The organism is Granulicella sp. L60 (genome assembly GCF_009765825.1).
Lineage (GTDB): Bacteria > Acidobacteriota > Terriglobia > Terriglobales > Acidobacteriaceae > Edaphobacter.
On sequence record NZ_LMUR01000003.1, the window covers coordinates 1 to 55,182 of the forward strand.

Annotated in this window: 55 protein-coding genes and 2 tRNA genes (1 of these 57 only partly in view); 33 read left to right on the plus strand and 24 right to left on the minus strand. The window is 59.3% G+C overall.

Going from position 1 to position 55,182, the window contains the following annotated elements; genetic code table 11:
- Positions 1-153: 153 nt before the first annotated feature.
- Positions 154-405 (minus strand): hypothetical protein, encoded by a 252-nt coding sequence (locus GSQ82_RS00675; protein ID WP_158790112.1) that lies wholly within the window; start codon positions 403-405, stop codon positions 154-156.
- Positions 406-747: 342 nt separating this feature from the next.
- Positions 748-1,122: a hypothetical protein gene (locus GSQ82_RS00680; protein WP_158790113.1), complete on the minus strand. Its 375-nt coding sequence runs from the start codon at positions 1,120-1,122 to the stop codon at positions 748-750.
- Here GSQ82_RS00680 and GSQ82_RS00685 point away from each other — a divergent pair.
- A complete protein-coding gene (locus GSQ82_RS00685) occupies positions 1,121-1,378 on the plus strand; it encodes a hypothetical protein (RefSeq protein ID WP_158790114.1) in 258 nt (85 codons plus the stop codon). The genes GSQ82_RS00680 and GSQ82_RS00685 overlap by 2 nt on opposite strands.
- Before the next feature lie 82 nt (positions 1,379-1,460).
- Here GSQ82_RS00685 and GSQ82_RS24630 read toward each other — a convergent pair whose 3' ends face one another.
- From GSQ82_RS24630 to GSQ82_RS00700, 3 genes are all read right to left on the minus strand, one after another.
- Positions 1,461-2,510 carry a cytochrome P460 family protein gene (locus tag GSQ82_RS24630; RefSeq protein ID WP_216846977.1) on the minus strand — a complete coding sequence of 350 codons (1,050 nt, stop codon included), beginning with the start codon at positions 2,508-2,510 and terminating at the stop codon, positions 1,461-1,463.
- Between the two features lie 230 nt (positions 2,511-2,740).
- Positions 2,741-3,133: a hypothetical protein gene (locus GSQ82_RS00695; RefSeq protein WP_158790115.1), complete on the minus strand. Its 393-nt coding sequence runs from the start codon at positions 3,131-3,133 to the stop codon at positions 2,741-2,743.
- Between the two features lie 6 nt (positions 3,134-3,139).
- Positions 3,140-3,607: a vitamin K epoxide reductase family protein gene (locus GSQ82_RS00700; RefSeq protein WP_158790116.1), complete on the minus strand. Its 468-nt coding sequence runs from the start codon at positions 3,605-3,607 to the stop codon at positions 3,140-3,142.
- 135 nt (positions 3,608-3,742) lie between these two features.
- On the opposite strand from GSQ82_RS00700, the gene GSQ82_RS00705 reads away from it, so the two are divergent.
- Positions 3,743-4,678: a metallophosphoesterase gene (locus GSQ82_RS00705; RefSeq protein ID WP_254061323.1), complete on the plus strand. Its 936-nt coding sequence runs from the start codon at positions 3,743-3,745 to the stop codon at positions 4,676-4,678.
- Between the two features lie 11 nt (positions 4,679-4,689).
- On the opposite strand, the gene GSQ82_RS00710 is transcribed toward GSQ82_RS00705, so the two are convergent.
- Entirely contained in the window at positions 4,690-5,607 is a 918-nt protein-coding gene (locus GSQ82_RS00710) for a site-specific DNA-methyltransferase (protein WP_158790117.1), read from the minus strand.
- Between the two features lie 90 nt (positions 5,608-5,697).
- Between GSQ82_RS00710 and GSQ82_RS00715 the strand changes: the two genes are divergently transcribed.
- From GSQ82_RS00715 to GSQ82_RS00745, 7 genes are all read left to right on the plus strand, one after another.
- Positions 5,698-6,555, plus strand: coding sequence for a PP2C family serine/threonine-protein phosphatase (locus GSQ82_RS00715; protein WP_158790118.1), 858 nt, complete (start codon positions 5,698-5,700; stop codon positions 6,553-6,555).
- 96 nt (positions 6,556-6,651) lie between these two features.
- Entirely contained in the window at positions 6,652-7,512 is an 861-nt protein-coding gene (locus tag GSQ82_RS00720) for a 3-hydroxybutyryl-CoA dehydrogenase (protein WP_158790119.1), read from the plus strand.
- Between the two features lie 116 nt (positions 7,513-7,628).
- Positions 7,629-8,084 carry a MaoC family dehydratase gene (locus tag GSQ82_RS00725; protein ID WP_158790120.1) on the plus strand — a complete coding sequence of 152 codons (456 nt, stop codon included), beginning with the start codon at positions 7,629-7,631 and terminating at the stop codon, positions 8,082-8,084.
- A 16-nt stretch (positions 8,085-8,100) separates the two neighbouring features.
- Positions 8,101-8,340 carry a hypothetical protein gene (locus GSQ82_RS00730; protein ID WP_158790121.1) on the plus strand — a complete coding sequence of 80 codons (240 nt, stop codon included), beginning with the start codon at positions 8,101-8,103 and terminating at the stop codon, positions 8,338-8,340.
- 68 nt (positions 8,341-8,408) lie between these two features.
- Positions 8,409-9,449: an MBL fold metallo-hydrolase gene (locus tag GSQ82_RS00735; protein WP_158790122.1), complete on the plus strand. Its 1,041-nt coding sequence runs from the start codon at positions 8,409-8,411 to the stop codon at positions 9,447-9,449.
- 126 nt (positions 9,450-9,575) lie between these two features.
- The gene (locus GSQ82_RS00740) at positions 9,576-10,067 is read left to right on the plus strand and encodes a hypothetical protein (protein ID WP_158790123.1); all 492 of its coding nucleotides are present in this window, start codon (positions 9,576-9,578) and stop codon (positions 10,065-10,067) included.
- A gap of 84 nt (positions 10,068-10,151) precedes the next feature.
- A complete protein-coding gene (locus tag GSQ82_RS00745; protein ID WP_158790124.1) occupies positions 10,152-10,985 on the plus strand; it encodes a rhomboid family intramembrane serine protease in 834 nt (277 codons plus the stop codon).
- On the opposite strand, the gene GSQ82_RS00750 is transcribed toward GSQ82_RS00745, so the two are convergent.
- Complete coding sequence (locus GSQ82_RS00750) at positions 10,969-11,937, minus strand: EamA family transporter (protein WP_158790125.1); 969 nt, start codon at positions 11,935-11,937, stop codon at positions 10,969-10,971. The genes GSQ82_RS00745 and GSQ82_RS00750 overlap by 17 nt on opposite strands.
- Before the next feature lie 46 nt (positions 11,938-11,983).
- Here GSQ82_RS00750 and GSQ82_RS00755 point away from each other — a divergent pair, with 46 nt between their 5' ends.
- Positions 11,984-12,616: an ABATE domain-containing protein gene (locus GSQ82_RS00755; protein WP_158790126.1), complete on the plus strand. Its 633-nt coding sequence runs from the start codon at positions 11,984-11,986 to the stop codon at positions 12,614-12,616.
- Between the two features lie 33 nt (positions 12,617-12,649).
- On the opposite strand, the gene GSQ82_RS00760 is transcribed toward GSQ82_RS00755, so the two are convergent.
- The 5 genes from GSQ82_RS00760 to GSQ82_RS00780 form a co-directional block, all read right to left on the minus strand.
- The gene (locus tag GSQ82_RS00760; protein WP_254061324.1) at positions 12,650-13,054 is read right to left on the minus strand and encodes a helix-turn-helix domain-containing protein; all 405 of its coding nucleotides are present in this window, start codon (positions 13,052-13,054) and stop codon (positions 12,650-12,652) included.
- A 209-nt stretch (positions 13,055-13,263) separates the two neighbouring features.
- Positions 13,264-14,088 carry a class I SAM-dependent methyltransferase gene (locus GSQ82_RS00765; protein ID WP_158790128.1) on the minus strand — a complete coding sequence of 275 codons (825 nt, stop codon included), beginning with the start codon at positions 14,086-14,088 and terminating at the stop codon, positions 13,264-13,266.
- A gap of 20 nt (positions 14,089-14,108) precedes the next feature.
- Positions 14,109-15,254, minus strand: a complete 1,146-nt coding sequence (locus GSQ82_RS00770) for a hypothetical protein (protein WP_158790129.1) — start codon at positions 15,252-15,254, stop codon at positions 14,109-14,111.
- A 452-nt stretch (positions 15,255-15,706) separates the two neighbouring features.
- Positions 15,707-16,453 (minus strand): 3-oxoacyl-[acyl-carrier-protein] reductase, encoded by a 747-nt coding sequence (gene fabG / locus GSQ82_RS00775; RefSeq protein WP_158790130.1) that lies wholly within the window; start codon positions 16,451-16,453, stop codon positions 15,707-15,709.
- Between the two features lie 26 nt (positions 16,454-16,479).
- Complete coding sequence (locus tag GSQ82_RS00780) at positions 16,480-17,226, minus strand: YqjF family protein (protein ID WP_216846978.1); 747 nt, start codon at positions 17,224-17,226, stop codon at positions 16,480-16,482.
- A gap of 193 nt (positions 17,227-17,419) precedes the next feature.
- Between GSQ82_RS00780 and GSQ82_RS00785 the strand changes: the two genes are divergently transcribed.
- Both GSQ82_RS00785 and recA read left to right on the plus strand, forming a co-directional pair.
- Positions 17,420-19,000 carry an FAD-dependent thymidylate synthase gene (locus tag GSQ82_RS00785; RefSeq protein ID WP_158790131.1) on the plus strand — a complete coding sequence of 527 codons (1,581 nt, stop codon included), beginning with the start codon at positions 17,420-17,422 and terminating at the stop codon, positions 18,998-19,000.
- 96 nt (positions 19,001-19,096) lie between these two features.
- On the plus strand, positions 19,097-20,164 hold the full coding sequence (recA, locus tag GSQ82_RS00790) for a recombinase RecA (protein ID WP_158790132.1): 1,068 nt from the start codon (positions 19,097-19,099) through the stop codon (positions 20,162-20,164).
- Between the two features lie 136 nt (positions 20,165-20,300).
- On the opposite strand, the gene GSQ82_RS00795 is transcribed toward recA, so the two are convergent.
- The 3 genes from GSQ82_RS00795 to GSQ82_RS00805 are packed head-to-tail and all read right to left on the minus strand — an operon-like array spanning position 20,301 to position 22,046.
- Positions 20,301-20,888, minus strand: a complete 588-nt coding sequence (locus GSQ82_RS00795) for a Spy/CpxP family protein refolding chaperone (RefSeq protein ID WP_158790133.1) — start codon at positions 20,886-20,888, stop codon at positions 20,301-20,303.
- A 1-nt stretch (position 20,889) separates the two neighbouring features.
- The gene (locus tag GSQ82_RS00800) at positions 20,890-21,438 is read right to left on the minus strand and encodes a hypothetical protein (RefSeq protein ID WP_158790134.1); all 549 of its coding nucleotides are present in this window, start codon (positions 21,436-21,438) and stop codon (positions 20,890-20,892) included.
- Entirely contained in the window at positions 21,435-22,046 is a 612-nt protein-coding gene (locus GSQ82_RS00805) for an RNA polymerase sigma factor (protein WP_158790135.1), read from the minus strand. The genes GSQ82_RS00800 and GSQ82_RS00805 overlap by 4 nt, the downstream gene beginning before the upstream one ends.
- A gap of 128 nt (positions 22,047-22,174) precedes the next feature.
- On the opposite strand from GSQ82_RS00805, the gene coaD reads away from it, so the two are divergent.
- The 5 genes from coaD to GSQ82_RS00830 all read left to right on the plus strand — a co-directional run bounded on the left by coaD (position 22,175) and on the right by GSQ82_RS00830 (position 27,313).
- Entirely contained in the window at positions 22,175-22,669 is a 495-nt protein-coding gene (gene coaD, locus GSQ82_RS00810) for a pantetheine-phosphate adenylyltransferase (protein ID WP_158790136.1), read from the plus strand.
- A 55-nt stretch (positions 22,670-22,724) separates the two neighbouring features.
- Positions 22,725-23,921 (plus strand): pyridoxal phosphate-dependent aminotransferase, encoded by a 1,197-nt coding sequence (locus tag GSQ82_RS00815; RefSeq protein ID WP_158790137.1) that lies wholly within the window; start codon positions 22,725-22,727, stop codon positions 23,919-23,921.
- Positions 23,922-23,987: 66 nt separating this feature from the next.
- A complete protein-coding gene (locus GSQ82_RS00820; protein WP_158790138.1) occupies positions 23,988-25,154 on the plus strand; it encodes a mannose-1-phosphate guanylyltransferase in 1,167 nt (388 codons plus the stop codon).
- A 57-nt stretch (positions 25,155-25,211) separates the two neighbouring features.
- A complete protein-coding gene (locus tag GSQ82_RS00825) occupies positions 25,212-26,651 on the plus strand; it encodes a phosphoglucomutase/phosphomannomutase family protein (protein WP_158790139.1) in 1,440 nt (479 codons plus the stop codon).
- Positions 26,648-27,313: an HAD-IA family hydrolase gene (locus tag GSQ82_RS00830; protein WP_254061325.1), complete on the plus strand. Its 666-nt coding sequence runs from the start codon at positions 26,648-26,650 to the stop codon at positions 27,311-27,313. Before GSQ82_RS00825 ends, GSQ82_RS00830 begins: the two co-directional genes overlap by 4 nt.
- A 450-nt stretch (positions 27,314-27,763) precedes the next feature.
- Here GSQ82_RS00830 and kdsB read toward each other — a convergent pair whose 3' ends face one another.
- Entirely contained in the window at positions 27,764-28,561 is a 798-nt protein-coding gene (gene kdsB, locus GSQ82_RS00835; protein WP_158790140.1) for a 3-deoxy-manno-octulosonate cytidylyltransferase, read from the minus strand.
- Positions 28,562-29,120: 559 nt separating this feature from the next.
- On the opposite strand from kdsB, the gene GSQ82_RS00840 reads away from it, so the two are divergent.
- From GSQ82_RS00840 to GSQ82_RS00850, 3 genes are all read left to right on the plus strand, one after another.
- Positions 29,121-29,197: transfer RNA gene (locus GSQ82_RS00840), tRNA-Met, on the plus strand.
- Between the two features lie 129 nt (positions 29,198-29,326).
- On the plus strand, positions 29,327-30,559 hold the full coding sequence (locus GSQ82_RS00845; RefSeq protein ID WP_158790141.1) for a S41 family peptidase: 1,233 nt from the start codon (positions 29,327-29,329) through the stop codon (positions 30,557-30,559).
- Between the two features lie 235 nt (positions 30,560-30,794).
- Entirely contained in the window at positions 30,795-33,272 is a 2,478-nt protein-coding gene (locus GSQ82_RS00850; protein ID WP_254061326.1) for a penicillin-binding protein 1A, read from the plus strand.
- Here GSQ82_RS00850 and ribF read toward each other — a convergent pair.
- From ribF to GSQ82_RS00870, 4 genes are read right to left on the minus strand one after another with little or no spacing between them, the layout of a single operon-like run.
- Entirely contained in the window at positions 33,202-34,203 is a 1,002-nt protein-coding gene (ribF, locus tag GSQ82_RS00855; RefSeq protein ID WP_158790143.1) for a riboflavin biosynthesis protein RibF, read from the minus strand. The two genes, GSQ82_RS00850 and ribF, sit on opposite strands and share 71 nt — an antisense overlap.
- Positions 34,203-34,988, minus strand: a complete 786-nt coding sequence (locus tag GSQ82_RS00860) for an MBL fold metallo-hydrolase (RefSeq protein ID WP_158790144.1) — start codon at positions 34,986-34,988, stop codon at positions 34,203-34,205. The genes ribF and GSQ82_RS00860 overlap by 1 nt, the downstream gene beginning before the upstream one ends.
- Before the next feature lie 2 nt (positions 34,989-34,990).
- Positions 34,991-35,623: a DUF1844 domain-containing protein gene (locus GSQ82_RS00865; protein ID WP_158790145.1), complete on the minus strand. Its 633-nt coding sequence runs from the start codon at positions 35,621-35,623 to the stop codon at positions 34,991-34,993.
- Between the two features lie 2 nt (positions 35,624-35,625).
- Positions 35,626-36,675, minus strand: a complete 1,050-nt coding sequence (locus GSQ82_RS00870) for a folate-binding protein YgfZ (protein ID WP_158790146.1) — start codon at positions 36,673-36,675, stop codon at positions 35,626-35,628.
- A 94-nt stretch (positions 36,676-36,769) separates the two neighbouring features.
- Between GSQ82_RS00870 and GSQ82_RS00875 the strand changes: the two genes are divergently transcribed.
- The 8 genes from GSQ82_RS00875 (at position 36,770) to GSQ82_RS00910 (ending at position 45,958) form a co-directional block, all read left to right on the plus strand.
- Positions 36,770-38,302, plus strand: coding sequence for a hypothetical protein (locus tag GSQ82_RS00875; RefSeq protein WP_158790147.1), 1,533 nt, complete (start codon positions 36,770-36,772; stop codon positions 38,300-38,302).
- A 38-nt stretch (positions 38,303-38,340) separates the two neighbouring features.
- Entirely contained in the window at positions 38,341-39,201 is an 861-nt protein-coding gene (gene mtnP, locus GSQ82_RS00880; RefSeq protein WP_158790148.1) for an S-methyl-5'-thioadenosine phosphorylase, read from the plus strand.
- 66 nt (positions 39,202-39,267) lie between these two features.
- Positions 39,268-40,212, plus strand: coding sequence for a PfkB family carbohydrate kinase (locus GSQ82_RS00885; RefSeq protein WP_158790149.1), 945 nt, complete (start codon positions 39,268-39,270; stop codon positions 40,210-40,212).
- Complete coding sequence (locus tag GSQ82_RS00890; RefSeq protein WP_254061327.1) at positions 40,193-41,899, plus strand: glycosyltransferase family 39 protein; 1,707 nt, start codon at positions 40,193-40,195, stop codon at positions 41,897-41,899. Before GSQ82_RS00885 ends, GSQ82_RS00890 begins: the two co-directional genes overlap by 20 nt.
- Positions 41,900-41,933: 34 nt before the next feature.
- Positions 41,934-42,737 carry a diaminopimelate epimerase gene (gene dapF / locus GSQ82_RS00895; RefSeq protein WP_158790151.1) on the plus strand — a complete coding sequence of 268 codons (804 nt, stop codon included), beginning with the start codon at positions 41,934-41,936 and terminating at the stop codon, positions 42,735-42,737.
- The gene (locus tag GSQ82_RS00900; RefSeq protein WP_254061328.1) at positions 42,734-43,690 is read left to right on the plus strand and encodes an LD-carboxypeptidase; all 957 of its coding nucleotides are present in this window, start codon (positions 42,734-42,736) and stop codon (positions 43,688-43,690) included. Before dapF ends, GSQ82_RS00900 begins: the two co-directional genes overlap by 4 nt.
- A gap of 17 nt (positions 43,691-43,707) precedes the next feature.
- The gene (gene mpl / locus GSQ82_RS00905; protein WP_158790152.1) at positions 43,708-45,141 is read left to right on the plus strand and encodes a UDP-N-acetylmuramate:L-alanyl-gamma-D-glutamyl-meso-diaminopimelate ligase; all 1,434 of its coding nucleotides are present in this window, start codon (positions 43,708-43,710) and stop codon (positions 45,139-45,141) included.
- Positions 45,142-45,223: 82 nt separating this feature from the next.
- On the plus strand, positions 45,224-45,958 hold the full coding sequence (locus GSQ82_RS00910; protein WP_158790153.1) for a 1-acyl-sn-glycerol-3-phosphate acyltransferase: 735 nt from the start codon (positions 45,224-45,226) through the stop codon (positions 45,956-45,958).
- Here GSQ82_RS00910 and GSQ82_RS00915 read toward each other — a convergent pair.
- From GSQ82_RS00915 to GSQ82_RS00930, 4 genes are all read right to left on the minus strand, one after another.
- Positions 45,937-46,659 (minus strand): SPOR domain-containing protein, encoded by a 723-nt coding sequence (locus GSQ82_RS00915; RefSeq protein ID WP_158790154.1) that lies wholly within the window; start codon positions 46,657-46,659, stop codon positions 45,937-45,939. The genes GSQ82_RS00910 and GSQ82_RS00915 overlap by 22 nt on opposite strands.
- 2 nt (positions 46,660-46,661) lie before the next feature.
- Positions 46,662-47,450, minus strand: coding sequence for a slipin family protein (locus tag GSQ82_RS00920; protein WP_158790155.1), 789 nt, complete (start codon positions 47,448-47,450; stop codon positions 46,662-46,664).
- Positions 47,451-47,959: 509 nt separating this feature from the next.
- Complete coding sequence (locus tag GSQ82_RS00925; protein ID WP_158790156.1) at positions 47,960-48,646, minus strand: outer membrane beta-barrel protein; 687 nt, start codon at positions 48,644-48,646, stop codon at positions 47,960-47,962.
- 271 nt (positions 48,647-48,917) lie between these two features.
- The gene (locus GSQ82_RS00930; protein ID WP_158790157.1) at positions 48,918-50,093 is read right to left on the minus strand and encodes a sulfite reductase flavoprotein subunit alpha; all 1,176 of its coding nucleotides are present in this window, start codon (positions 50,091-50,093) and stop codon (positions 48,918-48,920) included.
- A 184-nt stretch (positions 50,094-50,277) separates the two neighbouring features.
- On the opposite strand from GSQ82_RS00930, the gene GSQ82_RS00935 reads away from it, so the two are divergent.
- The 5 genes from GSQ82_RS00935 to GSQ82_RS00955 form a co-directional block, all read left to right on the plus strand.
- A tRNA-Leu gene (locus GSQ82_RS00935) sits at positions 50,278-50,361 on the plus strand.
- 36 nt (positions 50,362-50,397) lie between these two features.
- Positions 50,398-50,706, plus strand: a complete 309-nt coding sequence (locus GSQ82_RS00940; protein ID WP_158790158.1) for a DUF3467 domain-containing protein — start codon at positions 50,398-50,400, stop codon at positions 50,704-50,706.
- Positions 50,707-50,776: 70 nt separating this feature from the next.
- Entirely contained in the window at positions 50,777-52,357 is a 1,581-nt protein-coding gene (locus GSQ82_RS00945) for a glycosyltransferase family 39 protein (RefSeq protein WP_158790396.1), read from the plus strand.
- A 51-nt stretch (positions 52,358-52,408) separates the two neighbouring features.
- Positions 52,409-54,028: a tetratricopeptide repeat protein gene (locus GSQ82_RS00950; RefSeq protein WP_254061329.1), complete on the plus strand. Its 1,620-nt coding sequence runs from the start codon at positions 52,409-52,411 to the stop codon at positions 54,026-54,028.
- A 251-nt stretch (positions 54,029-54,279) separates the two neighbouring features.
- Positions 54,280-55,182 carry the 5' portion of a nodulation protein NfeD gene (locus GSQ82_RS00955; protein WP_254061330.1) on the plus strand. Its footprint extends 357 nt past the window's final position, so only the first 903 of its 1,260 coding nucleotides appear in the window; it begins with the start codon at positions 54,280-54,282; the stop codon falls past the right edge of the window.

The following is a 55,182-nucleotide window of genomic DNA, read 5'->3' on the forward strand; positions in this document are numbered from 1 at the left end:
TTCTCGTAGGACTCTTGCATTCCCTGCTTCATGCCGGTTTATCCCGGCGCACTGCATTGGCGATTTATCAACAACTGAGATTGGGAGAAGCTCGACTGCGATTTAGGGCATTGTCCCGGAGTTTCTGAAAACGCTGTTTTCGGGTGAAACAGATCAGTGTTGATCACCTGACTTGTACTCTTCGAGCTGCTTTTCTTGAGCGGCCTGAGATGGAACGCCCAGTTGACGCCGAAGTTCGTCGGAAATCAGCGTGCGGTCATAGGGCTCCTGGGTCCACGGTGCGTCCTTGGATTTGCTGAATTGAGTGCCGTAGATTTGCGGCTGTTTGACTGCTTTTAGGTACCGGTCAAGCGTGGCCGTCGCGATCCACAGCGCCCCTGCATTGCCGCGAGCAACGGCAATCATGGCGAGTGTATGAGCGAGCAGGTAATCCCCAAGGTTTGCTCCGTGCTGGAAGATGAACGCCGCCTACTCGAAGTCCTTGCCGGAATGGAGCGCATTTTTAGCGAGTAAGACGCGTACCTGTACTCTCCGATCCTCATCTTGCTTGTTGATTGTTGCCCAGTCTGCGTGGGACATGTTCGCAGCCTGACGCGGCTTTTGATCTTCATCATAGATGCGCTGCATGTCGGGGTTTGACACGCCAACGTCGTCAACATAGTAGGTTCTCGCGGTGTCCCAGTCCTTGGCGACTGTAAGTGCGGGGAAGACTGGCACCCGACTCAACACCCAAGGATTGATAGCAACTCACGTCATTTCCAGGGAAGCCTGTGTCGCAGAAAGCAACTTGAGGTCATACTCATCCTTGTCCGTCGCATCGGAAGCCTTCGTCGCAACGAAGTGCAGATGGTCGGCACTGATGACGGCGGAGGAGACGGACTCCGTGATGATCTCTGAACTGATGTCACTAAAGAATGTACCCAGAGAAAAAGAATGAAGAGGGCGAGAAAGAGTTCCAGTCAACTGACTGCCTGATTGATGCAGATCAAGCACGAAGTAGTTGCGTGTCCCGAGCCGGAGAACGTACTGTCCCGCATAGTCTTGAGTACCTGACGCCATGCACAGGCTGGGAAGCGTCGAAAACAAAATCGTTAGCGTAGTTAGTAGGCGGCTTCGGCTCATGTCACGGATTCTAATGAATGCGGTGTCATTCCCGGAAGGTCCGGTTTTCGTCAACCGGTTCGTTGGGACGATTCGTAACAGCCGGATGCGCGAAGTCCTCTTGACGATCGACTACTATTCGCGACAGGAGCCCAGTGACCGGTTTCCTACTGTTGAGCAGAGCAGTTCGTTCCTCCAAATCTCAAACCGCGTCATCGAGGAGACTCACATCACCTCACAGAACGGATTTCCGCTTCGAGCAGAGCGGCGGATCTAGCCTGCGATGCGGTTGAGTCCATCTTTTACCCCTCGGGATTCAAGTGGCGAAGGCTGTCCAATTCGTCGTGAACTTCGTCGCTTCATCTGTGCCCGTAGTTTGTGAAGACGTAGTCTTTATCCTTCACTTTCGTGTGGCACGTGAATCCGCACTTGGCGTCGTTGCCTTGCGGGGGCTTGTCGGATAAGTTGCCGAGCCTGAATCTATCGGACGCGGCGTCGTACTCGAAGACGGCGTAACCCCATCCGCCGCTGTCCGCGAATCTTTTGCTGTCCTTCACCATGAGATCAACGTCGTGCTGGGGGCCTGGCACCGTCGGCGCACCGGGTTCACCGACATCCACCTTCGCGGTCCAATGGACCTTCGCCATCCTGGCACCATCCGGAAAGGCCTTGCCGTTACCGGGATAGCCCGCTTTAAAGGCGTCGATCATCACAGGATTCCCGAGGATCGCAGCGACCGCACCTCCGTTGTGGCTGATGGAGATCACGGGCCAGCCTTCGTAGCCTCTGAACTCAGAGAACGCGAGGCCGTTCTGAACTTTGAGGGTGTACTTATCCTGCGCGGAGACGACGGGTTGTGCCTGTGACGGGGCGGCCGCCGTCGAGGCAGGGGCAGCGGGAATCTTGTGGATGAAACGTGCGAGCTTCCAGGTGTCGGTATCGGAGATGCTCGACTTCCAGGCAGGCATGCCGGTGAGGCGAACTCCATTCTGGATGATCCAAAATAGTTCCGCATCGCTCCAGTGCTGCACGTGGGATGAGCTGAGGTCCATGGCAGGCGGGTTCATGTTGCGCCCGACGTTGGTGTCTCCGCGCGCATCCGCACCGTGGCATTGGGCGCAAGACCCGAGAAATACTTCCTGGCCCTGGCTCACGACCTCGTCGGTCTCAGGCAGCGGGTTCTTCATCTTCCCCGCCTCCAATGGAATGGTGACGTCTTTAGCGGCATTGGCCAGGCTGGTTTCACCCTGGGAAGGATTTTTGTCCGCTGTGCAACCTTGAAGCGAAGCGGCCAGCATTGCACTGATTACGCCAAACATGAGCTTGTGTTTTAGCGCCACGCTGCGATCACCTCCGCGACCTCCGCCAATCCACAGCAGACCCACGGCTTCCGTCTTAAGTTCAGGCATGGAGTGTTCTCCTTTACAAAGAAAGTTTCTAGGCCCGATGCAGCGTGCGTTGCCCTTGGAAAGTTTCTGATGTCCCTGGAACTAGAATGCGCGGTGGTCTACTTTTATACGCTCTGCTACGGCGCTTATGCGGCGCGATGTGATCTATTTTTACTCCGGCGCTTGTCTTTTGGGAAGACTGCCTCTCACTGAGGAGATGAGTCGGCGCTAGAGTTTCGTGACGGCTTTGGTTAGCGGGCGCGCAGGAGGAGGGCGATGACGGCGGCGAGGAGAAGTACGAGGACGGAGATTCCGCCTTTGATCCAGCGTCCGAGGGAGGAGAGATTTTTTTCCATGCTCTCGAGCCGGTGGTCGTGCTGGTCGAGGGAGAGGCGGGCCCGTTTGACCTCTTCGGAGACCTCGGTGATCTGGGCGCTCTGATCCTGAAGCTGTCGGTAGAGGCCGGAGTGGGCTTTGGTGATCTGGCCCAGGTCTCCACGAACGCCGTCGGCCATGGCGGCGAGGGCTGCTTCGTTAGCCTTCTCGGCGGCGGCCTTGGAGGAGAGGAACCTGTCGGCCATGGGAAGCAAGCGCGAGATGTGGGGAAGAAGTTCGAAGAGTTGCGCGATTACTTTTGGCCACATAGCGGTCTAGTCTAGCGCGTCGCTGCGCGTCGCTGCGCGTTGCCGCCAGCGCAGGACGAGAGTTGCGATGGTGAGGAGGAGGATGGCGGTGACGATGCCCTGCGACCAGAGGCAGTAGATGCACCATTTTTGCAGGACGTAGGCTTCGATGTAGCTGAGGAAGGCGGCGAAGAGGAAGCCGATCTGGGCGAACTCGAAGGCGATCCACCAGCGGCCCATGAGCGCGACGACGCCGATGGCTGCGTATCCGGCGATGCCGAAGATGGCCACGGGAATGTGGACTCCGGCGCCGGGGGCTTCATCGAAGGTGCGGGCAGGGAAGACGGCGAAGCGGCTGTGGTTGACGGCGCCGCAGTCGAACTTTTCGGTGACGGCGCAAGGTGGTGCGAGGCCGGGGTCCATGTAGTGGACGTGAAGCGCCATGGTGGAGACTACGATTCCTGCGACGGCGAGTAAGGCTATGAGGTACTTCATGTTTTTATTCTATGCATAGTGGTGGAAGTTCTGGCGTTGGAGTTTGGGGCATTGCTTGTCCTGCATCAGATGAAACATTGCGGCTGTTATTTCCTGTTGATCTGGTGTGTGGGGCGCTGGATTTATGATGGGAGCGTGAACGCTACGAATCGCAGACAGTTTCTTGGTCTTCTTGGGGCCGCTGGATTTTCGGCGGCTGTGCCGTCTTCTGCGTTCGGCTTGTATGCTGCGCCGGTGCAGGAGTCGTTTACGTTTCTCTTCTACACGGATGCTCATCTGCAGCCGGAGCTTAATGGCCTGGTCGGGACGGATATGGCGTTCAAGAAGGGACGCACGATCAAGGCGGACTTCGCGATCAATGGTGGGGATCATGTGTTCGATGCGCTGGGGGTACCGAAGCAGAGGGCGCTGCAGTTGTTCGATCTATATGACAAGACGGAGCAGGATCTTGGGTTGAAACTTTATCACACGGTGGGCAACCATGATGTGTGTGGGGTGTATCCGGCGAGCGGTATGGCGGAGGACGATCCGCTATATGGGAAGAAGTTGTTTGAGCAGCGATTTGGGAAGACGTACTACTCGTTCGACCATAAGGGATATCACTTTGTGGTGCTGGATTCGGTGGGGATAACGAATGACCGTTCGTACGAGGGGCGGGTGGATGCGGAGCAGTTGAAGTGGCTGGCGGGTGATCTGGCTGGGGTGCCTGCGGGGACGCCGATTGTGGTTGTGGCGCATATCCCGCTGGTGACGGCGTACCTGGCTTATATGCCGGAGATGCCGGTGCCTCCTCCGCACCACAGCCTGAGCGTGGCGAATGCGAATGAGGTGCTGGCGCTACTGGATGGGCATAACGTGATCGGCGTGCTGCAGGGGCATACGCATGTGAACGAGACGGTGACGTGGAAGGGTGTGCCTTACGTTACGTGCGGTGCGGTGTGCGGGAACTGGTGGCATGGAACACACCTGGGGACGCCGGAGGGATTTACCGTGGTGACGCTGGCGGGTGGGAAGATGACTACGCGGTATGAGACGTATGGATTTAAGTCGGTGGCGCCGCAGAATACTTAGGCGGCTGGAAGCTATTTTTTGCTGGACAGACGCGCTTTCCGTGGGGTGGACTTTTTCACGGATTTTTTAAGCTTCGGGGGAGACTTCCGTTGGCTGGGACGTGGCTTGGTGTAGGCTGCGAGGCGCTTCTGCATGACGGCGATGGCGTCGGGGTTTTGGTCGACCATAATGAAGCTGCGGTTGTGTTTGGCGGCGGCTTCGGCGGTGGTGCCGCTGCCGGCGAAGAAGTCGAGGACGGTGTCGCCGGGGTTGGAGTGGACGCGGACGATGCGCTCGAGGATGCCGAGGGGTTTTTGCGTGGCGTAGCCGGTTTTTTCTTTGCCGGTGGGAGAGACGATGGTGTGCCACCAGACGTCGGTGGGGGTCTTGCCGCGGGCGGCTTTCTTTGCGCCGACGAGGCCGGGGGCCATGTAGGGGATGCGGTCGGTGGCGGTGAGGTTGAAGGTGAAGAGGTCTGGTTGTTTGGTGTACCAGAGAATGTTGTCGTGCTTGGCGGGCCAGCGTTTGGTGGAGCGTGCGCCGTAGTCGTAGGCCCAGATGATCTCGTTCTGGAAGCAGGGGCGGGTGAAGATCACGTCGAGGAGGATCTTGCAGTAGTGGACTTCGCGGTAGTCGATGTGGAAGAAGAGGGAGCCGGTGGGGGTGAGGATGCGGTGGGCTTCGAGGAGGCGGGGGCGGAGGAAGCCGAGGAAGTCGTCGAAGGTGTCGGTGTAGCCTTGGCCGCCGGGTTGCTGCTTGAGGATCTCGGTGCGGTAGCGGCGGCCGCCGAAGCCGGTGCGGTCGCCGGCGTCGTCGCGGATGGTCTTCATCTGGGGGCGGCTTTGGCGCTTGCCGGTGTTGAAGGGCGGGTCGACGTAGATGAGCTGGATGGATTCGGACGCGATGCTTTGCAGAACTTCGAGGTTGTCTCCGTGCACGATCCTGTTCATTCCGCGGCCTCTGGTATCTAACACTAACGTACCCTTGGACTAGACGGCTTCAGCGTGTATTGTTCTGGTCGGGCCCATTTACGAACCTGAATGTCAGCGAGCCATCTCATCTACGCCATGCTTACCCATCGAGGCCGTGTTCGGCAAGGTAATGAAGATACCTGCGCGGCGGCGCCGGAGATGGGTGCGTATGTGGTGTGCGATGGGATGGGCGGGGCAGCGGCTGGAGAGATTGCGAGCAACCTTGCGGCCGATACGTTTCTTGCATACCTTTCGGCGGAGTCGCATGGGAAGGCGCGGCAGACGGACAAGGCCCAGGGTCGGCTGAACGCGGCGATTCAGGCGGCGAATCATGCGGTGTATCAGCAGTCGCGGCAGAGCCGGCAGCTGGCAGGGATGGGAACGACGCTGGTAGCGCTTCTGCATGCGCCGATAAAGAATGGGAATGGGACGGCTTCGAATGGGAAGCGGTCGGTGACGAATCATACGAACTCGCGGTCGACCGATCCGCCGACGTTGTGGCTGGGGCATGTGGGGGACAGCCGATGTTATCGCCTGAGGCGCGGGACGCTGGAGCAGTTGACGAGCGATCACTCGCTGGTGGAGGAGCAGCTTCGCGCGGGACAGATTACGGCGGAGCAGGCTGCGGAGTCGCCCATGCGTAATTTGATTACGAGAGCGATTGGATCGCAGGCGACGGTTGAGGCGGAGATTCAGAGTCACTGTCCGCAGCCGAGTGATTTGTACCTGCTTGCGTCCGATGGTCTGACGCATGAGCTGGATGATGGGGACATCGCGGAGGTTCTGGGGGCGATTCCGGCGGAGCGAACTGTCGCAGGCCTGACGACGGCGTGCGAGACGTTGATTACGGCAGCGAATCGCAATGGCGGCAACGATAACATTACGGTGCTGCTGGTTGCGGTGACGCCGGATCTTGCGGACGATTAGTCTTTCCCTCTGGTGTGAAGCGGTTGGCTGTTCGATGGGGCTCTAGGTCATTCGGCGCTGCGGCTGCTACACTGCGAAGTCGTTTAAAACTCGTTTATGTCTGACATGAAAATCATTGGAGTTCTGGGAGCCGGTACGATGGGCAACGGTATCGCGCATGTGTGTGCGCGTGCGGGTTGCGAGGTTGTCCTCTACGATCTGGAGCAGGGGTTTCTCGATCGCGGTCTGGCGACGATTGAGAAGAATCTGGCGCGCGAGGTTGCGAAGAACAAGCTGACGCAGCAGCAGGCGGATGAGGCGAGGGGGCGGATTACGCCTACGGTTGATCGCGAGGCGCTGGCGCGGTGCGGAGTCGCGATTGAGGCGGCGACGGAGAGGTTTGCCGTGAAGGCTGAGATCTTTCGCGAGCTGGACCGGATTCTGCCTGGCGATGCGATTCTGGCTACGAATACGAGCTCCATCTCGATTACGAAGCTTGCCACGCAGACGAAGCGTCCTGAGCAGGTGATTGGGATGCACTTCTTCAACCCGGTGCCGGTGATGCAGCTGGTGGAGGTGATTCGCGGGCTGCAGACGTCGCAGGCTACGTTCGATGCGGTGCATGCGCTGTCGAAGCAGCTGGGCAAGACGCCGGTGGAGGTGAACGATGCTGCGGGATTCGTCTCGAACCGCGTGCTGATGCCGCTGATCAACGAGGCGGTGTATGCGGTGATGGAAGGGGTTGCGACTGCGGAGGCGGTCGATCAGGTGTTTGTGCTGGGGATGGCGCATCCGATGGGGCCTCTGACGCTGGCGGACTTTATCGGGCTGGATGTGTGTGTGGACATTATGCGGGTGCTGGCCGATGGGCTGGGTAGTCCGAAGTACAACCCTTGTCCGCTGCTGGTGCGAATGGTGGATGCGGGATGGCTGGGGCGTAAGTCGGGGCGGGGGTTTTATCGTTATCCGCTGCAGTGACGGTGTTGGTGGCGGCTGAGCTTCTAGACTGGAAGCACGAAATTTTCTGCTGAAGGCAGCGAGGCGAAGCTGGAGACGAGTTGAAGCATCCAATAGAAGTGGAAACAGGAGAAGACATGCCCAAGGAGTTTTACTTCGAAGATTTTTATGTCGGTCAGAAGTTTCAATCGCTCGGCCAGGCCAAGGTGAGCGCGGACGAGATCAAGGAGTTTGGCCGGAAGTACGATCCGCAGCCGTTTCATTTGGATGAGGCTGCAGGGGAGAGCTCGTTCTTCAAGGGGTTGGCGGCTTCGGGATGGCTGACGGCGGCGATTGTGATGCGGCTGCGTGTGCAGTCGATTACGGTGGCGGGCGGGATGATTGGAGCGGGCGTGGAAGAGATGCGATGGACGCTGCCGGTTCGTCCGGGCGATTCGCTGCGTACGGAGATTGAGGTGGTTGGGGTTCGGCTGTCGAACTCGCGGAAGGAGTTTGGCGTGGTGCGGACGCGCACGCTGGCCTTCAACCAGAATGACGAGATTGTGATGCGGTCGACGGTGAACTTTCTTGCTCCGGTAAAGCCGGTGGTCTAAGGCTAAGGGGTGGCAAGTGACTGAGGAACAGTTGCATCTGCTGAAGACCAACGTAGATGACGTAGTGGTTTTGGAGATGAAGGACGGTGAACGCTTTGCGGCGCAGATTCTTTTCGTCTTCGACGAGGGTGAGACGCCGGATGTGTTTTGTCTGAAGGGCGAGCCGAGGGCGGATGGGACTTTTGTGCCGCAGGCCGGGTCGGGACATTCGTTTCTGTTGAGCGATATCGCTGGGGTTCATCGGCTGGAGGCGTGAGGGAGGGCGGGGAATCAGGTTAGTTACCTGGGCCAGATACCCACAGTCAATCGGCGTATTCTTGGTGGATGATGCGTATGACAGTGCTCGCCTCCGGCTCCAAAGGCAATAGCACAGTCATCTCTTCTTCGCGGACCCGGGTGCTGGTGGATGCGGGGCTGTCGTGCCGGGAGCTTTTGCGGCGGATGGCCATGGCGGGGGAGGCTCCTGAAGCGCTGGACGCGATTCTGATTACTCATGAGCATCAGGACCATATTGCGGGGCTGGCGGTGCTGGCGCGCCGGTTGAAGATACCTGTGTTTTTTACGGAGCCGACGCATCGGGCGTGGGTGCGGATGCTGACGCCGCGGACGACCATGACGTATGCGGCGTGGCTGGATCATGTGCAGCGGGAGAAAGAGGCTCGCGCGGCTGCGGTTGCGGGGGAGGCAGCGGCGAATTTGGAGGCGATTGCGAGTATTTCGGCGGAGTCTGCCGAAGTCGCGGAGGCGAACCGCTCGGACGATCCGCAGGCGATGATGGAGCTGCCGGTTGATCCGGATGAGATTGAAGATGAGCTTTGTGGTCCGGTGCAGACGGCCGCGTCGGTGAAGGCAGATCCTGCGCAGCTTCCGGCGGTGGAGTACTTTCAGGCGGGAACGCAGTTTTCCATCGGCGATATCGACATTACGCCGTTTACGATTCCACATGACGCGGCTGATCCTTGCGGATTTGTGTTTGAGTCGGAGGGGATTCGGATGGCGTTGGCGACGGATCTGGGATACATGCCTCCGAATGTGAAGGCTGCGCTGAAGCGCATCGATGTGCTTCTGCTGGAGGCTAATCACGACCTGGAGATGCTGCGGGATGGGCCGTATCCGTGGTCGGTGAAGCAGCGGGTGCTGTCGCGGGTGGGACACCTGTCGAACGATGCCACGGCGGAGTTTCTGCAGAAGGATTACGACGGCGGGGCTACGTGGATTGTGCTGGGGCATTTATCGGAGTCCAATAACGCTCCTGAGCTGGCGCGGATGGCGGCGGAGCAGGCTCTGGTGCATCATCCGGCGCTGCTGGGGAATCGCGTGGTTCTTGCCGGACAGGCGGCGCCGCTTGAGCCTATTACACTGTAATCAGATGGCTTACGGATCTTTCAGGAAGGCGTTTGCTTCTTGAATGAGTGTTGAGATGGATGCGCTTTTGGGAATCCTTTTGTTGGTCCGGGGTATCAAACGAGGTAGAATGAAGATTACAGGCCAATGAAAAAAACCGCTTTGCCATTTCCGGATAATCGCAGGACCCATACGACATCCTGCATCGATCAAGTCGTTGGCGACATCCTCTCCGGCTGGCGTTATGACATCTCGGGGCTCTCGCCCGCTATGCGGACAGACTACGATCAGCATCTCTCCGACTGCGGCCATTGCAGACATCGGCAGCGCATCGCCAGGACGATCGACGTGCTACTGATCAGCGTGAGCACGCTTTCGATTGTGGCCTTTGCGTTGGCTGCGGTGGTGATTCACCGGCTGGAGCTGATTACTCATATCAGCACGCTGCATGTGCATCTGAATCAGACACATGCGGTGGCGATTTCTCTAGAGGCTGCGGCGGTTCTTGGGGCGCTCTTTTCGACTCTGTTGTGGGTGCTGGTTGCTGTGGCTACTCCGCTGCCGGGGTTTCTGGGGGGAATCGTGCAGGAGCGTATTCCTGCCGATCTGCGTGAGCGGTTTGGCAAGGACGCTGCCTGATCGTCTGCGATCCCGAGCTTTTGCACACTGGGCTACCCGCTTTTGCATTCCGGGCTATGGCGCGATAGCGTAGAAGTACAATTCATGTCATTCTCCTCTCCATCTGATTCATCTGAAGGCGAAGTCCTTCCTCCTACGCAACCTGGTGCGCCGATTCCTGACTATCAACGCGAGGTCTCGCGTCCGAACTCCCGCGAGCGTGGATGGAACATCCTGGCTACGCCGGGAACGTATGCTCTACTCGCCATCAACATCGCGGTCTTTGGCTGGATGTTGTTGCGCGGGGTGTCTCCGACGGAGCCGACGGTGGCGCAGTTGCTGCACTTCGGGGCGACGAACGCGGAGCGCATCCTCGGGGGACAGTGGTATCGGCTGCTGACGGCTACGTTTGTTCATGTGGGGCTGATCCACATCCTGACGAACATGTGGTGCCTTTGGAATCTGGGGCTACTTGGGGAGCCGTTGCTGGGACCTTATGGATTGGTCGCGGTGTATGTGATCACGGGGGTGGCGGGGAATCTGCTTAGTCTGTGCTCGAATGTGATTGGACGCGATTATGTGTCGGTTGGCGCGGGGGCGTCTGGTGCGGTCTTTGGGATTGCAGGCATTCTTATCGTTCTGCTCTCGAATAAGAAGCTGCCGATTCCTCCGATGGAGTTGAAGCGCCTTCGCCGTTCGGTGATTCAGTTTGCCGCGTTGAACCTGGTGATCGGGATTGGGGCAAACTTTACCAGCCTGGTACGGATCGACAACCACGCCCATATCGGTGGATTTCTTAGCGGTCTGGCTCTGGGGGTGCCTCTGGTGCCGCGTATGACCTCGGGCCGGGTGAGATACCTTCGGCGGCAGAAGCTTACCTTTGCGGCTGCGGCTTTTCTGCTGGTGCTGTTTGGGTACTGGATTACGAAGCTTCGCTAAAGGTGGGGTCCGGTTGGGGATCAAGAACGCCTTCTCCTTTTTCTATTTTTTCTTCTTTCATGGTGAGGAAGACGCTGCCGATGACCAGGGCTGCGCCGAGAAGCGTTCGGGCGGTGACCTGCTCCGATAGGACGAAGTGACCGAGGGCGATGGCGACGATGGGGTTGACGTAGGCGTGGCTGGCTACTTTGCTGGCGGGCATGCGGCCCAGGAGCCAGACGAAGGCGGTGAAGCCCATCAGCGAGCCTGCGACGATGAGATAGATGAGGGAGAAGACTGCTCTGGGGGGCAGATGGGGGAAGGGGTGCAGCTCGCCCGATACGGCAGAGATGACGAGGAGGAGACCGCCGCCGAGCATCATCTCCGCGCCTGCGGTGAGCACGCGAGAGGTGGGTAAGGGGAGGGATCGGGTGAGGACGGAGCCGAGGGACCAGCAGACAGACCCTCCGAGGACGACGAGGCAGGGGAAGATTCCGAAGGCCTGATGATCGTGTTTGAGGAGCATCAGGGCTACGCCACAGAAGCCGATCAGAATGGAGAACAGGATGCGCCAGCGGAATCTTTGCTGGCGGAAGATGAAGACCTCGAGTACCACGGTGATGAGGGGTAGGGTGGCCTCAAGCACGGAGGTGATGCCGGAGGGGACGAACTGCTCGGCCCAGAAGAGCGCGCCGTAGGTGACGGAGAACATGAGCACGCCGATGAGGGCGAGGCTGCGCCACTCGCGCAGGGTGGGTCGCTGCTCGCCTCGGATGAGGGTGAAGACGTATAGGATGGTGCCGGCGGTGAAGAATCGGGTGCCCGCTGCGAACCAGGGTGGCACCAGCAGGACGGCCATGCGGATGGCGAGAAAAGTCGATCCCCAGAGGACGTAGATGGCGAAGAAGGCCAGGAGAACGCGGGGATCGAGGCTTTTGCGGGTTGGCGGTGATATAACTGGCTTAGTCGTCATTGCTGGTTATACGGTAGTATAGATTGTATAACCTGTAAAGATTTTTTTGAAGGTTAGAGTAGGGATTATGCTGAATGAGGCGGTGAAGCCGTTTGAGATGATTGCCGGGGACGTTTCGCTAGACCTGGTGAATACGCTCGACTTCCGTTTTCGAGAGAGTGGGGCTGAGGAATTGCTTGGGAGCTATGACGATCTGCTGCGATTTATGACGCAGTCGGGATTGTTGAGCGGTGCGGAGGCGCAAGGGCTTGATGGGGTGGATGCTGAGCGAGGGCAGGTTTTAGAACAGGTAAAAGAGCTGCGTGAGGCGCTTGCTGGTGTTCTCTACGCCGGAGTGGGTGGCGAGGAAGCTGTTGCTGCGCATGTCAGTCTGCTGGAAGGGTATTTCAAGCAGGCGAGCTGCAGGCGACGTTTGATGGCTCGTGGGTCGCGGCTGGTGTGGAGCTGGGAGGAGGTCAGGGGGACGGTGGCTGCGCCCCTATGGCTGCTGGCGCAGGCGGCTGCCGATCTGATGGTGTCGGAGCGAATTGGGCAGTTGCGCACCTGTTCCGCGGATGCATGCAGGTGGCTTTTTCTGGATACAAGCAAGAACCATAGCCGGCGTTGGTGCGATATGAAGGTGTGCGGAAACCGGATGAAGGCGAGGAGATTTCAGGCGCGCCAGATGACGGCCAAATGACTGTTTTTCGGCCGTCGCTGGTAGGAGTTTGGTTTAGCTGAGAGTCGTTTGGGCGAACTTGCGCACCATGGCGAGAAGCAGCCTGCGGTCGCTCTCGGAGAGGTTTGCGGAGTAGCGCTGGACCTGGGTGAGGAAGCGGATCTCGTCCTCGCCGAGGTTCAGGCCCGACATCTCCTTGGCGACGGCCTCTTCGGCGAAGAACTCGGAGAGCTGGAGGTCGAGCGCGCGGGCGATCTTCTGCAGGGTTTCGAGCGACGGGACGGTGTGGCCGTTTTCGACGCGGGAGAGATAACAGCGCAGGAGACCTGTGCGCTTTTCTATATCTCCCTGCGACATACCCTTCTGGAGCCGGTAACCGCGGATGGTTGTGCCAATATTCATCGAAACCGAGATAGCGTCGAGGGGGGCGGTCTGTGGGGCAGAGGGTAGTGTTTGCATGTCAGCCATTAGCCACAAAGTAAACACCCGCAGACACTTGGTCAATCGTTATCTTACGGGGAGATGGAGGGTTGTACCAGCCCAGGTTCACCTTGAGGCAGTTACGCGCTGAAACTTGAACTGCTACTTGAAGCCCACGCTCGGTTGGAACCAAAGAGAACATTGTGAGATCAGTTAGTAATCATTCAGTAATTGGTTGGTGTTGGCGGCTATTTTGTGGAGTTATCTGACCCGGTCCAGCGGTAAACGCTGCATAGGTCGTCGGGGGAGGCAACACGGTCTACGTGCGCATCTTCAGCTGAGAGGGCGATGGTCCCGGTCCAGAGACGAGTGAAGCCGGAGTGCGCCTGGAAGAGTTGCTCGGACTCCGGGTTGAAGTAGATGAGGTCGAGGAGACCGGGCCGGTCAGCAAACTGAAGTTCGATCTGTTGGATCAGGCGGCGCATGACCGGGGCGGCGAAGGGGTTGAAGAGGTAGAGGAGGCAGGGGCCGTCGGGGAAGACGAACTCGGTGGCGTCCTGGCAGAGGATGGTGACTGGAGATACGGGGCGGCCGGCGGCCTGCCAGATGGCGAGGTTCGATTCGGCGGTGTCGGCGAGGCTGGCGTGGAGTTCGACACCGATGACCTGCCTGAAGCTGTACTCGGAGGCCATCATGAGGGCGCGACCCTTGCCGCAGCCGATGTCGATGAAGCTGTAGGTTGTGGGCTGGGGCTGGCCGGTCGTTGGATTCGGCTGAGGTGCCTGCTGGGAGATCCAGTAATTGATGATCCAGTGAAATCGGGAGGGGGCCATTCCGTAGTAGGCGGTGTTGTAGACGTCGTGACGGTGGCCGGAGCGCAGGTCGCCGCCGCCGATGAGGCCGCCGGTTTCGACGCCGTGACGGAGATCGAACGGATGGGTAGGGATTTCTGTCTCGGGATCGTTGCTGGTTTGGCGGCGAAGTCTCCCGAGGGCGACTTGCAGGGTCTCGGCAGGACCTCGGTGCGCGAGCGACCACTGTAGCTTCGACCAGGCGTTGCGGATATTTGCCATCGGTCCTTTTTACTCGTTTTTTACACTTTTGTACTGCATCTGGTTTGGCTAAGAGTTTGGGGTTCGACGGAGGTCTGGGCTGGGCTGGAGTCGTATGAGATCGCGGCTCTGCTGCTGTTCCATTCCAACTCCGGATTGAGCAGGGTCTGAATGACGAAGTTGCGGTTGAGGGCCGTCCACGGGGCCGCCTTTCGCAGGAGCGAGACGAAGGGGGAACGGCTTGCCGCGATGATATCGGTTGCCTTCTGAGGCAGGAAGGAGTGACGCATGCTGTGCGGGGTCCCGCCTTCGAAGAACAGGTTCTTGGTGCCGATGCCGATCTCATGCTCGATGAGGTAGTAGCGGATGATGGTTCCGATGGAGTACTTGGCGAGGCCGCTACGGTTCATCTGCCAGTCGATCTCGGTGGTGCCGTGATGCCTGCGTCCTCCGAGGAGGCTGATCCACTGGCCGCCAACGGCTTTCAGTCCGATGCAGAAGAGGCCTTCCATGGTCTTGAGGGTCTTGTAGCGGCGATCGAGAACGGAGTCGGGGACGGGATGCGTGGAGGCACGATTGAGCTCCGATAATTGCGCTCTCGTAAGTGTGTTCCTGATGTCGCCGCAGAAGGTGCACTGGAGTTCGGTCTCGGCTTTGCGGCGATAGTATCTGAAGTTTCGGCGCGTGTGGCTGCCCATCGTTGCGAGGGTGGCCTCCACAGTATCTGCCAGGGCGAAGGATGCACCTGCGGGACGCGTCCGGGTCGCCCAGCGGATATTGCCTGCTCCTACCATCGTTCGTTCGAGGCATGGCTTACAGCTCTCTTCAGAGCCGGGAGCGAAGATGAGACAGACGATCTGTGCGCCGTGTTCCATCAGATAGCGGCAGACGATCGTGGAGATATGGACCTTTGTCTTCGCCGGTGCGATCACGGCGCGCCTTCCGTCGAAGTCGTTCGAGGTAAAGACTCTGGATCGAATCCCAAGCACCTTGTATTCGAAGATCAGAACGGCGCCCCTGATGTCCTCCGCACGCAGCTCATAGGGATTTGTGCATGGCGCGGACGTTACAAGGATGAGGTTGGGGATTTTTTTCAGGTTTTCCAGCGAGGTAAGAAAGTACTCCAAAAAATCAGCGGCGCCGACCTGATCGCAGAGCACGCTTAGCCTCGCGAGGACAGGCTGCATGCGATGAATTTCCTGGTGTCCCCGGAGGACGAAGAAGTGAGTGGGCTCCGCGTTACTACTCTTAGTTGAATGTGTTGTTTCTGTGCCACTCATCAAGAAAGTATCCATTGAACCCAACTGTTTTAAAAGGTACGGTTCACTGCGGCGCGATGGAATCACCGATTCTTACGCTGATTTTTCGCACGCTCAAAACCTCAACGTGTCGTTGCAATAGAGCAATAAAAATATTGATTTTGCAACGTACGCAGGGCGGATACTATCATGGCCCGCTTAATTTTTTATGGATCTATAGTAACCAGATTTATTGGGAAACCCTAAGAAAAACTGGTTACTTCAATTCGTTTTGTATCTCTCTGGAGACGTCTTTAGAGAGATACGCGCCTTGGTACACAGGCCAGGCATAGAGCGTAGTTTGGGATGTTGCGGTTGTATCGGGACGCATCCTGAATGGATCACGCCATGTGCATTCCGCCGTTGACGTCGAGGGTGTGACCGGTGATGTAACTGGCTTCCTCTGAGGCGAGGAAGGCAACGGCGTAGGCGACCTCGACATCTGTTCCGACGCGGCCCAGAGGGATGAACTGAGCGTTCGACGCTTTTTGTTCGTCGGTGAGTACGGAGGTCATGGCGGTTTCGATAAAGCCGGGGGCGACTGCGTTTACTGTGATGGTGCGGCTGGCCAGTTCGCGAGCGAGCGACTTAGTGAGGCCGATGAGACCGGCCTTCGAGGCGGCGTAGTTTGCCTGACCTGCCTGTCCGGTCTGTCCGACGACGGAGGTGACGTTGATGATGCGTCCCCAGCGATTTTTTACCATCTGCGACATGACGGCCTGGGTCATCAGGAATGTGCCGGTGAGGTTAGTGGTCAGGACGTCGTCCCAGTCTCTTCGTTTCATGCGCAGGGCGAGCATGTCGCGCGTGATGCCGGCGTTGTTGACGAGGATATTGACGCCGCCGCAGTGGGCGATGACTGCTTTGGCGCACTCTTTGATGGACTCTTCGCTGGCGACGTCCAAGGGGAAGGTGTGCGCGGTCCCGCCTGCGGCGGTGATCTCGGCGGCGACTTCGGCGAGCTTCTCCTGATTGCGTGCGGCCAGGGCTACGACGGCTCCTTCGCGTGCGAGTTGCAGTGCGCACGCACGACCGATTCCTTGTGATGCTCCAGTGACTAGGGCAATACGTCCAGCGAGAATGCTCATGAACCTCCGCGGTAACAACTTTTTCATTATACGAAGCTGGAGTGGGAAACAGGGGCCGCATCTGTGATGTGCGTGCCGTCGCGGTGCAAGGGCCAGATGTAGACGTCGAGAGTGCGGGCGAAGTGCAGTACCGGCGGCTGGTTTGGCAGGGTGATGCCGTGGGCTGCAGGAAGGGTGTTGAGGGTGATCTCGGCTTCGGCGCTTTGGAGCGGCCAGGGGAGGTGGTGGATGTGCCCGACGTGGATGCGGCCTCGGTGTGAGGTGAAGAGGCAGTAGCGTTCGGTGAGGAAGTATTCGAGTGTGCCTGGTTGACTTGGGGGTTGGATGTTGCCGGTTTCGCGATAGCGGGCCTCGAAGCGGACGGCGCGATTGGTGAGCAGTCTGATGGAGTTGTAGTGGATGGTTCCGTCGGGCTGGGTGTGGCGCTGCATGGCGGCGAGAAAGTATGGCAGGTGAAAGAGTGTGCGCGCTCCAAGGACGGCGAGGGCGCTGGCGGCGTCGAGCGAGAAGAAGTAAACGCCGTGGAGGCCGGTTACTTTAGATCGGACGTAGGTTCGGAGATTAAGCTCGGAGAACTGCCCAGTGGTGGGAATGGTGACGGTGGCTTCGCCCAAGGTACGGGTGCGGACGTGGTACATCCAGAAGGGTACGACGCCTACCCAGGCGTAGCCGTCGAAGGTATCGAGCTGAAGGCCTGCCGGAAGCAGAGGGGCGATTGCTTCCGCTGGGATAGGCCAGTGCGCGAAGAGGAGATCGTTCCAGCGTTGGGCCATGCGCCAGTGTCCGGTGGGGAGCGGGTAGGGCCTTGTGCGCTACGGTGCTGAGGATGCTTGTCATTTGTGTTCTGTCATCTGGCAGTAGGATGCGGGATTGGATGGGTTTGAGGACTGGGGGTGGGCGCTCTGTGGATCGTCCGGTCGGTTCGACCTCCATGGTTGGGTGGGATCAAGTATTCTGGGGTTCATCATGTCAGAGAACCAGAAAGATTCAGGGAATCAGACGGGCGCTCCCCAGGGCGAGACCGATGTTTATGCGATTCATGGTGCGGACCCCGAGGTTCTCGCCTATGCGATGGCGAAGTACTCTCGGTCGTCGCTCACGATGAAGGAGTCGCTGGCGGAGATCAGTTCACAGCGTGCGGAACAGTTCCTGAACACGTTTTACTTTCAGTATGGTCATCGGTCGATCGCGGACCTTGCGCATATTCCGTTTGCGATTGAACGGTTGAGTCTGCTGGCTGCGATTGAACTGGTGGACGAGCAGCGTTGGGATGGGCAGGAGCGTTCGACGCGGTATCAGAACTTTCGGCGGTCGGGTTGGTTTACGCCGAACCTAGGGGAGACGACGCCGGTCTTTACGGAGGCGGTGCAGGAGCTGTTCGCGGTCTACGACAGGGTCAGCGCGGGGATGCTGGAGGCGTTGAAGGCAGCGATTGCGCAGCCGGAGTCGATGAAGCCTGACGCCTATGAACGTACGCTGAAGGCTCGGGCGTTCGATGTGGCGCGTTATCTGCTGCCGCTGGCGACCAATACTTCGTTGGGACAGATTGTGAACGCTCGTACGCTGGAGACGCAGGTCTCGCGGTTGTTGACGAGTTCGTTTGCGGAGGTGCGGCAGCTTGGCGAAAAGCTGCGTGTTGCGGCGACGGAGCCGGCTTGGAACGTGCAGCACAGTGCTGCGGAGGTTCTGTGTGCGGAGGTCTCCTCTGTCGATGCAGGCTGCGGTGAGCGCGTCATCGAGGCTTTGCTGCGTCCGGTGAAGACCGCGCCCACGTTGGTGAAGTACGCTACGCCGAACGAGTATCTTCGGCTTACACGCAGCGAACTTGCCCGTGCTGCGGCGGAGTTGATGGGAGATGCGCCGATTGCGCCTGCGCCTGTGGTCGATCTGCTGGATGATGCTGAGACGCTCGAGGTCGAGCTGGCTACGTCGCTGCTCTATCCTTACTGCCACTACTCCTATCGCCAGCTTCGCCATCAGGTTGCTGCGTTGAGCGCCAATCAGTGCGGGGAGATCGTTGCTCTGGGCGCGAAACATCGCGGGCGGCATGATGAGCTGCTTCGTTCGTTCAGCTCAGGGCATGGCCTGCGCTTCGATATTCTGATGGACATTGGGGGCTTTCGCGATATGCATCGTCATCGCCGGTGCGTTCAGCTGCTGCAGCCGTATACGGATGTGCATGGCTATGAGGAGCCGATCTGCCCGGGGCAGCCTACGCTGGCAGAGGCGGGGTTGTCGGCGGTCTATGGTGAGGCGATGGACGCGGCATATGCGACCTATCGGCGGCTTCGCGACTGCGGCGAACCGGAGGCTGCGCAGTCGGCACAGTACTGCCTGCCGTTGGCGACTCGCTGCCGTGCGATGTTCAAGATGGACTTCGCGGAGGCGCTTTATATCTCTGAGCTGCGGTCGGGTGTGGCGGGGCACTTCAGCTATCGTCGTGTCGCTTGGGAGATGTATCGGGCGGTCGCGCAGAAGCATCCTTCGCTTGCGGGGTACTTCCGGATTGACGATGTGAACGAGCCGGTGGACCTACTGCGACGATAGTTGTATTCGCCTTTTATTTGCTTTTTTCGTTTTCGATGCTAGAATCCGCATTGAGCTTTTACCCACTGCTTAACCACATTTTAGGAGCGATATAACGTGGCAGATGACCGTAGCAAGGCAATAGAACTGGCTCTTTCCGGGCTGGAAAAGCAGTTTGGCAAGGGTTCCATCATGCGGCTCGGCTCGAAAGATGTTGTGCCGATCTCGGTGATCTCTACGGGTTCGATCTCGTTCGATGCGGCGCTGGGTGTGGGCGGGGTTCCGCGCGGACGTGTCATTGAGATCTTTGGGCCGGAGTCTTCCGGTAAGACGACGATTACGCTCCAGATCATCGCCGAAGCCCAGAAGGCCGGTGGACTAGCGGCGTTTGTGGATGCGGAACATGCGCTGGATCCGGCGTATGCGGGCAAGCTTGGCGTGGACATCGACAACCTGCTGGTGAGTCAGCCAGACTATGGTGAACAGGCGCTGGAGATCGTGGAGGCGCTGGTGCGCTCGAATGCGATCGATGTGTTGGTGGTGGACTCCGTGGCTGCGCTTGTGCCGAAGGCCGAGCTCGACGGCGAGATGGGCGACTCTCATATGGGTCTGCAGGCGCGGCTGATGAGCCAGGCGCTGCGTAAGCTTACAGGAACAGTTTCGAAGTCACGCACGTGCCTGATCTTCATCAACCAGATTCGCGAGAAGATCGGCGTGATGTTCGGTAACCCGGAGACGACGACTGGCGGTAAGGCGTTGAAGTTTTATTCTTCGGTCCGGATCGATATCCGCCGCATTGGTGCGGTGAAGGATGGCGACACGGTGGTGGGTTCCCGCACGAAGGTGAAGATTGTGAAGAACAAGGTGGCGGCTCCGTTCCGCGACGCTGAGTTCGACATTCTTTACGGCGAGGGGATCTCGCGCGAGGGCGATGTGCTGGACCTGGCCGTGCTGCATAACATTGTGGACAAGAGCGGTGCGTGGTACAGCTACCAGGGTGAGCGTATCGGACAGGGCCGAGAGAACGTCCGTAACTTCATGAAGGAGAACAAGGACGTCTTCGGCCGTGTCGATACGGAGCTGCGCAAGAAGCTGGGCATCTCTGGATCGGCGGCGCCAGAGGTTCCTCCGGTTCCGGCTGATGGTCCTGTTCAGGCTAAGGAAGCTGTTCGGGGCAAGAAGTAGTCTTTCGCGAGGCGATAGCGTTGCTGCTCAAATTTACATTGAAATAGGAAAGCCCCGGATCTGATCCGGGGCTTTCTTTGTTTATGACGTCAGTAGGACGCTGATTTTGCGAGGTTGTCTCGATTGAGGGAAGGGGCTAGTACATGCCCTCTCCGCCGCTGCCACTGCCGCCGGGTGCGTCGCCGCGACGCGGGCCACCGGGCATTCCGCCGCGCCTCATCCTGGAGTGACGGGCCTCCTGAAGCTTGGTCCACTGGTCCGGTGTGAGAACGCCGCGGATGCCGAGAAGCATCCTCGCGTTCGCTTTTTCAAGCTCGGCGCGGGCCTGGGCGGTGTGGTCGATTTGCGCGAGAATCTTGTTGGTATCGGGGGGATTGGCGGAGAGCATGGGCTCCATCAGTACCTCCTGCTTTTCGACGTTGGCGCGCAGGTCGATGAGCTGGAGACGGCTCTGCTGGAAGATATCGTCCATGCGTTTCTGCTGGTCGGGGGTGAGCGTCAGCTTCTGAATGAGGTCGGCGTTATGCCACCAGATGCCCATGGGGCCGATGCGGAAGCCGGGGCCACCACGACCTCCGCCCCAGCCGCCTCGGTCCTGGTCCATCTTTCCACTGGGAGGGCCGCCTGGACCTGCTGATGGCGGGCCGTCGGGCTGCTGGGCGACCAGAATCGGTCCGGAGAGGGCTGCGAATAAGGTAAGCAGGAGCACAGGTTTGAGTCGCATGTTAGTTCTTCCTTTGGTCTGAATTGGATGAGGTCGTGGATGCTTCGGCTGTGGGATCGGCCAGCGGCTCCATGGCAGAGGGGACGTCGGCAGATACCTTCTGGTCGATATCGGCAAGCAGTTGATCATCGGATTCGGTTGTCTGCTGCGATGTGGACGCAGTCTTCGCGGATATTGGAACGACAGCGTGGTCGCGGTGCATGGTCAGGGGGAACAGAGACGCGACAATGACGACCATCGCTGCAGCCCAGTAGAGAGGCTGCGAGAGATACCGGTGAGGAGGCGCGATGGAGGATCGCTGCGCGTAGCTCTGGGCGTACTCCTGATGGGCGAAGGATATGGAGGCGTCGCGAAAGTTGGCGAGGGAGTCGCGCAGGCTTTTGAGTTCGCTTGAGCAGAGGACGCAGGCCTGTAGATGCTGCTGGACTACGTCGGAGCCGGCATCGGCCGGGTGCTGCTCAAAAGATTGGGGGCCGCGCGAGGGGGGCTGGAGAGACGGGTCGGCGAAGATGAGATCGCAGAGTTGCTCGTGGGAGAGATGGATGGTCATATCGACTCCTTCTGGATGGCGCTATGGCGGGCCCGGATGGTGGCGAGGGCGCGGTAGAGATGGGTTTTGACGGTGCTGACGGGCAGGCCCGTGATGTTGGCGATCTCGGAGAGTTCGAGCTCTTCTACGAAGCGCAGGACGAAGATGCTTCTCTGACGGGCGGAGAGCTGGGCGACACTCTCCCACACAAGGGCAAGCTGTTCGCTGGCGATCAAGCGCGATTCTAGCGAGCTGTCGCGGTGGGGAACGTGCGAGGAGACGTCGGATACATCGACTGCGGTCTCCGAGACTCGTTTCCAGAAGCGGAAGCGGTCGGTCCGGGTGTGGTCGCGGACGAGGTTCAACGCGATGCGCATCAGCCAGGTGGAGACAGAGCAGTCTCCGCGGAAGTTGCTGCGGGCTGACCACGCGCGGACGAAGGTGTCCTGGGTTAGAGACTGGGCCAGATCGCGGTCGCGGATGGCCAGGAGATGGAAGCGGAATATTCGCTGCTCATAGGTCGCTACGACCGAGGCCAGATCGTCCAGTGGCGTGGCCGGTGACTGCGGTGCGATCGATGCCTGCTTTGTCACGGGGAGAGCGTCGGTGGTGATGGCGTGTGATGGCATGAGGAACCGTTTTGTGGCCTGGCTGAGTTGTTCATCAGCTAATGAGAGAGACGCAAAGGGTTGTCCGCAAGACTACAGGACGGGATCGATTTATTTTTTACCGTCAAAGCGCGATATGCTGCTGATGCATGCATACCGTTAGAGCTATCTATCCCGGAACGTTCGATCCGCTTACGAATGGGCATCTCGATCTTATTGCTCGAGGCTCGAAGATCGTCGATGAGCTTGTGGTCGCGATCCTGCGCAACTCCGAGAAGGGCACACCGCTTTTTACGGTGCCCGAGCGCGAAGAGATGATCTTTGAGGCGACGCGGAGCTTTGGCAATGTGTCGGTGACGACGTTCGACGGGCTGCTGGTGGACTTTGCCCGGCAGCAGGGAGCCAAGGCAGTGCTGCGGGGGATTCGGGCCATCAGCGACTATGAGTATGAGTTTCAGATGGCGATGATGAACCGGAAGCTCGACCCAGAGCTTGAGACGCTGTTCATGATGCCTGCGGAGAAGTACACGTATGTCAGTTCGCGGCTGATCAAAGGGGTATTCCAGCTGGGCGGAGATGTTTCGGCGCTGGTTCCTCCACTGGTGATGGAGAGGCTGAAGGCTAAGGTTCCTAACCGGCTTTAGGGGCAAACTGGTCTGCGGCTTTATCTCAAGGTCCAAATCTGCCAAACTAGAGAGTATGACCACTGCAACTGCGACGAAGATATTTGCGGACCGGATCGGCCGCATTGAAGTTTCGGCAACCATGGCGATTACCGCCGCTGCGTTGAAGTTGAAGTCCGAGGGTGTGAACCTGGCGGACTTCGGGGCGGGCGAACCGCATTTCTCGACTCCACGTCATATCAAGGACGCGGCTATCGATGCGATCGAGAAGAACTTTACTCGCTATACGAACGTTGCGGGCATTCCGGAGATACGGAAGGCTGTGGTGGATCGTCATGCGTGCGACTTCGGCTCGAACTATACGCCGGAGGAGTGTGTCTTTACGACCGGCGGCAAGCTGGCGCTGTTCAACGCGATCCAGGTGCTGGTCGACCATGGCGACGAGGTGATTCTGCCGGTACCGTACTGGGTCTCGTTCAAGGACATCATCCAGTATGCTGGCGGCAAGGTGGTCCTGGTCGAGAGCAAAGAGGAAGAAAATTTCAGGATTACGGCGAAGATGATCGAGGCGGCGATTACGCCGAAGACGAAGGCGATTATTTTGAATACGCCGTCGAATCCTTCGGGTGCGGTGGTGTCTCCCGAGGACCTCGAAGCGATTGTTCGCCTGGCCCACAAGCATGGGATCTATGTGCTGCTCGATGAGTGCTATGTGTACCTGACGTTTACCGGTGAGGTTGTCAGCGGTGCTTCGTTTACGGACTGCAAGGAGCACATCGTCGTGCTGGGTTCGCTTTCGAAGACCTATGCAATGACAGGATGGCGTGCAGGGTTTGCGCTTGGACCGAAGCCTATTATTGCGGCGATGAGCAAGCTGCAGTCGCAGAGCACGTCGAACACGGCGAGCATGGTGCAGCGTGCCTCGATTGCGGCGCTGACGGGTTCGCAGGAGTGCGTGACCGAGATGCGTGCGGACTACATCAAGCTGCGCGACCAGGTGCTGGAGGGCTTCAAGACGATTCCTGGACTTAGCTGCACGGTGCCGCAGGGAGCTTTCTATGTCTATCCAAATGTAAAGAATTTTATTGGCAAGGGTGGCATCCAATCAGCGTCGGATCTTGCGGCCAAACTACTGAGCGAAGCTCACGTGGTGGTGGTTCCAGGCGAGGCGTTTGGAACGGATGAGCATATTCGTCTGTCCTACGCGGTCTCGCACGACGTGATCGATGAGGGCGTAAAGCGGATGCGGGAGTACTTTGCGAAGCTAGGTTAATGCAATCTTTTGGATGGACCGCACCTCGGAACTCGCGATGCGGTCTTTCCTTTAAGATGGAGGCGTATGCCCTTTGAAGGCGGTAAGACGGAGCAGGCTTTCGCTCCTGTGATTCTTGCAGGTGGCAGCGGGACGCGATTTTGGCCTCGCAGTCGGAGGACACGGGCCAAACAGGTTCTTGCCCTGGATGGCGACCGCACGATGATTCAGCAGACGCTGGAGCGTCTTACGCCGCTGGCCGACCCAGGCGATGTGTGGGTGATTACCAACAGCCTTCTGGATGACCTGATCGCGGAACAACTTCCTGAGGTATCGCGCGAGCATATTGTGAGTGAGCCTACAGCGAGAAATACAGCTCCGGCGTGCGCTCTGGCTGCGTTTCTTCTTGAGGCTTCCTCGCCTGAGACGGTGATTGGCATCTTTCCATCCGATCACGTGGTCAAGAACAAGGCTCGCTTTGCTGAGGTGATTCGTGCCGGTGTTGCACTGGCCGCGAGTGGAGAGAAGATCGTCGTGCTGGGTGTACCGCCTACGCGTGCGGAGACAGGCTACGGCTACATCGAGCTGGGTGATGCAGTCGATCCTGCAAAACTGCCTTTCTCGAATGTAGCTGTGCGGCGCGTGAGGCGATTTACGGAAAAGCCTCATGGTCAACTCGCAGAACAGTTTGTGGCCTCCGGCAACTATGCATGGAACGGTGGGATATTTCTATGGAGCGCGCGGACGCTGGCGAACGCTGTGCGCGAGCATTGCCCGGCGATGGCACCGCTGCTGGAGAAGATCGCGGAGGCACGCAGGATCTCTCAGGCTGAATTTGATCGCGTCTTCGCTGAGGTCTATCCGAAGTGCGAGAGCATCAGCATTGACTATGCAGTGCTGGAGCCTCGGTCGGCCAAGGGTGAGATAGGTGCGGAGATCTACAGCTTGCCGGGGGACTTCGAATGGAACGATCTTGGGTCCTGGTCTTCACTGCATGAGCACGCGGCAGACTGCCCTCCGGAGAATGTCTCGGTTGCGAACGTCTTTGAGGGTGAGGATCCGCTTTGCATCTCCATCGATTCGAGCGGTAACTACGTTCACGCTCCGGGGAAGGTGATTGCGTTGGTGGGCGTGAGCAATCTGGTGGTTGTTCAGACAAAGGATGCTCTGCTGATTACGACTCGTGAGCGGTCGCAGGAAGTGGGGAAGGTCGTTGCGGAGTTGAAGGCTGTCGGCAGGGAAGACCTCATCTAAACAGCGTTATGAATGAGCCTGGATACAAGGGCTTAGAGAAGGCATCGAACGAACGATATGGCAGAGATGACAGTAGTCAAGTTTGGTACCGATGGCTGGCGCGGGATTATCGCGGATGATTTCACGTATGCGAATGTCCGGGTGGCGGCGGCTGCGATTGCGAACTACGTTCTGGCGCATGAGAGTCCTGAGGCTGGAGTTTGCATCGCCTATGACACGCGCTTTGGTTCGCGCTCTTTTGCGAATGTCGTTGCGGGTGTGCTGGCCGGGGCTGGGATTCCGGTGGCGATGGCTGCGGAGATTACGCCTACTCCGGCGCTGTCGTATGCGGTACGGGAGCGGAAGGCTGCGGGCGGTGTGATGATCACGTCAAGCCACAATCCCGCGGAGTGGAACGGCGTGAAGTACAAGGCCAGCTATGGCGGGTCGGGCAAGCCTTCGATCATGGCGGCGATTGAAGGCTATCTGGGGAAGGCATTGCCGCAGGCTGCTGTTGCGGCGCGTATCGATACGGTCGACTTCAACCCGGATTACATTGCGGCGATTGCGCGGTTTGTGGATCTTGAGGCGATTCGTGCTTCGGGATACAAGTTCCTGATCGACTGCATGTATGGCGCAGGGCGCGGTGTGATTGCGGGTATCTTTACGGAGGCTGGAGTGCCGTTCGTGGAGATGCGGAGTGAGATCAATCCTGCGTTTCCGGGAATCAATCCGGAGCCGATTCTGCCGCATATTCATGCGACGCAGCTTGCGGTGGTTGCGGAGAGATGCGATGCGGGACTGATCACCGATGGTGATGCGGATCGTATTGGCGCGGTGGATGAGCATGGCAATGTTGTGGATGCGCATAAGATCTTCGCGGTGCTTCTGAAGTGGTTGCTGGAGCGGAAGAAGTGGCCGGGCGATGTGACGCGCGCATTTAACACGACGAAGATGCTGGACCGGATCTGCGTGAAGTACGGGCGGCGGCTGCATGAGCATGGGATCGGCTTCAAGTATGTGTGTGACCTGATGCTGGAGCAGGAGATTCTGATCGGCGGTGAGGAGTCGGGCGGGGTTGGGATCAGCCGGCATCTGCCGGAGCGGGATGGACTGCTGAACTCGCTGCTGATCGCGAATGTGATGGCGGATGAGAAGAAGACGCTGGGCGAGCTGGTGGCGGCGCTGCAGGAGGAGTTTGGCGAGCACCAGTATGGACGCGTCGATATGCACATCACCGAGGAGTTGAAGCAGGGTGCGATTGCGCGGGCGAAGGCAGGTGTGGCGGAGATTGCGGGGTTGAAGGTTCTGCGGGTGGAGACGCTGGATGGAATCAAGTTCTTCCTGGAGAATCCGGAGTGCGCGGGTAAGGTGAATGCTGCTGAGACGTGGCTTCTGCTGCGGGCTTCGGGGACCGAGCCTTTGCTTCGGGTGTACTGCGAGAGCTGTTCGGTAGAGTCGGTCGAGCGTGTGCTCGCGGCGGCGCAGGCGCTTGTGCTGCAAGGACGTGTCGCTTGACGAGTCCGATTGTGGTGGAGACGAAGGGCATTTTGTTCGATATGGATGGGGTTCTGGTGAGCTCCATCGGTTCGGTGATTCGTTCCTGGAGACGCTGGGCGGAGATGTATGACGTGCCTAACGCCGAGGTGTACGAGGTTCCGCATGGGATGCGGGCGATTGAGATTGTAAAGTCGCTGCGGCCTGACATCGATCCCGTGGAGGGGCTGCGGGTGATCGAGGATATCGAGTTGGAAGACGTTGCCGACCTGGTGGTGCTGCCGGGGGTGCGGGTGTTGCTGGAGAGCTTGCCGCCGGAGCGGTGGGCGATCGTGACCTCGGCTACGCGGAGGCTGCTGCTGGGGCGGCTGGTTGCTGCGGGGCTGCCGATTCCTGGGCTGATTATTACTGCGGATGATGTGGAGCGAGGGAAGCCGGACCCGGAGCCGTATGTTCGTGGGGCTGGTTTGATTGGGCTGCGTCCTGAGGATTGCGTAGTGGTGGAGGATGCGCCTTCGGGTGTGGGGGCTGGGGTTGCTGCGGGGTGCCGAGTGCTGGGGGTGCTGGGGACTCATGCTGCGGCGGATCTGGATAGGGCGGATTGGGTTGTGGGGTCGCTGGAGGGGGTTGTGGTGGTGCCGGGGGTGGATGGGTTGGAGATGCGGTTTGCTCCGGTGGGGTGAGGTGGTTGTTGACGGCTTGACGCGGGTTCCTTCGCTTCGCTACGGAATGACAAACAAAAGGGCAGGCAACGGCAAGTGCAACAGCAACAGCAGATCCCTGCGGGATGACAAACAAAGGGACGGGCAACGGCACGGGCAAGTGTAAATGGGGTACCCCTCCCCTCCCCCACTTGAAATGCTAAAGCGTTGGCGGTGTATGACTTAGCGTAGAGGGGGGGGCGCAAAATATTCCATCTAAATGGGTTACGGCTAAATATTTCCATCAAAAGGACTTAGGTGGCAACTCTCCTTGTTAAATTTGAAAGCCCCGATTTGGTCGGGGCTTTTTTAGCTTCTATATCCAGTATAGGTTGTGGAGGGTAACTTGTACGCCACGCGGATCTCTCTATGTTGCAAGGAGTTAGGTTGGTTTGGGGCTTGACAGCGTTTTAGAGGCGGCTGGAGGGAGGGTCAGGTGAGCAGGAGGGACTCTACGCGCTGGAGGTCTTCTTCGGTGTCTACGCCGATGGTGTCGTAGTCGGTGGGTTCGACGTGGATGGGGATTCCGTTTTCGAGGAAGCGGAGTTGTTCGAGGCGTTCGGCTTGTTCGAGGAGGCTGTGGGGCAGGGTGGGGAAGCGCTGGAGGGCGGCTTTGCTGTAGGCGTAGAGGCCGATGTGCTTCCAGTACTGCGGCGGGATGTGGTTGCTTGCTGGTGCTACACGGTCGCTTGTTGGTGTTTGGGGGCTTTTTGCTGGAGCGTCGCGGTCGTAGGGAATGGTGGCGCGGGAGAAGTAGAGGGCGCGGCCGTCGGTGGCGGTGACGACTTTGACGGCGTTGGGGTTCGCGATGTTCTCGGGGGTGCAGAGGACTTTGAGGGTGGAGACTTCGACGTGGGGGTGGGCGAAGGGGCGGAGGAGCGCGGTGAGGTGCTGGGGTTTGAGGAGCGGCTCGTCGCCCTGGATGTTGACGTAGATGTCGGCGTGGATGGTCTGGGAGATGGCGTGGACGCGGTCGGTGCCGCTGGGCAGGTCGGGCGAGGTGAGCTGGACGGGCCAGTGGTTGCGGTGGCAGAGCTCGGCGACCTCTTCGGAGTCGGTGGCGATGAGGACGCGGTCGAGCTGGGGGCAGGCGCTGGCGGCGTCGAAGACCCAGGCGAGCATAGGGCGTCCGGCGAGGGTGCGGAGGACCTTGCGAGGGAGGCGGGTGGAGGCCAGGCGGGCGGGGATGACGCCGAGGATTGTCGGTGGATTTTGAGTGGGTTCAGGCATCAATTTGGAAGAATGTTCTGTGCTTTGATTCTAGCGCTCTCACCCGCTCGTGCGATGGTAAGGTAGATCCCTCCGCCAAGCAGGATGGCTGCTCCAGAAAACTCCACGTACGAAGCCAAAGAAGGTACTCATGCAGCATTGACCTTCTATTACGTTAGGTTTGCAGTCGCCAGCTTTGCCGAAATAGGGGAATAGCGGGACTGCCGCGAAAGAGATGGCCATAAATGTAAGAACGGACTTCCAAAGGGCGATTTTAGATAGTGTCTGACGAATCGTAGTAGGGCTCTCTGAGCATGGTGGCATTGGACAAGAAGGCATATCTCAGGGGCTGAAGCCCGCTTTTTGGGCAGCCGGGAATGCCTGGGCTAAAGCCCAGGCCTATCTCAAAAAGCAAAGACACCAGCCGGAGCGATTCGTCAGACACTACCTAGAGCCAATTCATGCTCGAGCCTCGTTTACCCGCTGCGACTAATCAAGTATCATTGCAAAAGGCTGACGTGAGCGGCGCAGTGGATCGTGCCGCGAGATATTCCTTCCGATACAGCCTTCAACAACACCCGGCGGTGTAGCTCAGATGGTTAGAGCGACGGACTCATAACCCGTAGGTCGGCAGTTCGATTCTGCCCACCGCCACCAAAGTGTTATCGCGCGTACCAGCGCACTCTCTGTGGTTCGAGAGTATCATTTTGTCTATATCGCTTTGCCGGCGGGATGCGTCTAACTCCTGCTGGTAAGGGAAGACCCCTTTTGGAGCTGTACAGAACTATGCCTAAGATCTCGAAGATCCTGCTGCTCGCCGTGTCGGTTGTCCTGGTTGTAACGGTGTTTCTGGGCGTCAACTCGAGCGGCGTGAACGCGGCGACGGAGCCGCAGGATGGCGCGTACCGGCAGATCAACGTGTACAGCGAGGTGTTGCGGCATATCCAGACGGACTATGTGGAAGAGCCGAACATCAACTCGGTGACGAATGGGGCGCTGCGCGGGCTGCTGGAGTCGCTGGATGCGGATTCGAGCTACCTGTCGCCGGACGACTATAAGGCTTATAAGGCGGACAAGGGCGGCAAGGCGCAGGTGGGGATCAATGTCTCGAAGCGCTTTGGTTATGCGACGGTGGTGTCGGTGGTACCGGGCAGCCCGGCGGATAAGGCGAACCTGAGCGACGGCGACATTATCGAGGCGATTGGAACGCAGGATACGCGGGATATCTCGCTGGCGATGATTCGCCTGATGCTGGAGGGTCAGCCGGGGAGCGAGTTGACGGTTTCGGTGGTTCGTCCGCGGAAGAGTGCGCCGGACAAGATTGTGATGACGCGGGTTTCGCCTGCGCTGGCTCCGGTGGCGGAGACGATGTATGAGAACTCTTCGATTCTGTATCTGAAGCCGGGAGTTCTGGATCACGAGCATGTGCAGGAGATCGAGACGAAGCTGAAGGCGATGCCGAAGGCCGGGAACAAGAAGGTGCTGCTGGACCTGCGCGATGTGGCGGCTGGCGATATGGCAGAGGCTACGCGGCTGGCGAACTTCTTTTTGAAGTCGGGCACGATTGCGACGCTGGAGGGACAGAAGGTGGAGAAGCAGACGTTCTCTGCCGATCCGGCGAAGGCTGTGAATACGACGGCTCCGGTGGTGGTGCTGGTGAATCGCGGGACTGCGGGGCCGGCGGAGCTTGCGGCGGGTGCGCTGCTGGATAACAAGCGGGCGGAGCTGGTGGGGGAGAGAACGTTTGGCGAGGGCGCGCAGCAGAAGACGTTTGAGCTGCCGGATGGTTCGGCGATGATTCTGTCGATTGCGAAGTATGAGTCGCCGTCGGGTAAGAAGCTGCAGGACGATGGCGTGACGCCGGGTGTGACGGTGGCTTCGGCGAAGGACGATGACGGCGGCGCGGATGACGATGCGGCTGAGGCGACGGATAGCCATGCTGCTCCGGCGAAGCCTAGCGTGACGGTGGATGAGCAGCTTTCGAAGGCTCTGGATCTGTTGAAGAGCAAGGCGGCTTAAGGCTACAGGCGCCCTGCGCGGGCGGGCGGTCACTTCGTGACCTGTATACCGCTTTGCGTGGGCCTCCTGTTGGTTGGCGGACAAATCTTTCAGGCGACCATCGGGAGCAGCGACCGGAGGGGTTATACGAGTCACGAAGTGACCGCCCGCCGCGTAGGCGCCGTGCTATGGTGAAAGGGCCGTGCAGAGCCTATTTAAGCGAGATACCGAGACATCATCAGGGGAAGAAAGCCCTTTGTGGCAGCGCGTTCTTCGACGCCTGATCGAGGGGCCTGAGTATCCGAGTCGACGGATTGCGCGGCGGCTGACGTTCTATACGCTGCTGGGTCTGTCGGCGGTGTTTGGTGCGTTGTGCGGGCTGATGTTTGTGTACTCGATCGATCTTCCGCAGATGGACGATCTGGCGCGGTATCGGCCGAATACGACGACAGAGTTGCTGGATGTTCATGGGCGGGTGTTTGGCTCGTTTGCGCTGGAGAGGCGCGTGGTGGTGCCGTACAGCGACTTTCCTCCGGTGCTGCGGCAGGCAATTATTTCGATTGAAGACAAGAGCTTTGAGCGCAACTGGGGTGTGAATCTGTTTCGCGCGGTGGGTGCGGCGTATCGCGATCTGCACTCGAGCGGGAGGGCGCAGGGCGCTTCGACGTTGACGATGCAGCTGGCGCGGAATTTGTTTCTGTCGTCGGAGAAGACGTATGGACGGAAGCTGCAGGAGATCTTTCTTTCGACGCAGATTGAACGGCGGTTTACGAAGGAGCAGATCTTCGAGCTGTATGCGAACCAGATCTATCTTGGGCATGGGACGTATGGGTTTGAGGCGGGGTCGGAGTATTTTTTCAGCAAGCATGTGCGCGACCTGACGCTGCCGGAGGCTGCGCTGCTGGCGGCGTTGCCGAAGGGGCCGGAGGCTTATTCGCCGCTGCGGTATCCGGATCGGGCGCTGCGGCGGCGGAATCTGGTACTGAGCGAGATGCAGTCGGATGGGAAGATTACGGCGCGGCAGGAGGAGGCGGCGAAGGCTGCTCCGCTGGGGCTGCACCTTGAGGCTCCGGCGAACAGTATTGCGCCTTATTTCGTGGAAGAAGTGCGGCGGCAGCTGGAGAAGCAGTATGGCGTGGACCAGGTGCATGGCGCGGGGCTGCGGGTGTATACGACGCTCGATCTGGATTTGCAGCAGGTGGCGAAGAGAGCGGTGATGGACGGGACGGCTGCGTATGAGCGCAGGCATGGGTGGAAGGGGCGGCTGGCGAACGTGGTGCTGGAGGGCACGGATGTGGAGAGCTATCGGCATCCGGACTGGGTGCAGCCGGTGGAGAAGGATAGCTATGTGCATGGGGTGGTGACGTCGGTGGCGGCGAAGAAGGTTGGGGTGAAGGTGGGGGATCGGCGGGCGGTGCTGACGCCGGAGGACTGGAAGTGGACGCAGAATGGGGATGCGGATAGTTTTCTGCGGACGGGCGATGTGGTGTATCTGAAGGTTGAAGAGGTGCAGGCGGGCGGGGGGATGAAGGTTTCGCTGCAGCAGGACTCGGGCGCGCAGGCTTCGATGATGGCGGTGGACAATGCGAGCGGCGAGGTGCTGGCGATGGTGGGCGGACGCGACTTTGCGTTGTCGCAGTTCAACCGGGCGACACAGGCGCAGAGGCAGGTGGGGTCGTCGTTCAAGCCGTATGTGTATACGACGGCGATTGAGGCGGGGGCGAAGCCTTCGGACATTATTGTGGACGGGCCTACGACGTTTCCGACGCCGAATGGGCCGTATACGCCGCATAACTATGAGGCGAACTATCTGGGGGCGATGACGCTGCTGAATGCGTTTGCGGAGTCGCGCAATATACCGGCACTGAAGCTGGCGGATCGTTATGGGATTCGGAAGGTGATTGAGACGGCGCACCGGTTTGGGATTACGAGCAACATTCCGGCGTTTCTTCCGGTGGCGATCGGGTCGGCGGATATTACGCTGGCTGAGCAGGTGGGGGCTTACAGCGTGTTTCCGAACGATGGGATTTTGATTGAGCCGCGGTACATTCGCAAGGTGGCGCAGGCGGATGGATTGCCGCTGGAGAGTGCGCCGAGCGTGGTGACGGAGGTGATTTCGGTGCAGACGGCGCGGACGATGATGCAGCTGCTGCAGGCGGTGGTTCGTCAGGGTACGGGAGCGGCGGCGTCGCAGTTGAAGCATCCGTTTGGAGGCAAGACGGGGACGACGAACGACTATACGGACGCGTGGTTTATTGGGTTTTCGCCTTCGGTGACGTGTGGGACGTGGATTGGGTATGACGATCGGCAGAGTCTTGGTGAGAAGGAGACGGGTGCGCGGGCGGCGCTGCCGATGTGGATGGACTTTATGCGGGCGGCGATTGCGAATAAGCCGAATGAGGCTTTTGCCACGGCGGATGCGCCGAAGAAGAGGCTGGATGTTGCGGTGAGCTCGGCTGCGGGTGGTGTGAAGCCGGTGGGGGATAAGGGTGCGGGTGTAGGGGATTTGCCGAAGGGGGCTGCTCCGGGTGCTGTGGTTGGGCCTGCGAAGGCGGTTGCTGTTGCACCTAAGGTGGCTCCGGGGGCGAAGGCGGGGGTGAGTGCTCCGGAGAAGGTTGGTGTTCCTGCTGCGAAGACTGGTGCTCCTGCTGGGGAGAGGCCTACTACGGTACCTGCACGGCCGCATGCGGATGATCAGTCCGGGGTTTCGAAGCCACCGCCCGACACAAACTGAAGTATCGCTTTGCCTGGGTTACGTCGCGGCCGATCTGCGCCTTCAGGGCTTCGGGGTTGGGCCAGCGGATCTCCGGGCGGAGGCGGCGCAGGAAGGTCAGGGTGAGCGGGGTGGTCTCGTCGAGGGCGATGGGGTGGAAGTTGAGCAGGTGGGATTCGACGGTGAAGGAGTCGGCTCCGAAGGTGGGGCGGTTGCCTACGTTGGTGATGGCTTCGAAGGTTTCGGCGGACGGGCCGGAGCCGATGATGAGGGTGGTGATGTAGACGCCGTTGGCGGGAAGCAGCTCGGTGTAGGGGGCGAGGTTGATGGTGGGGACGGTGTAGCGTGTGCCATAGCCGCGGCCGGAGGCGGGGATGCTGTGAACGGCGAAGCTGCGGCCGAGGAGAGCGCGGACGTGGCTGACGTCGCCCTCGGCGACTAACTGGCGGATGCGGCTTGAGGAGACGGCGTGTTTGCGGACGCTGTGCGGGGTGTAGACGCGGACGCCGAAGCCTAGTTCGCGTCCGAGGGCTTCGAGGCTTTCGATGCCGGCCTGGGCCTGATAGCCGAAGCGAAAGTTTTCGCCCTCGTGGAGTTCGGTGACGTGCAGGGCGTTGTGGAGGACGTCGGAGGCGAAGGCTCGTGCGGTGGTGTGCGAGAGGGCTTCGGTAAAGGGAAGGACGAGTACGGCGTCGATTCCTGTGGAGCGCAGGAGTTCGAGCTTTTCGGCGATGGGCGTGAGGAGGGGCTGGATGGAATCGGGACGAAGGACTCTGGCGGGATGGGGGTCGAAGGTGATGGCGAGGGAGCGGAGGCCGAGGCTCTGCGCACGGGCGACGACCTGGGCGATGACGAGCTTGTGTCCGCGATGGACGCCGTCGAAGTTGCCGATGGTTGCGATGACGGGGCCGTAGTCGGCGGGGATCTCTGCGAGTTGATGGAATATCTGCATCAGGCGATCTCGAATTTAATCTGCAGGCCGTCGTGGGCGAGGCGGATGTGGGGTGGGAGCATGGCGTTGGTGGTTTGGTGGTCGAGATCGTGGCCCATGTGGGTGAAGAAGGCGCGCTTCGGTTTGAGCTGCTCGACGATGTCGACGGATTTTTGTAGATGGGAGTGGCTGGGGTGGGGATCGTGGCGTAAGGCATCGACGATGAGGACGTCGAGATCCTGGAGAAAGGGAACGCTGACGGCGGGGATATCGCTCATGTCGGTGAGGTAGGCTGCGGAGCCGAAGCGGTAGCCGGTGATCTCCTGACGGCCGTGGGTGACGGGGATGCGCTGGAAGCAGGCGCCGAAGAGATCGAAGCCGGCGCCGGGGGTCATGTCGATGCGATGAGTCTGGACGCGGGCGCTGGTGGGATAACGGTCTTCCTTGCGGAAGGTGTACTCGAAGATGCGCTCGATGTTGGCGGCGGTTGGATCGTCGGCGTAGATGGGCAGGTTGCCGTTGGCGTGGAAGCTGAGGGGACGGAGGTCGTCGAAGCCCATGACGTGATCGGCGTGGCCGTGGGTGTAGAGGACGGCATCAACGCGACGGATGCCTTCGCGGATGGCCTGAGCGTGGAAGTCCGGGCCGGTGTCGATGAGGACGGTGCGGTTGTCGTAGGCAAGCCGGATGGATGGCCGGGTGCGGCGGTTGTGGGGGTCGGTCGAGGTGCAGACTGCACAGTCGCAGCCCAGGGTCGGCACCCCCATGGAGGTGCCGGTTCCGAGGAATGTGAGGGTCGCATCCATCGTTAGCGGACGATGCTTGGGCCGCCGGGGCCACCGGGACGTCCAGGGCCGCCGGGTGCCTTCGCTGCTGCGGACCGCGCTAGGGCCTGGGTGACCTCGAGGAAGGCCATGCGGAGTTCGAACAAGGCGCTGGAGAGGAGGCGCTCTTCATCGAGGGAGAGATTGCCTCTGGTCTTTTCTTCGAGGACGGCGAGCATGTCGACGCTCTGGCGTGCGCCGAGGATATCGACCTGGGGCTGCTGGCCCTCCTGCGTGGTGCCACCGAGCTGCATGATCGAGGTCATGTAGACGGACTGGACGAGCTGCTCGAAGCTCATCGTGGGTGGATGGTCCATGCCGGGGTTGGCGGAGCGGATGGCGGTGTCGAGACGGTCTGCCGTCATCTCGTAGGCGCGCTTGGCCTGATCGCTCTGTTCGGCGGTTGGGGCGGTGGGTGCTTCGGTGTCGGTGGGCTCGGGATGGATGGAATGTGGGGCAGAGGCTTCGGGCTTTGACTCAACTAAGGTTGCGGAGGATTCGACCTGCTCGTCGCGTCTCTCGCGTTCGGGCGAGGGATCGGCGTCGGGGCGGGGTTCGCCGTCTTTGGTGAACTTACGGCGGTCGGTGACGACGAAGGGTTTGTTCTGTTCGGACATGATCACACTCTTTCAGAAGATTCTGATGCTGCGTGCAGCTCCGAGGCTGCAACGCTCAAAAAGGGAAGGGAGACGGGTGATGCGGTTCCGCCGGAATAGAGGAGGGGCGTGCCTCGTTCGAGGGCCTCGCACCTTACGTATCCGAGGGCGAAGTGCGTGGAGGTGGGTTGTGCGTTGGGCAGTGGAATCGTGGCTACGGTGGTGAGTTCTCCGATGGGTTTGCCGTCGGCTTCGAAGATGGCGCCTGCGGGTGGGAGTTCGCCTTCGAGACGGAAGCCGCTGAAGGTGCGGTGGACGTTGCCACGGGAGCGGATGCGCTCGACGATCTCCTGACCGAGATAGCAGCCCTTGGCGAAGTGGAGGGCGCGGGTTTGTGCGGTCTCCTGGGGGAGTTCGCGGTCGCGAATATCGATGGCGAAGGCTGGGGTTCCTTCGAGGATGCGAAGCCACTCGAGGCTTTCGGGGGTGCAGGTGGATGCGCCTTCGCGCTGAAGGGCTGCAAAGAGATCGTCGGCGATGACGTGGTCGGCCCATAGCTCGAAGCGGGGGACGAGGGGGCTGTGCGCGTGGATGATGCGCACTTCGCTGTCGTGCCAGAGGGTGGCGCGGATCTCCAAGGTGCCCGGCTCGGCGGTGATGGTGAGGCCGATCTTTTCCAGAAGGCGGGCTGCGTGGGGGCCTGCGATGAGGAGGCCTGAGGGCTCGGCGCTGATGTCGGTTAGCTCAACGTCGTCCATGATGATGTAGCGATCGAGGAGAGCCATCATAGGCAGGAGCTGGGTTGCACTGGTCTCGATGAGCAGGGATTCGGGCTGGGCGAAGATGTTCGCGTCGCCCTGAATGCGGCCCTGGACGCTGAGGAGGAAGTTGTAGGTTCCTTCACCGGGGTTCATCTGCTGGATGGAGTTGGTGACCATGCCGTTGAGCCAGCGGACGCGATCTTCGCCGGTGACGCGGATCCATCCGGTGTCGTCGAGGCGTGAGATGCCTGCGCCCTGGAGCAGCGAGGCCAACTCTGAGGCGGCGTTTCCGGATTGTGCTGGAGGGGTCATGGCGGGAGTCTGCGAAAACTTGCGTACACTTGATTATAGCGGTTATGAGAGGGTGATATTGCAGGAGATACTGAGCGGCCGGAGCGGTAGTTCGATGATATGTTTCGCGGCCATTGCGCTATTGGTGGGCGGTTGTACGGCGTATGGGGCGCAGAGTGTGGCTCCCGCTACACCGCAGGCTCCTGCGACCGAAGCGCAGACGCCGATGACGAAGGATCAGGCGAAGGAGCTGTTTCGTTCGGTCGATGAGATTCTCAGCTTTGCGAGCAACGATTCGGGGCTGCCGATCGATCATGCGGTGAAACGCAAGCTGATCTCGCGCGATGAGGTGAATCGTTATCTGCGCGAGAAGTTCGACGAGGATCAAGGTGCGAAACGGATGGAGCGGTCGGAGGTGGTGCTGAAGAAGTTTGGGCTGCTGGACCGCGATTTTCATCTGCGGACTTTTCTTCTCTCGTTGCTGACGGAACAGATTGCGGGCTTCTACGACAACAAGACGAAGACGGTGAACCTGCTGGACTGGATTGCGCCGGATGAGCAGAAGCCTGTGCTGGCGCACGAGCTGACACATGCGCTGCAGGATCAGAAGATCAATCTGACGAAGTGGTCCGAGGTCAGCCTGGACGATACCTCGCACAATGTGGTGGAGGATAACCATCATCTGCAGGTGGACGAGGCCGATACGGCGCGTGGTGCGGTGGCGGAGGGACAGGCAATGGCGGTCTTTGTCGACTACACACTGCGTCCTAGTGGAAAGACTCTGGCTGATTCGCCTGAGCTTGCGGACAAGTTGAAGGATCAGGTGAGCGATACGAGCGGTTCGCCGGTGATGGCGCGTGCTCCGCTGCTACTGCAGGAGTCGCTGCTGTTTCCGTATAGCGACGGGCTGAGTTTCGAACAGGCGATTCTGGTGAAGGCGGGGAAGCAGGCGGCGTTCGCAGGGGTGCTTGCGAATTCTCCTTCTTCGAGCTTTGAGATTATGCATCCGGAGGCGTATATGGCTCATGCGCCGGTGCCGGTGATTCGGCTGCCGGATATTCATCCGCTGCTGGAGCCTGAGTATGTTCCGTATGACGTGGGCGTGATGGGTGAGCTGGATGTGCGGATTCTGACCGAGTTGTTTGGCGGGCGGGAGCAGGCGCAGGCGCTTTCGCCGGAGTGGAATGGCGGTGTGTACTACGCGGCGCAGCGGAGGTCGGCGGTGACGGCGGCGCAGAAAGAGTCGACTGCATCGATTGCGCTGCTGTACTACTCGCGGTGGAAGAACACTGATTCGGCGCGGTCGTTTATGCATATCTACGCGGCGCAGATTCCGCGCAAGTACTCGGGTGTGGTGGAACGTGCGAAGGACGAGGCTGACGATGATGAGAAGGTCTATTCGACGAGCGAGGGTGATGTTGTGATTTCGCGCTCTGGCGATAGCGTTTTTATCGGCGAGGGATTCGATCTTTCACTGGCTCGGAAGCTGCGTGAGAGCATTACGAGCGTGCAGCCCACAAGCAGGATTCAACAGGTGAGCGCGCCGCGGCATGAACCTGCGTTATCGATGGCTCGGGTGCTGGCCTCGTTTGGCGGGGTGAATGCCGGGGCGCTGCAGCGATATACTTCTACAGGGGCGAACAAGTAGAAGCAGGACATGCGGAACCCAATGAGGAGCAATCGATTTTGATGAAGGCAGAGATAGGGATTATCGGAGGCAGCGGCCTGTATGCCATGCCCGGACTGACCAATGTGCGCGAGGAGCGCCTTACGACGCCGTTCGGCGAGCCGTCGGATGCATTTATTCTTGGCGAGCTTGAGGGCCGCAACGTCGCATTTCTGGCGCGGCATGGACGGGGCCATCGGCTGCTGCCGAGCGAACTGAACTTTCGCGCAAATATTTTTGCGATGAAGATGCTGGGCGTGGAGACGATTCTTTCTGTCTCGGCCGTGGGGTCGCTGAAGGAGGAGCATAAGCCGACGGACTTTGTGATTCCGGATCAGTTCATCGATCGCACGTTCGCTCGGGCTTCGACGTTCTTCGGCGAGGGGATCGTGGCGCATGTTTCGTTTGGCGATCCGGTGTGTAAGCCTTTGGCCGCGGTGTTGCACAAGGCGTGCGATGATGCGGGGGTTGTCAGCAAGCTTGGTGGCACCTACGTGTGTATTGAGGGGCCACAGTTCTCCACTCGCGCTGAATCGAATCTCTATCGAAGCTGGGGTGCGGACATCATCGGCATGACAAACCTGCAGGAGGCGAAGCTCGCGCGGGAGGCGGAGATTTGCTATGCGACGGTGGCGATGGTGACCGACTACGACTGCTGGCGCGAAGGGCATGACGATGTCACGGTGGATCAGATTGTCGCGGTGATGCATCAGAATGCCGACAACGCATCGAAGGTGGTGCGCGCTGCGGTCGCCGCGATGCCGACGGATAAGAGCTGCGGGTGTATTGATGCCCTGAAGTACGCCATTCTCACGGATCGAAAGACGATACCGGACGCGACTCGCCAGAAGCTTTCTCTGCTTCTGGATAAATATCTTTAATGTCAGGCAGTTTTATGTGCCTGATATAGTTACGAATTTGAAACTGCTTTATTGAAAAGGGAGTTTATGGCCATTCTCGTCGTAGGATCGGTTGCATTCGACAATATTGAGACGCCCCACGGTAAGGTGGATGATTGTCTGGGTGGTGCGGCAACCCATTTTTCATTAGCTGCAAGCTACTTTACGCCGGTGCGCGTGATCGCTGTTGTCGGCAAAGACTTTACTGCGGAGCATGAAGCTGTCTTCACGCGCCGGGGCATCGACATTCAGGGTATTGAGCGATCGAATGGTCTTAGCTTTCACTGGACTGGGGCGTATTCGGGGAACATGGACGAGGCCAAGACGCTTGGCACTGATCTTAATGTCTTCGAAACTTTTGATCCGAAGATCCCGGAGGCTTACAAGGATAGCGAATTTCTTTTTCTTGCGAACATTGATCCTGTTCTTCAGGCCCGTGTCCGGATGCAGATGCCAAATGTCCGCATGGTCTGCGGGGATACGATGAACTACTGGATTGCGGATCATGCTGCGAATCTTGCCAAGGTGCTTCGCGAGCTGGATGTGCTGCTGATCAACGACGGCGAGGCTCGCATGCTGGCGGGCGAGCGCAATCTTGTTCTCGCTGCCCAGAAGGTTCTTTCCATGGGGCCGAAGACGCTGGTGGTGAAGCACGGCGAGTACGGTGCTACTGCCTTCTTTGGCGAACACTCTTTTCCGGGCAAGGCTAAGGTGTCGCATCCGTTCCGGGCACCGGCGCTGCCGCTTGCCGAGGTCGTTGATCCGACTGGCGCAGGCGACTCTTTTGCTGGTGGCTTCTATGGCTATCTGGCATCGCAGCCGGAGCTGACGCCGGCTGTGCTGCGTACGGCGATGTTCTATGGCGGGGTAATGGGATCATTTGCGGTGGAGCGCTTCGGCACCGAGCGGCTGCAGAATGTATCTCGTCAGGAGATCGACGATCGCTTCAAACTTTTCCAGGAGATCTCGCACCTTGACTACGCGGGCGCCTAAATCGTCCAGAGCATCCAGATACTTTGGCGCGGCGTCGGTGGCGCGCGCCAAGGCGGCTGACGTGACGCCTGCGAATCCTAACGAGATTCGTCCGGCGACGCGCGAGGAGACTTTTCCGGTTGCATTGGCGGCTGTACTTCTCTCCTTTGTTGCGTTGCTGTTCTGCTTCTCGCACGGGTTTCTGCTGCTGTATGGAGATGCTGTCGCGCACCTTGGAATTGCGCGGCGTATTCTCGATTCACGCAATCCTGGGCTGGTTCAACTTGGAGGCGTGTGGCTTCCGCTGCCGCATCTACTGATGCTTCCGTTCGTGCAGAAGTTGGAGTGGTGGCAGAACGGCCTTGCCGGAGCGTGGCCTTCGCTGATCTGCTATATCGCGAGTGTCGCTGGGCTCTATCGGCTTTCGCGTCATCTTCTTTTTCCGCGATGGGCTTTTGTCGCAACGGCATTTTACGCACTCAATCCGAATCTTCTTTATCTTTCCACGACGGCGATGACGGAGCCGCTCTTTCTTGCGCTGCTCATATGGACGACGCTGCTTACGGTGGAATGCATTGCTGCGATTCGCGCCGAGCGGCCTGCAGTGGCGAGCAGTCGGTTAATCTTAGTCGGGATCTTCATTATGGCTGCGGTGTACACGCGCTATGATGGCTGGATTCTTGGTGCAGCAGCATGGTGTGTGCTCACGTTTGTTCTTGCGCGGAATCAAGCTCTCTGGCGCAGGGTTGTTCCGGCCTTCGCGGTCTTTACACTGCTTACTGTTGCGGGCCCAATTAGCTGGCTGGCCTATAACCAACACTTTCTGCATGATCCGTTCGACTTTATTCGCGGCCCTTACTCGGCTACCGCGATTGAGAAGAAGACGATGCCGCCCAATGGGCATCATCATCGCGGATGGCACAATCCTGCGTGGGCGCTGCTGTTTTACACTCGAACGGCGCAGGTCGATGCGGCGTTTTGGGAGACAGGATTTCTAGTGATGGCGGCGGCGGTTGCGGGGTTAGTACTTGCCGTTCGACGTCGCATGGTGCTGTCTTCGTTGTTGCTGTGGATTCCGCTGCCGTTCTACATCTACTCTGTCGCCTATGGGTCGGTGCCGATCTTTATTCCGCAGCTCTGGCCTCACTCGTACTACAACTCGCGGTATGGCATGGAGTTGCTTCCTGCACTTGCGATCTTTACTTTCATCGCAGTGCAGTGGCTGGAGGGGCGATGGGGCGGGAAGCAGCCGCTCGTGCTTCGGTTGATGCAACCTATTGCTCTTCTTCTGGTTGTTCTGAATGCGTTTGGCATGATGTACCACCGTACGCCTCTTGTCCTGAAAGAAGCCCAAGTCAACTCGACTACGCGCGTTGCTTTTGAGAGTGCGCTGGCGCGACAGTTGCGCATTCTGCCCTCTGGGGCGTCGATCCTGATGTACAACTCGGACCATGTTGGAGCGTTGCAGGACGCGGGTATTCCTCTTCTCCGGACGCTGAATGAAGGTGATTACGATAGCTTCCATGCGGCGCTGGCTGCGCCATCCGAACATGCTTCGTATGTAATCGCGATTACGGGCGATCCTGTTTCGGATGCGGTTGCGCGACATCCGGAGAATTTGACAGAGCTTTCCATTCTTTGTACGACGGGCCAGGCCTGCGCTCGCATCTATCAGTCGAACCGAACGATAACATCGCCAGTGAAGTAATAGAACGCCGAGTACTGAGGCAGAGTAAGAGCACATGATTTCTTTCGTCAAAGCGCACGCGTGTGGCAATGATTTTCTGATCATCGATGAGGCACTGGCGCAGCGACGCCATGCTGACCTTGCGCGTAGGCTGTGTACACGCAATACCAGCGTTGGCGCGGATGGCATTGAGTTTCTTGATCGTAAGGCCAACGGTGAGTTTTTTCTGCGGCTCTTCAATGCGGACGGTAGCGAGGCGGAGCTCTCAGGCAATGGCACCCGTTGTGTCGCTGCGTGGCTCGCGAGTAGTGAGGGAAGGCGTGACGTGGCCCTTGGGACGCATGGCGGTTTGCGAACCTGTCATGTCGTCGAAGCGGATGATCCACAGTATCTGATTGAAAGCGGAATGGGTGTTCCGCGGGTGATGCCGCGCACGATTGTGGTGCCTGGCGTCGGCGATGTGGCGGGGGCGATGGTGAATGTGGGGAATCCTCACTTTGTTCTTTTTGTCGAGGCGGATGACTTTGGCACGCACGGGCATACGTGGCAGGACTTAGGTGCGAAGATCAGCACCAGCCCTCTGTTTCCGCATGGGACGAATGTTGAGTTTGTTCGGGTGCTGTCGCCGTCTGAGATTGTGTTCCGGATCTTCGAGCGTGGCTGCGGTCCGACGACCTCTTCGGGTACGGGGACCTGTGCGGCATCGTCTGCTGCGATGATGCTGCGGGGTGTGGATCGTGAGTTGACGGCTGTTGCGGAGGGTGGCTCGCAGCGCACTGTGTGGCCCGCGAACGATGCGGTGATGCATCTTACGGGGCCAGCGGAGATCATCTGCCGGGGTGAGGTGTTTGCGCTGTGACGACCTTTTCGGCGATGCCGACGGTGAAGCCTCGGGCACTTCGCCCCGGGGCGAGGCTGGCTGTTATTTCGCCCGCGAGTACCCCGAAGGCAGATCTAGTGCAGCAGGGGATCGAGCATTTGCAGGGGCTTGGTTATGAGACGGTTCTGGGGCGTCATGCATTGGACAAGGGGCCACTGTACTATGCGGGGAAGCTCGAGGACCGGCTTCGCGATCTGCACAATGCATTCGCTGATCCGGATGTGGATGGGATTGTGTGCACGCGCGGAGGTTGGGGCTCGGCTGAGCTGCTTCCTTATCTCGATGCTGCGCTCGTACGTGCGAATCCGAAGATCTTTATTGGCTATAGCGACCACACATCGTTACATACCTGGCTTCACAATGAGGTTGGGCTGATTACTTTCTATGGTGCGATGGTCGCGGCGGACTTTTCGCGTGACGATGGTGTCGATGGTGCAAGCTGGCAGCATAGTCTGCAGATGCTGTCGCCGTGGTTTCTTTCGGAGGCAGATGGGATTCGCGTGCTTCGTCCGGGGCGCGCTAAGGGCGTTTTAGCTGGAGGGTGTCTCTCTATCTTTGCGGAGGCTCTTGGTACTCCGTATACTCCGCGGATCGAACGGCCGAGTGTGCTTTTTCTTGAAGATATTGGCACCAAGCCGTACCAATGGGATCGGATGCTGCTTCATCTGCGCTACTCCGGGTTGCTCGAACATGTGACAGGTATTGTCTTTGGCGATATGCGTCAGTGCGTCGCTGCAGAGGAAGAAGACTATCTTGATCGGGCGATACTCCATGCGCTTCGAGATTTTGTAGGACCGATTGGCATTGGCTTGCGCAGCGGGCATGTCAGTCATGCGAACATCACACTTCCATTTGGGGTTGCTGTCTCGCTTGACTTCGAAGAGGCGGGGAACCAGCGTATGCACTTTCTTGAAGGTGCGGTCACGGTTTAGGGTTGAGCCTTTCCACTATGCAAAAGAATAAACATATTCATCTCATCGGCATCTGCGGCACGGCGATGGCGTCTCTTGCGGGCATGTTGCAGCTTCAGGGGCATCGTGTCACGGGGTCAGACACGGCGGCCTATCCGCCGATGAGCGACCTGCTGGCGTCGCTTGGCATCGCTGTGTACGAGCCTTATGCGGAGAGGAATCTGGAGCCGCGGCCGGATCTGGTTGTTGTCGGCAATGCGATCTCGCGCGGGAATGTCGAGCTTGAACATGTTCTTGATACGCGCATTCCATTCTGTTCGATGGCGTCGATTCTTCACGATGAGTTTCTTCGAGGACGCGAGCCGCTTGTGGTCGCGGGCACGCATGGGAAGACGACTACGACCAGTATGCTGAGTTGGATCTACGAGGTTGCATCGCGCAAGGATGATGCACTTGCTCCGTCGTTTCTGATCGGCGGCGTCGCGGAGAACTTCGGCACGAGCTTCATGGTGCGGAGTACGAAGCCGTTTATTTTAGAGGGCGATGAGTACGATACTGCGTTCTTCGACAAAGGACCGAAGTTCCTGCATTACTTTCCTGACGCGCTGATTCTTACCCATGTTGAGTTCGACCATGCGGATATTTATGCCGATCTTGAGGCGGTGAAGACTGCGTTCAAACGACTGGTGAATCTGATTCCGCGCCGGGGGCGCATCGTTGCCTTTGACGGCAGCGAAAATGTAACGGAGTGTGTTGCAAAAGCGTTCTGTATGGTGGAGCGCTATGGATTTGCGGCAGACTCTCACTGGCGCGTTTCGGATATGCGGCATGAAGGTTCTCTTACGCGGTGGAATTTGGCGCGTGGCGGCGAGCCGTTTGCAGAGCTTGCGCTGCCGATGGCTGGCGCACACAATGCGCTGAATGCTACTGCAGCGGCTGCGCTGGCGGCTGGGCAGGGAGTTCCGGTGGAGGCGATCGTCGAGGCGCTGGCTACGTTCAAGAGCGTCAAGCGGCGGCTGGAGATACGCGCGGTTGTGGATGGTGTGACTATCATCGACGACTTTGCTCATCATCCGACTGCGATTCGTGAGACGCTGCGTGCGCTGCGTGAGTCTTATCCGGGGCAGCGATTGTGGGCGGTGCTGGAACCGCGTTCGAATACGCTTCGCCGCAACGTCTTCGAGACGGATTTGGTCGATAGTCTGGCGCTTGCCGATCGCGTGATGATGGCTGCGGTGTTCAAGTCGGAGAGCATTCCTGCGGCGGAACGGCTGCATCCTGAGCATGTGGTTGCGGCGCTGGATAAGCGTGGAATTCCTGCGTTGCTGCGAGATGATGCGGATGCGATTGTGGAGACAATGGTCCCTTTGCTTGCGTCGGGGGACGTTGTTGCGATCCTTTCGAACGGCGGCTTTGGCGGGATCTACGAGAAGCTTCCGGCTGCGCTTGGCGCTCGAAAGCTCGCTGAGTGATTCGTTGGCGACTGTTCGTTTGCGGGGTGATCTGCGGATGGAGCGGATGGGCTGCTGTTTCTGCTATATCCTCTGAGATGGAATGTTCGCGACGCTAAAACTTGTTTTTGTTTATTTGGCCCTTGGCCCTGCGGCGGGGCTGATAGGGATTCCTTATACGCTGATGGTTGGCGATGTCAGCCGCATGTACCGGGTGGCGATGTGGATCGCTCACGCGGGGGTGCGGGCTGCGGGTATCCGGATTGAGATGACGGGTCTGGAGAATGTTCCGGCGGGTCGAAGCTGCATCTTCATGTGCAACCATGTCTCGAACCTTGATCCGCCGGTGGTACTTCCGTTGTTGCCGGGTCGGAGTTCGGTGTTGCTGAAGAAGGAGCTGATGAGCATTCCGATCCTGGGAAAGGCGATGCAGCTGGGCAAGTTTGTGCCGGTAGAGCGCGGAAGCAGGCGCGATGCGGCGAAAGAGAGCGTTTCGGCTGCTGCGGACGCTCTGCAGTCGGGGCTGCACATCCTGGTTTACCCAGAGGGAACGCGGTCGCCGGATGGAAGGCTCTCTACGTTTAAGAAAGGTCCGTTCTTCCTGGCGCAGCAGACGGGGGCTCCGATTGTGCCGATTGCACTCTCGGGTACGCAGCTAATGATGCGCAAGGGAAGCAATGCGATCGAGCCGGGTCTGGCGCGGATTCAATTGCTGCCTGCGATCGAGTCGTCAGCTTACGCGACGCGCGAGGAGTTGATGCGGGCGGTAAGGAACGCGATTGCACAGGCGCTGCCGGAGGAGATGAAGCCGGCGGACTACTTGACGATGGCGTTGTAGCCGTCAGATTGCAGGCGAAGGCGCATGGCGTCGGCGTCTTTTTTCGTGGCGAAGGGGCCGACCTGTACGTGGAGCAGCTTGTCCTGCGGGGTCTGGTGTATGGCTACGGTGTAGCCGCGTTTTTTGAGGGCAGTTGCTAGGATGTTCGCATCTTCCTGGTGGGAGACGGCGGCGACTTGCACTACGGCGGTGCCGGTGGGTGAGACTGCTGGAGCGGGTGGCGGCGGGGGACCTGGTTTGGAAGGTGCTTCAGCACGTTTAGTGGTGTCGGGCTTAGTGGTGTCGGTGGTTGAGACTACTGTTCTGAGCAGGGCGGCCTGAGGCTGGCTCGTGGTCTGGGCGGAGACGTCGTGGGACGTTGCCGCGGGCTGGTCAGTGGCGTCTGAGGCGGCGTCTGTGGAAGACGGCTGGCGGCTGTTCGCGGCGGATGGGGTCAGCGGGCTGGCGGGTGAGGGCTTGGAGTTATCGCTGTCGGTGTCTGAAGAGACGGCGTCTGAGGCGGCGGAGGCTGACGCGGCGGTAGTTGGAGGCGCGGATCGGCGGCCGAGGGAGTATCCGAAGCCGAAGAAGGCTCCGCAGAGCAGGGCCAGGCCGAGGAAGATGCCGATGATGGTGGTGGTTCCGAGGGAGATCTCACGGTCCTGTGGGTCGATGTCGTGAAGATCGTCTAAGTCGCGGTCTCTGTCGTATAGGGTGTTCACTGTCAGGCCTTCTCCTTGGTGGCGTCAGGGGTTGAGTCGGAGGGCGTGAATGTTCGGTTGAGCAGGTTCATCAGCTCCATGGGGAGGGGGAAGACGATGGTGGTGTTCTTCTCGACGCCGATCTCGGTGAGGGTCTGGAGGTAGCGGAGCTGGAGGGTCATGGGCTGGGTGGCCATGAGCGCGGCGGCTTCGACGAGCTTGGCGGCGGCGTTGAACTCGCCTTCGGCGTGGATGATCTTGGCGCGGCGCTCGCGCTCGGCTTCGGCCTGCTTGGCCATGGCGCGCAGCATGCTCTCGGGCATATCAACCTGCTTGACTTCGACGGAGACGACTTTGACGCCGAAGGGTGCGGTGTGGCCGTCGATGATGCTCTGGATACGGAGGTTGAGGGCTTCGCGGTGGGCGAGGAGGCCGTCGAGATCGACTTCACCGAGGACGGAGCGCAGGGTGGTCTGGGCGAACTGGGAGGTCTGGTAGATGTAGTTGGCGACTTCGATGACGGCGCGGGTGGGGTCGACGACGCGGAGGGTGATGACGGCGTTGACCTTGAGGGTGACGTTGTCGCGGGTGATGACGTCCTGCGGGGGGACTTCCATGGCCTCCTGACGGAGGCTGACGCGGACGATCTGGTCGAGCGGACGGAAGACCCAGATGACGCCCGGTCCTTTGGCTGCCTCCTTCACCCTGCCCAGGCGGAAGATCACGCCTCGCTCGTACTCCTTCAGGATATTCAGGGAGTTGGCAAGGTAGAGCAGGACGATGACGACGGCGAACAGGAGTGGGAGCGACATTTGGTGGAACCTCTGGCGAGCCGGGAAGCTGGCACACCCGTTGCGATTGTAAAGCAGATGCGAGGGCCGGAGGCCGGGCAGGTCTCAAGCTCGTTACCCGGTACGGAGCGGGAGGCGCGGCGGCTGTCAGTTCATGGGTTACCCCCCTCCCCTGGGGGTAGGTGTAGCTAAGTTATTTAGATACAGCCATATACTAAAATTGGAACGTGCAAAATTCTCATTCTAAACGGCTTACGGGTAAATATTTCTTATAAAACGACTTAGGGCTCAGCGTGTGTGCTGAGCCCTGGAGTCCGACCTTTTTTTGATCCTACTTCTATTCTAGTGGATGGAGTGAAACTAATACGTCATGGTTTGGTGGTTTTGTTTTGGCTTTTAAGTGTTTCTATTTCAATATGTTACGAAATGATGTTTGGGATCTGAGGGCTGGGATGGGGTTGACAGGTCTAAAGACGACGAGGACATGCCCGGAAGCATGTCCTCGTCTTGAGTTCTGAGTTTGTGTGTGGCTAGAAGCGGAGGAAGAAACCGAAGCCGGGTTCGATGCTGGTGGTGTGTTGCTGGATGGTGAGGTAGTTGGTCTCGAAGTCCGGGGCTTTGAAGAAGGCTTCGCGGAACTGGGCGCGAACGCCGAAGTGGGTGGAGACGAGGGCTTCGGCACCGACGGAGTAGTAGTAGGTGGCGCGGGCCTGCGGGAGGTAGCCGAGACCGCCGCCGGGGGTGGGGCGGAAGTCTGTGGTTCCGGCACCGACGGCGACGAATGGATTGATGCCGTAGTACTTCTTCGGTGCGTGGACGACGTATCCGAAGGTGTATTCGGCGGCGTTCTGCTGGATACCGCCGGAGGATGGGGGATTCAGGATGCCGAGGGGGGTGAAGGTGTCGGTGTAGCGGGCGTATCCGTAGTTGAACTCAAAGCCGACGAAGGGCTTGACGGTGTAGCGGACGGTGACCAGGGCGCCAACGGTGTTGCCGGGGTGCAGGCTGACGGTGGTGGGTACGGCTTCGACGACGGCAGTGCCGCTGGAGTTGCTGTTGAGGACGCCGATGCCGCTGACGGCGAGATCGAGGCGGGAGAGTTGTTTGTCGAGGGCCGGGTTCTGGGACACTTGAGCGTTTGCGATGGATCCTGCCGAGGCTACCAGCAGACAGAAGATGACACTCCGGGCACAGAACAGGCGAGGTACATTCAACATCAAGACGAAACTCCCTTAGGCGAAAACTGCTGTTTTTAGTCTACTCTGTCCTGCCGGACGGACCCACTTCACGTGGGGTGGTTACTTCGTGACTTGTGTACTTTAGACGTGGCAGGTTGAGGATGGTGGGCCTCCCGTTGGCCGGCGCGATGTTGACTCCGACCAGCGGTAGGACGTTGGGTGATGATCCTGCCGCGACAAGGTATACATGTCACGAAGTGACCGCCCGCTGCGCAGGCGGCCCGTCGGGCAGGACCTATCTTCTCTATCTTTAGTAGACGTCTCGCTGATACCGCTTTTGCTTCTTCATCGTGGCGAGATACTCTGCCGCGTGGTCGAGTGTGCCGTTGGAGCCTCTGGCGATGACATCGAGCAGGGCAAGTTCTACATCTTTCGCCATGCGGGTTGCGTCGCCGCAGACGTAGAAGTAGGCTCCGCGCTCGAGCCAGTCATAGAGTTCCTTGGAACGCTCCTGCATGCGGTCCTGCACGTAGACCTTCTTAGCCTGATCGCGTGAGAAGGCGGTGTCGAGGCGAGTGAGTACGCCGTCCTTCTGCATTCCTAGGAATTGATCTTTGTATAAGAAGTCGAGGGCTTCGCGCTGCTCGCCGAAGAAGAGCCAGTTGTCACCGGGGTGGCCGAGGGCCTGACGCTCTTCGAGGAAGGAGCGGAACGGGGCGATGCCGGTGCCGGGGCCGATCATGATGACGGGCGCGGAGTTGTCTTCGGGCAGGCGGAAGTTCTGGTTGGCGTGGAGGAAGATCGGCATGATGGCGCCGAGGGGGGCGCGCTCGCCGAGGTGTCCGCTAGCAAGGCCCTGGCGCTCGCGGCCGTGGGCGTCGTAGCGGACGACGCGGACGGTGGTCTGGACGTCGTTGGGGTGCATGACCTGGCTGGAGGCGATGGAGTACATGCGCGGGGTGAGGCGGGCGAGGATGTTGAAGAGCTGCTGCGGCTCTTTGACGATGCCGGGGAAGTCGGTTGCGAGGTCGACGAACTCGCGGCCCCAGCAGTACTCTTCGGCGCGGGCTTTGTTGTCGGGGCCGGTCATGACTTTGAGGCCTTCGATCTCGGGGGCGAGCTTGGCGAACTGGGTGACGCTGCCACGGGTGAGTTTGCCGATGGCGAGGCGGGTGCGCAGGGCTTCGTCGAGATCGATGTCGACCTTGTAGTGATCGAGCACGCGCTCATCGCCTTTGAAGCCGAGAGCTTTGAGGACTTCGTCCACGGCCTGGCGGCGGTTCTCGGGCAGAATGCCGACGGCATCGCCTGGGGTGTAGGTCATGCCTTCGTCCAGCGTGAGCTCGACGTGGCGGGTTTCTTTCTCGGAGCCCTCGCCTGTGAGTAGCTCGTTCACCGTGATGGTCGACATAAACGGGTTGTTGCGTGTGTACTTCGACGCGTGCCCGGTCGCAGCCTTCGCTTCCTGTTCCACAACTTCAGTCATCTCTCTATGGTAAAACGCATCGTGCGAAAATGCATGCGCTTTCCGGGCAAAAGAAGCAGTCGGAGGGGATTCGCGGCTTCCACAAGGCGGCGCGGCAGCTATACTGAAGCAGCGCGAAGGCTCGAGTTCCGATTAGACTGGAGATCGGCCCGCTGCGATACGTGAGTTGACGCAAAGCAGCGATGCGGGAGTGGCGAAATGGCAGACGCACTTGGTTTAGGTCCAAGCGGAGCAATCCGTGGGGGTTCGAGTCCCTTCTCCCGCACCAAATTTCTGTAGCAAAACCTGATGGAAAAGAGATTCGATGAGCCAGCAAAATCCTCAAGCCGACCAGCCCCAGCTCAAGCTCACCACTACCGAGGACTATCGCGATGGCTATGCCAACAGCGTGCAGGTTCGGATGAGCGTGTGGGACTTCTTCCTTGTCTTCGGCACGATGTCGCAGGACAACCCTGAGGAGCTGAACGTGAAGAACTTCCAGGGCATCTATCTGAGCCCGCAGCAGGCAAAGGCGCTGTGGAACGTGCTTGGACATAACCTGTCGCAGTATGAGCAGACGTTCGGCACGCTGTCGCTCGAGCCTGTTCCGCAAGTGGACGGCCCTGTTCACTAAAAGCGTGCGACCTCCAGGCAGTGCAGTTGATGATCGCGGTGACGGTGGGCTGGCAGACATTCCTTTGTGGATGCTCTATCCGCTGTTTTTTGTCGCGGTGTATCTCTCGCACTTCCGGCTGCTTCGTCTGCCATATTTCTGGGACGAGGGAGGGTATTACATTCCGGCGGCGTGGGATTTTTTTCGCACGGGCACGCTGATTCCGCAGAGCACGGTGACGAACGCGCATCCGCCGCTGCCATCGATTCTGCTGGCTGGGTGGTGGCATCTTTCGGGCTATGTGGTGAGCGGGACGCGCACGCTGGTGTGCCTGGTTGCGGCGGCGGCTCTGCTGGGCGTTTATAAGCTGGCACGGGAGCTTACGAGTACGCCGGTGGCGGCGGTTACGGTGGTGCTGACGGCGATCTATCCGGTGTGGTTTGCGCAGAGTACGCTGGCGCATGCGGATATCTTTGCGGCGGCGTTTACGCTTTGGGGACTGGCTTTTTACTTCGATCGGGCGGATGTTGAAGGTGGCGTCGCTGCGCCGATTTCGCATGGGAGTGCGCTGTGGACGGCGGGGATGTTTTCTCTGGCGGTGCTTTCGAAGGAGACCGCGATTGTTACTCCGGCTGCGCTTGCGGGGTGGGAGATTTATCTGTTTCTCCGGGATCTGTTTCTGAAGGATCGGGGGGACGCGGTTTTGCGGCGGCTGCATCTGGCGTGGGCTGGGGCGCTGGCTCTGCCGATTCTGCCGCTGGTGGCGTGGTACGCGTATCACTTTCACCGGACTGGATTTGTGTTCGGGAATCCTGAGTTTCTTCGCTACAACGCGACGGCGAATCTTACGGTCTACCGCATCTTGCTTTGTCTTTATCACCGGTTGCTGCACCTGACGGCGCACATGAATATGTTCGTGCCGGTGGTGTGCGCGATTGCGGCGGCTTTGATTCCGGTGGCGGCGACGAATAAAAGGCTGCCGATTTCGCGTCCCGCGCTTAAGGCTATCGGGATTGTGCTGCTGGCGAACTGGGTCGCGTTTTCGGTGCTTGGCGGGGCGTTGCTGACTCGATATCTTCTGCCGATGTTTCCGCTGGTGCTGGTGGTGTGCGTAAACACTTGGCGTCGGCGGATGCCGGAGCGGTGGCTGTTGATTGCGGGACTGAGCGCGGCGGCGTTTCTGGCGGGGATCTGGATCAATCCGCCGTATGCTTTTGCGCCTGAGGACAACCTGACGTATCGCGATATGATCGTGCTTCATCAGCATGCTGTACGGTTTATCGATCAGCACTATCCAGCGGCGACGGTGTTGACGGCGTGGCCTGCGACGTCGGAGTTGAGCCGTCCGGAGCTTGGTTATACGGACCATCCGGTGAAGACAGTCGCGCTGCAGAACTTTGCTGCGGACCAGATTCAACAGGCTGCGGCTGATCCGGGAAGCTACGACGTTGCGCTGATCTTTTCGACCAAGTGGGAGCCGCCGGCAGAGAAGGTTGATCTTGGGCGACGCAATCAGTCAGACGATACGAAGTACTTCGACTTTCACCATGATCTGCCGCCGTCGGAGGTGGCTGCGATTCTTCATGGGCAGGTGGTGTGGCAGGCTCATCGCAGGGGGGAGTGGGCGGCGGTGATTCACTTTCCGCGTATCGTCGAGGCGAGCCTGCGCTGACGAACGGGCAGGTGGTTCGTCTGTAGAACGCGACGCTCTATACTCATACGTGTGCTGAGCCTCCACACACTTCGCCGCATTCTGCCGACTCTTCTGCTCCTCTGCACGCCTTTTGCACATTCTCAGTCCGCGCCGTCTGCTGACACGGGCGGGCGGGTTGTTTTGGTGCTGCCCTTCGACAATCGCTCCGGGCAGTCGAACCTTGGGTGGATCGGCGATTCGTTTCCCGACACGCTGAATCAGCGGCTTACCTCTTCGGGGTTTCTTACGATTACGCGCGATGACCGACAGTATGCGCTGGATCATCTTGGGCTGCCGATTGATTTTCGTCCGTCGCGGGCTACGACTATTCGCATCGCCCAGACGCTCGATGCCGACTTCGTGATTGTGGGGAGCTACACGATTGAGAACGACCATATCGCGGCGCAGGCGCAGGTGCTTGAGGTGAACAAGCTAAAGCTGTCGGAGGCGCTGGTTGATTCGAGTCCGCTGGCGCGGCTGTTCGACCTGGAGAACGCGATTGCGTGGAAGGTTGCGCGGCAGATCGATCCTCATTTCAACATCGCGCAGCAGACCTTTCTCTCGTCTTCTGAGGGGATTCGGTTGAGTGCGTTTGAAAACTATATTCGTGGGACCGACGCTACGACGGCGCAGGAGCGCATCAAGCGGCTGCAACAGGCGGTGCAGGAGAATCCTAACTATCCGGCTGCGCTGCTTGCGCTGGGTAAGGCGCAGTTTGCGCAGCGCGACTACGACCAGGCTGCGACGACGCTGGCGAAGATTCAACGTTCGGATCGGCGCGCTCTTGAGGCGGGATTTTATATTGGGCTGGCGCGATTTAATTCAGGGAAGTATGCGGAGGCTGAGTCTGCGTTTGCCTTCGTTGCGAGCAGGCTTCCGCTGCCCGAGGTGGTGAACAATCAGGCTGTGGCTTCGAGCCGTCAGGGGCACGATGCGGTTCCGCTGTTTCAACGGGCGTCGACTGCTGATCCGAGCGATGTGGACTATCACTACAACGTGGCTGTGGCGCTGCTTCGGCGAGGCGACTTTGCGGGAGCGCAGCGTGAGGTGGACCAGACGCTGAAGCTGCGGCCTACCGATACGGAGGCGACGCAGCTGAAGGCTATGATCTCTGCGGGGCGGGCGCTGCCGGCTGCGGCGAAGGTTGCGAGTTCCACTGACACAGTGCCGAGTTTCGATCCGCTTGAGCGGATTCGACGGACGTACTCCGAAAGTTCGTTTCGTCAGGCGGCATTCCAGCTTGACCAGATGCGCGCTGCCCGGATGGCTACGCTGCCTCCGGCGGAGCAAGCTGCGCAGTACGCACAGCTTGGGCACGACTATCTTGCGCAGGGTTTGATTCCTGAGGCTGAGCACGAGTTTCAGACGGCGATCTCTGCTGACTCTTCGAGTGCTGCGGCTCATGCGGGGCTTGCGCAGGTGCGGGAACATAGCGGCGATAGTGCGGACGCGCGGGCGGAGGCTCAGACGGCGATCAGGCTGCATCCGAGCACGGATGCTTATCTTGTGCTGGCGCGGCTTGATCTTCAGGCGAATCAGTTGGAGTCTTCTGCGTCGGATGTGAAGAAGGCGCTGCAGATCGATCCTAAGGACTCGGCTGCGCTGGGGATGAAGCAGGCGCTGCAGACTCGTGGGCAGGCTTTGCCATGAGAACGGATTTGTCCTGCCGGACGGGCCCACTGCTCGTGGGGAGGTCACTTCGTGACTTTTGTACCCCGTTGGGTGGGCCTCCCGTTGGTCGGGATGAGGATGATTGCCGACCATCGGGAGGCCCACCCAACGGTTTAAAGAGGCGTGCGAACGCCCGCCCGCTGCGCAGGCGGTCCGTCCGGCAGGACATTGTCTTTACAATTTTCTTGCTCTTTTTAGTTCTTCTTCCTCTTCATGCGCAGACATCTACTGTGGTGAAGCTCACGATTCACGACACCATCCAGCCGATCACGGCTGACTACCTTCAACGCGGTCTTCAGCAAGCCGCAAAGGTGCATGCACAGGCGGTGCTTGTCTCTCTTGGTACGCCGGGTGGTCTGCTTGAGTCGACTCGCGTAATGGTTCAGGCTATCGAGAACTCTTCCGTTCCGGTCATCGTTTATATTTCGCCGACTGGCAGCCGCGCTGGGTCGGCAGGATTTTTTCTGCTGGAGGCTGCTGACATTGCGGCGATGGCTCCGGGTACGAATGCGGGGGCTGCGCATCCGATTGTGGAGGGCCGGACGCTGGATCCGATCCTTAAGGCGAAGATCGAAAACGATGCTGCAGCGTTTCTTCGGTCGTATAGCGCGCGCCGTGGACGCAATGTTGAAGCGGCTGAGGATGCGATTCGTAATTCGAAGTCTTATAGCGATGAAGAGGCTCTGAAGCTGAAGCTGGTCGATCTGGTGGCGACGAATGACTCAACGCTGCTTGATGCTCTCGACAATCGCGAGGTGCGGCGCTTCGACGGGACGACACAGACGCTTCATCTTCGTGGTGCGGCGATCGAGGTGGTTGCGCCGTCTATGCGCGAGAGGCTGCTGAGCAAGCTTACGAATCCTGATGTGGCCGTGTTGCTGATGGTGCTTGGTGCGCTGCTTATCTACCTGGAATTTAATGTTCCGGGGACGGTTGTGCCTGGGTCGCTGGGTACGCTGTTTGTTCTGCTTGGGCTCTTTGGTTTGAATCTGCTGCCGATTCGCCATACGGCTGTTGTTCTTCTGCTGGCTGCGGTGTTTCTTATGGTGCTCGAGATTAAGTTCACCAGCCATGGTGTGCTTGCGTTCGCAGGTATTGCGTGTTTGGTGTTTGGCCTGGCTACGCTGGTGGAT

What these genes read in the sequence shown, in the direction of transcription:
- GSQ82_RS00820 (WP_158790138.1), top strand. Translation starts at nt 23,988, where the DNA reads ATGCCCTTTGAAGGCGGTAAGACGGAGCAGGCTTTCGCTCCTGTGATT.
- GSQ82_RS00700 (WP_158790116.1), bottom strand. Translation starts at nt 3,607, where the DNA reads ATGAAGTACCTCATAGCCTTACTCGCCGTCGCAGGAATCGTAGTCTCC.
- GSQ82_RS00815 (WP_158790137.1), top strand. Translation starts at nt 22,725, where the DNA reads ATGACCACTGCAACTGCGACGAAGATATTTGCGGACCGGATCGGCCGC.
- GSQ82_RS00750 (WP_158790125.1), bottom strand. Translation starts at nt 11,937, where the DNA reads ATGACGACTAAGCCAGTTATATCACCGCCAACCCGCAAAAGCCTCGAT.
- GSQ82_RS00680 (WP_158790113.1), bottom strand. Translation starts at nt 1,122, where the DNA reads ATGAGCCGAAGCCGCCTACTAACTACGCTAACGATTTTGTTTTCGACG.
- fabG (WP_158790130.1), bottom strand. Translation starts at nt 16,453, where the DNA reads ATGAGCATTCTCGCTGGACGTATTGCCCTAGTCACTGGAGCATCACAA.
- GSQ82_RS00725 (WP_158790120.1), top strand. Translation starts at nt 7,629, where the DNA reads ATGCCCAAGGAGTTTTACTTCGAAGATTTTTATGTCGGTCAGAAGTTT.
- GSQ82_RS00920 (WP_158790155.1), bottom strand. Translation starts at nt 47,450, where the DNA reads ATGTCGCTCCCACTCCTGTTCGCCGTCGTCATCGTCCTGCTCTACCTT.
- GSQ82_RS00710 (WP_158790117.1), bottom strand. Translation starts at nt 5,607, where the DNA reads ATGAACAGGATCGTGCACGGAGACAACCTCGAAGTTCTGCAAAGCATC.
- GSQ82_RS00885 (WP_158790149.1), top strand. Translation starts at nt 39,268, where the DNA reads ATGGCCATTCTCGTCGTAGGATCGGTTGCATTCGACAATATTGAGACG.
- GSQ82_RS00715 (WP_158790118.1), top strand. Translation starts at nt 5,698, where the DNA reads ATGTCAGCGAGCCATCTCATCTACGCCATGCTTACCCATCGAGGCCGT.
- GSQ82_RS00940 (WP_158790158.1), top strand. Translation starts at nt 50,398, where the DNA reads ATGAGCCAGCAAAATCCTCAAGCCGACCAGCCCCAGCTCAAGCTCACC.
- GSQ82_RS00800 (WP_158790134.1), bottom strand. Translation starts at nt 21,438, where the DNA reads ATGACCATCCATCTCTCCCACGAGCAACTCTGCGATCTCATCTTCGCC.
- GSQ82_RS00720 (WP_158790119.1), top strand. Translation starts at nt 6,652, where the DNA reads ATGTCTGACATGAAAATCATTGGAGTTCTGGGAGCCGGTACGATGGGC.
- GSQ82_RS00825 (WP_158790139.1), top strand. Translation starts at nt 25,212, where the DNA reads ATGGCAGAGATGACAGTAGTCAAGTTTGGTACCGATGGCTGGCGCGGG.
- GSQ82_RS00695 (WP_158790115.1), bottom strand. Translation starts at nt 3,133, where the DNA reads ATGTGGCCAAAAGTAATCGCGCAACTCTTCGAACTTCTTCCCCACATC.
- GSQ82_RS00685 (WP_158790114.1), top strand. Translation starts at nt 1,121, where the DNA reads ATGTCACGGATTCTAATGAATGCGGTGTCATTCCCGGAAGGTCCGGTT.
- GSQ82_RS00845 (WP_158790141.1), top strand. Translation starts at nt 29,327, where the DNA reads ATGCCTAAGATCTCGAAGATCCTGCTGCTCGCCGTGTCGGTTGTCCTG.
- GSQ82_RS00945 (WP_158790396.1), top strand. Translation starts at nt 50,777, where the DNA reads ATGCTCTATCCGCTGTTTTTTGTCGCGGTGTATCTCTCGCACTTCCGG.
- GSQ82_RS00865 (WP_158790145.1), bottom strand. Translation starts at nt 35,623, where the DNA reads ATGTCCGAACAGAACAAACCCTTCGTCGTCACCGACCGCCGTAAGTTC.
- dapF (WP_158790151.1), top strand. Translation starts at nt 41,934, where the DNA reads ATGATTTCTTTCGTCAAAGCGCACGCGTGTGGCAATGATTTTCTGATC.
- GSQ82_RS00870 (WP_158790146.1), bottom strand. Translation starts at nt 36,675, where the DNA reads ATGACCCCTCCAGCACAATCCGGAAACGCCGCCTCAGAGTTGGCCTCG.
- GSQ82_RS00740 (WP_158790123.1), top strand. Translation starts at nt 9,576, where the DNA reads ATGAAAAAAACCGCTTTGCCATTTCCGGATAATCGCAGGACCCATACG.
- mpl (WP_158790152.1), top strand. Translation starts at nt 43,708, where the DNA reads ATGCAAAAGAATAAACATATTCATCTCATCGGCATCTGCGGCACGGCG.
- GSQ82_RS24630 (WP_216846977.1), bottom strand. Translation starts at nt 2,510, where the DNA reads ATGCCTGAACTTAAGACGGAAGCCGTGGGTCTGCTGTGGATTGGCGGA.
- GSQ82_RS00785 (WP_158790131.1), top strand. Translation starts at nt 17,420, where the DNA reads ATGTCAGAGAACCAGAAAGATTCAGGGAATCAGACGGGCGCTCCCCAG.
- coaD (WP_158790136.1), top strand. Translation starts at nt 22,175, where the DNA reads ATGCATACCGTTAGAGCTATCTATCCCGGAACGTTCGATCCGCTTACG.
- kdsB (WP_158790140.1), bottom strand. Translation starts at nt 28,561, where the DNA reads ATGCCTGAACCCACTCAAAATCCACCGACAATCCTCGGCGTCATCCCC.
- GSQ82_RS00765 (WP_158790128.1), bottom strand. Translation starts at nt 14,088, where the DNA reads ATGGCAAATATCCGCAACGCCTGGTCGAAGCTACAGTGGTCGCTCGCG.
- GSQ82_RS00770 (WP_158790129.1), bottom strand. Translation starts at nt 15,254, where the DNA reads ATGCAGCCTGTCCTCGCGAGGCTAAGCGTGCTCTGCGATCAGGTCGGC.
- ribF (WP_158790143.1), bottom strand. Translation starts at nt 34,203, where the DNA reads ATGCAGATATTCCATCAACTCGCAGAGATCCCCGCCGACTACGGCCCC.
- GSQ82_RS00675 (WP_158790112.1), bottom strand. Translation starts at nt 405, where the DNA reads ATGATTGCCGTTGCTCGCGGCAATGCAGGGGCGCTGTGGATCGCGACG.
- GSQ82_RS00930 (WP_158790157.1), bottom strand. Translation starts at nt 50,093, where the DNA reads ATGACTGAAGTTGTGGAACAGGAAGCGAAGGCTGCGACCGGGCACGCG.
- GSQ82_RS00795 (WP_158790133.1), bottom strand. Translation starts at nt 20,888, where the DNA reads ATGCGACTCAAACCTGTGCTCCTGCTTACCTTATTCGCAGCCCTCTCC.
- GSQ82_RS00760 (WP_254061324.1), bottom strand. Translation starts at nt 13,054, where the DNA reads ATGCAAACACTACCCTCTGCCCCACAGACCGCCCCCCTCGACGCTATC.
- GSQ82_RS00925 (WP_158790156.1), bottom strand. Translation starts at nt 48,646, where the DNA reads ATGTTGAATGTACCTCGCCTGTTCTGTGCCCGGAGTGTCATCTTCTGT.
- GSQ82_RS00745 (WP_158790124.1), top strand. Translation starts at nt 10,152, where the DNA reads ATGTCATTCTCCTCTCCATCTGATTCATCTGAAGGCGAAGTCCTTCCT.
- GSQ82_RS00780 (WP_216846978.1), bottom strand. Translation starts at nt 17,226, where the DNA reads ATGGCCCAACGCTGGAACGATCTCCTCTTCGCGCACTGGCCTATCCCA.
- GSQ82_RS00735 (WP_158790122.1), top strand. Translation starts at nt 8,409, where the DNA reads ATGATGCGTATGACAGTGCTCGCCTCCGGCTCCAAAGGCAATAGCACA.
- GSQ82_RS00805 (WP_158790135.1), bottom strand. Translation starts at nt 22,046, where the DNA reads ATGCCATCACACGCCATCACCACCGACGCTCTCCCCGTGACAAAGCAG.
- GSQ82_RS00860 (WP_158790144.1), bottom strand. Translation starts at nt 34,988, where the DNA reads ATGGATGCGACCCTCACATTCCTCGGAACCGGCACCTCCATGGGGGTG.
- GSQ82_RS00910 (WP_158790153.1), top strand. Translation starts at nt 45,224, where the DNA reads ATGTTCGCGACGCTAAAACTTGTTTTTGTTTATTTGGCCCTTGGCCCT.
- GSQ82_RS00875 (WP_158790147.1), top strand. Translation starts at nt 36,770, where the DNA reads ATGATATGTTTCGCGGCCATTGCGCTATTGGTGGGCGGTTGTACGGCG.